General features: G+C 52.8%; 58 protein-coding genes and 1 CRISPR repeat array (1 of these 59 only partly in view). Of the genes, 43 read left to right on the forward strand and 15 right to left on the reverse strand.

Translation table 11 applies throughout. From position 1 onward, the window contains the following. The 5 genes from QEP11_RS04300 to QEP11_RS04320 all read right to left on the reverse strand — a co-directional run. Window positions 1-302 carry the beginning of an ERF family protein gene (locus tag QEP11_RS04300; protein ID WP_284335401.1) on the reverse strand. 514 nt of this gene lie to the left of the window's left edge, so 302 of the gene's 816 nt are visible here — the first part of the coding sequence; its start codon is at window positions 300-302; its stop codon lies beyond the left edge, outside the window. 1 nt (window position 303) lies between these two features. Continuing rightward, a complete protein-coding gene (locus tag QEP11_RS04305) occupies window positions 304-435 on the reverse strand; it encodes a hypothetical protein (RefSeq protein ID WP_284335403.1) in 132 nt (43 codons plus the stop codon). A 409-nt stretch (window positions 436-844) separates the two neighbouring features. Further along, window positions 845-985 (reverse strand): hypothetical protein, encoded by a 141-nt coding sequence (locus QEP11_RS04310; protein WP_284335404.1) that lies wholly within the window; start codon window positions 983-985, stop codon window positions 845-847. Beyond that, entirely contained in the window at window positions 975-1,328 is a 354-nt protein-coding gene (locus tag QEP11_RS04315; protein ID WP_284335405.1) for a hypothetical protein, read from the reverse strand. Before QEP11_RS04315 ends, QEP11_RS04310 begins: the two co-directional genes overlap by 11 nt. 208 nt (window positions 1,329-1,536) lie before the next feature. Next, the gene (locus tag QEP11_RS04320) at window positions 1,537-1,881 is read right to left on the reverse strand and encodes an RNA recognition motif domain-containing protein (protein ID WP_284335406.1); all 345 of its coding nucleotides are present in this window, start codon (window positions 1,879-1,881) and stop codon (window positions 1,537-1,539) included. A gap of 788 nt (window positions 1,882-2,669) precedes the next feature. On the opposite strand from QEP11_RS04320, the gene QEP11_RS04330 reads away from it, so the two are divergent. Then, complete coding sequence (locus tag QEP11_RS04330; RefSeq protein ID WP_284335407.1) at window positions 2,670-2,867, forward strand: hypothetical protein; 198 nt, start codon at window positions 2,670-2,672, stop codon at window positions 2,865-2,867. 462 nt (window positions 2,868-3,329) lie between these two features. Further along, window positions 3,330-3,518 (forward strand): hypothetical protein, encoded by a 189-nt coding sequence (locus QEP11_RS04335; RefSeq protein WP_284335408.1) that lies wholly within the window; start codon window positions 3,330-3,332, stop codon window positions 3,516-3,518. Window positions 3,519-3,588: 70 nt separating this feature from the next. Here the strand turns inward: QEP11_RS04335 and QEP11_RS04340 are convergent, their stop codons facing one another. From QEP11_RS04340 to QEP11_RS04355, 4 genes are all read right to left on the reverse strand, one after another. Next, window positions 3,589-4,002, reverse strand: coding sequence for a hypothetical protein (locus tag QEP11_RS04340; RefSeq protein ID WP_284335409.1), 414 nt, complete (start codon window positions 4,000-4,002; stop codon window positions 3,589-3,591). Between the two features lie 139 nt (window positions 4,003-4,141). After that, window positions 4,142-4,348 (reverse strand): hypothetical protein, encoded by a 207-nt coding sequence (locus QEP11_RS04345; protein WP_284335410.1) that lies wholly within the window; start codon window positions 4,346-4,348, stop codon window positions 4,142-4,144. Window positions 4,349-5,601: 1,253 nt separating this feature from the next. Next, window positions 5,602-5,871 carry a DUF2789 family protein gene (locus QEP11_RS04350; RefSeq protein ID WP_284335411.1) on the reverse strand — a complete coding sequence of 90 codons (270 nt, stop codon included), beginning with the start codon at window positions 5,869-5,871 and terminating at the stop codon, window positions 5,602-5,604. A gap of 269 nt (window positions 5,872-6,140) precedes the next feature. Continuing rightward, window positions 6,141-6,815, reverse strand: a complete 675-nt coding sequence (locus tag QEP11_RS04355; protein WP_284335412.1) for a LexA family protein — start codon at window positions 6,813-6,815, stop codon at window positions 6,141-6,143. 71 nt (window positions 6,816-6,886) lie between these two features. Between QEP11_RS04355 and QEP11_RS04360 the strand changes: the two genes are divergently transcribed. Beyond that, window positions 6,887-7,090 carry a Cro/CI family transcriptional regulator gene (locus QEP11_RS04360; protein WP_284335413.1) on the forward strand — a complete coding sequence of 68 codons (204 nt, stop codon included), beginning with the start codon at window positions 6,887-6,889 and terminating at the stop codon, window positions 7,088-7,090. A 233-nt stretch (window positions 7,091-7,323) separates the two neighbouring features. On the opposite strand, the gene QEP11_RS04365 is transcribed toward QEP11_RS04360, so the two are convergent. Beyond that, complete coding sequence (locus QEP11_RS04365; protein WP_284335414.1) at window positions 7,324-7,545, reverse strand: hypothetical protein; 222 nt, start codon at window positions 7,543-7,545, stop codon at window positions 7,324-7,326. A gap of 84 nt (window positions 7,546-7,629) precedes the next feature. Between QEP11_RS04365 and QEP11_RS04370 the strand changes: the two genes are divergently transcribed. The 22 genes from QEP11_RS04370 (at window position 7,630) to QEP11_RS04475 (ending at window position 31,274) form a co-directional block, all read left to right on the forward strand. After that, the gene (locus tag QEP11_RS04370; protein ID WP_284335415.1) at window positions 7,630-8,370 is read left to right on the forward strand and encodes a hypothetical protein; all 741 of its coding nucleotides are present in this window, start codon (window positions 7,630-7,632) and stop codon (window positions 8,368-8,370) included. Between the two features lie 150 nt (window positions 8,371-8,520). Beyond that, the gene (locus tag QEP11_RS04375; RefSeq protein WP_284335416.1) at window positions 8,521-8,796 is read left to right on the forward strand and encodes a hypothetical protein; all 276 of its coding nucleotides are present in this window, start codon (window positions 8,521-8,523) and stop codon (window positions 8,794-8,796) included. Between the two features lie 175 nt (window positions 8,797-8,971). Next, the gene (locus QEP11_RS04380) at window positions 8,972-9,145 is read left to right on the forward strand and encodes a hypothetical protein (RefSeq protein WP_284335417.1); all 174 of its coding nucleotides are present in this window, start codon (window positions 8,972-8,974) and stop codon (window positions 9,143-9,145) included. Window positions 9,146-9,147: 2 nt separating this feature from the next. After that, complete coding sequence (locus QEP11_RS04385) at window positions 9,148-9,972, forward strand: hypothetical protein (protein WP_284335418.1); 825 nt, start codon at window positions 9,148-9,150, stop codon at window positions 9,970-9,972. Then, window positions 9,972-10,343 (forward strand): hypothetical protein, encoded by a 372-nt coding sequence (locus QEP11_RS04390; RefSeq protein WP_284335419.1) that lies wholly within the window; start codon window positions 9,972-9,974, stop codon window positions 10,341-10,343. Before QEP11_RS04385 ends, QEP11_RS04390 begins: the two co-directional genes overlap by 1 nt. Continuing rightward, entirely contained in the window at window positions 10,321-11,298 is a 978-nt protein-coding gene (locus tag QEP11_RS04395) for a DnaB-like helicase C-terminal domain-containing protein (protein ID WP_284335420.1), read from the forward strand. The genes QEP11_RS04390 and QEP11_RS04395 overlap by 23 nt, the downstream gene beginning before the upstream one ends. A gap of 263 nt (window positions 11,299-11,561) precedes the next feature. Continuing rightward, window positions 11,562-11,915 carry a hypothetical protein gene (locus QEP11_RS04400; protein ID WP_284335421.1) on the forward strand — a complete coding sequence of 118 codons (354 nt, stop codon included), beginning with the start codon at window positions 11,562-11,564 and terminating at the stop codon, window positions 11,913-11,915. After that, entirely contained in the window at window positions 11,912-12,400 is a 489-nt protein-coding gene (locus tag QEP11_RS04405; RefSeq protein ID WP_284335422.1) for a RusA family crossover junction endodeoxyribonuclease, read from the forward strand. The genes QEP11_RS04400 and QEP11_RS04405 overlap by 4 nt, the downstream gene beginning before the upstream one ends. After that, window positions 12,397-12,870 carry a DUF1367 family protein gene (locus QEP11_RS04410; RefSeq protein WP_284335423.1) on the forward strand — a complete coding sequence of 158 codons (474 nt, stop codon included), beginning with the start codon at window positions 12,397-12,399 and terminating at the stop codon, window positions 12,868-12,870. The genes QEP11_RS04405 and QEP11_RS04410 overlap by 4 nt, the downstream gene beginning before the upstream one ends. Then, window positions 12,867-13,424 (forward strand): hypothetical protein, encoded by a 558-nt coding sequence (locus tag QEP11_RS04415; RefSeq protein WP_284335424.1) that lies wholly within the window; start codon window positions 12,867-12,869, stop codon window positions 13,422-13,424. The genes QEP11_RS04410 and QEP11_RS04415 overlap by 4 nt, the downstream gene beginning before the upstream one ends. 90 nt (window positions 13,425-13,514) lie before the next feature. Beyond that, window positions 13,515-14,195, forward strand: coding sequence for a hypothetical protein (locus QEP11_RS04420; RefSeq protein WP_284335425.1), 681 nt, complete (start codon window positions 13,515-13,517; stop codon window positions 14,193-14,195). Further along, window positions 14,192-15,652, forward strand: a complete 1,461-nt coding sequence (locus QEP11_RS04425) for a terminase large subunit domain-containing protein (protein WP_284335426.1) — start codon at window positions 14,192-14,194, stop codon at window positions 15,650-15,652. Before QEP11_RS04420 ends, QEP11_RS04425 begins: the two co-directional genes overlap by 4 nt. 1 nt (window position 15,653) lies before the next feature. Beyond that, window positions 15,654-17,831, forward strand: coding sequence for a portal protein (locus tag QEP11_RS04430; RefSeq protein WP_284335427.1), 2,178 nt, complete (start codon window positions 15,654-15,656; stop codon window positions 17,829-17,831). A 118-nt stretch (window positions 17,832-17,949) separates the two neighbouring features. Further along, on the forward strand, window positions 17,950-18,171 hold the full coding sequence (locus QEP11_RS04435) for a hypothetical protein (RefSeq protein ID WP_284335428.1): 222 nt from the start codon (window positions 17,950-17,952) through the stop codon (window positions 18,169-18,171). A 35-nt stretch (window positions 18,172-18,206) separates the two neighbouring features. Beyond that, a complete protein-coding gene (locus QEP11_RS04440; protein ID WP_284335429.1) occupies window positions 18,207-19,085 on the forward strand; it encodes a hypothetical protein in 879 nt (292 codons plus the stop codon). A 26-nt stretch (window positions 19,086-19,111) separates the two neighbouring features. Then, window positions 19,112-20,149, forward strand: a complete 1,038-nt coding sequence (locus tag QEP11_RS04445) for a N4-gp56 family major capsid protein (RefSeq protein WP_284335430.1) — start codon at window positions 19,112-19,114, stop codon at window positions 20,147-20,149. A gap of 82 nt (window positions 20,150-20,231) precedes the next feature. Next, a complete protein-coding gene (locus tag QEP11_RS04450; RefSeq protein WP_284335431.1) occupies window positions 20,232-20,693 on the forward strand; it encodes a hypothetical protein in 462 nt (153 codons plus the stop codon). A 17-nt stretch (window positions 20,694-20,710) separates the two neighbouring features. Beyond that, a complete protein-coding gene (locus QEP11_RS04455; protein WP_284335432.1) occupies window positions 20,711-21,379 on the forward strand; it encodes a phage adaptor protein in 669 nt (222 codons plus the stop codon). 1,233 nt (window positions 21,380-22,612) lie between these two features. Further along, window positions 22,613-23,788, forward strand: a complete 1,176-nt coding sequence (locus QEP11_RS04460) for a hypothetical protein (RefSeq protein ID WP_284335433.1) — start codon at window positions 22,613-22,615, stop codon at window positions 23,786-23,788. A gap of 104 nt (window positions 23,789-23,892) precedes the next feature. Beyond that, complete coding sequence (locus QEP11_RS04465) at window positions 23,893-24,282, forward strand: MAPEG family protein (RefSeq protein WP_284335434.1); 390 nt, start codon at window positions 23,893-23,895, stop codon at window positions 24,280-24,282. A 97-nt stretch (window positions 24,283-24,379) separates the two neighbouring features. Further along, window positions 24,380-30,628: an LPD38 domain-containing protein gene (locus QEP11_RS04470; RefSeq protein WP_284335435.1), complete on the forward strand. Its 6,249-nt coding sequence runs from the start codon at window positions 24,380-24,382 to the stop codon at window positions 30,626-30,628. Window positions 30,629-30,764: 136 nt separating this feature from the next. Next, a complete protein-coding gene (locus tag QEP11_RS04475; RefSeq protein WP_284335436.1) occupies window positions 30,765-31,274 on the forward strand; it encodes a hypothetical protein in 510 nt (169 codons plus the stop codon). 22 nt (window positions 31,275-31,296) lie between these two features. Beyond that, window positions 31,297-31,859: direct repeats of the CRISPR family, unit length 23 nt; unit sequence CTGCCGTATAGGCAGCTCAGAAA. A 59-nt stretch (window positions 31,860-31,918) separates the two neighbouring features. On the opposite strand, the gene QEP11_RS04480 is transcribed toward QEP11_RS04475, so the two are convergent. Further along, entirely contained in the window at window positions 31,919-32,422 is a 504-nt protein-coding gene (locus QEP11_RS04480) for a helix-turn-helix domain-containing protein (protein ID WP_284335437.1), read from the reverse strand. Between the two features lie 89 nt (window positions 32,423-32,511). On the opposite strand from QEP11_RS04480, the gene QEP11_RS18990 reads away from it, so the two are divergent. The 14 genes from QEP11_RS18990 to QEP11_RS04545 all read left to right on the forward strand — a co-directional run bounded on the left by QEP11_RS18990 (window position 32,512) and on the right by QEP11_RS04545 (window position 44,215). Next, window positions 32,512-32,703: an Arc family DNA-binding protein gene (locus QEP11_RS18990; RefSeq protein ID WP_349816745.1), complete on the forward strand. Its 192-nt coding sequence runs from the start codon at window positions 32,512-32,514 to the stop codon at window positions 32,701-32,703. Next, complete coding sequence (locus tag QEP11_RS04485) at window positions 32,687-33,496, forward strand: BRO-N domain-containing protein (RefSeq protein WP_284335438.1); 810 nt, start codon at window positions 32,687-32,689, stop codon at window positions 33,494-33,496. The genes QEP11_RS18990 and QEP11_RS04485 overlap by 17 nt, the downstream gene beginning before the upstream one ends. 12 nt (window positions 33,497-33,508) lie before the next feature. Further along, window positions 33,509-34,279: a BRO-N domain-containing protein gene (locus QEP11_RS04490; protein WP_284335439.1), complete on the forward strand. Its 771-nt coding sequence runs from the start codon at window positions 33,509-33,511 to the stop codon at window positions 34,277-34,279. A gap of 108 nt (window positions 34,280-34,387) precedes the next feature. Further along, window positions 34,388-34,789, forward strand: a complete 402-nt coding sequence (locus tag QEP11_RS04495; RefSeq protein WP_284335440.1) for a hypothetical protein — start codon at window positions 34,388-34,390, stop codon at window positions 34,787-34,789. A gap of 15 nt (window positions 34,790-34,804) precedes the next feature. Further along, window positions 34,805-36,262, forward strand: coding sequence for a hypothetical protein (locus QEP11_RS04500; protein ID WP_284335441.1), 1,458 nt, complete (start codon window positions 34,805-34,807; stop codon window positions 36,260-36,262). An 11-nt stretch (window positions 36,263-36,273) separates the two neighbouring features. Next, window positions 36,274-36,777: a hypothetical protein gene (locus QEP11_RS04505; RefSeq protein ID WP_284335442.1), complete on the forward strand. Its 504-nt coding sequence runs from the start codon at window positions 36,274-36,276 to the stop codon at window positions 36,775-36,777. Next, complete coding sequence (locus QEP11_RS04510) at window positions 36,771-37,952, forward strand: hypothetical protein (RefSeq protein WP_284335443.1); 1,182 nt, start codon at window positions 36,771-36,773, stop codon at window positions 37,950-37,952. The genes QEP11_RS04505 and QEP11_RS04510 overlap by 7 nt, the downstream gene beginning before the upstream one ends. A 2-nt stretch (window positions 37,953-37,954) precedes the next feature. Next, entirely contained in the window at window positions 37,955-39,808 is a 1,854-nt protein-coding gene (locus QEP11_RS04515; protein WP_284335444.1) for a hypothetical protein, read from the forward strand. Window positions 39,809-39,897: 89 nt separating this feature from the next. Next, window positions 39,898-40,239 (forward strand): hypothetical protein, encoded by a 342-nt coding sequence (locus QEP11_RS04520; protein WP_284335445.1) that lies wholly within the window; start codon window positions 39,898-39,900, stop codon window positions 40,237-40,239. Between the two features lie 11 nt (window positions 40,240-40,250). After that, on the forward strand, window positions 40,251-42,059 hold the full coding sequence (locus QEP11_RS04525) for a coiled-coil domain-containing protein (protein ID WP_284335446.1): 1,809 nt from the start codon (window positions 40,251-40,253) through the stop codon (window positions 42,057-42,059). Between the two features lie 169 nt (window positions 42,060-42,228). After that, window positions 42,229-42,693: a hypothetical protein gene (locus QEP11_RS04530; RefSeq protein WP_284335447.1), complete on the forward strand. Its 465-nt coding sequence runs from the start codon at window positions 42,229-42,231 to the stop codon at window positions 42,691-42,693. A gap of 340 nt (window positions 42,694-43,033) precedes the next feature. After that, window positions 43,034-43,309 carry a holin gene (locus tag QEP11_RS04535; RefSeq protein WP_284335448.1) on the forward strand — a complete coding sequence of 92 codons (276 nt, stop codon included), beginning with the start codon at window positions 43,034-43,036 and terminating at the stop codon, window positions 43,307-43,309. Beyond that, a complete protein-coding gene (locus tag QEP11_RS04540; RefSeq protein ID WP_284335449.1) occupies window positions 43,293-43,763 on the forward strand; it encodes a lysozyme in 471 nt (156 codons plus the stop codon). The genes QEP11_RS04535 and QEP11_RS04540 overlap by 17 nt, the downstream gene beginning before the upstream one ends. Next, window positions 43,760-44,215, forward strand: coding sequence for a DUF2514 family protein (locus tag QEP11_RS04545; RefSeq protein WP_284335450.1), 456 nt, complete (start codon window positions 43,760-43,762; stop codon window positions 44,213-44,215). The genes QEP11_RS04540 and QEP11_RS04545 overlap by 4 nt, the downstream gene beginning before the upstream one ends. A gap of 177 nt (window positions 44,216-44,392) precedes the next feature. Here the strand turns inward: QEP11_RS04545 and QEP11_RS04550 are convergent, their stop codons facing one another. Further along, the gene (locus QEP11_RS04550; protein ID WP_284335451.1) at window positions 44,393-46,618 is read right to left on the reverse strand and encodes an SEL1-like repeat protein; all 2,226 of its coding nucleotides are present in this window, start codon (window positions 46,616-46,618) and stop codon (window positions 44,393-44,395) included. 411 nt (window positions 46,619-47,029) lie between these two features. Then, window positions 47,030-47,731 (reverse strand): Rha family transcriptional regulator, encoded by a 702-nt coding sequence (locus QEP11_RS04555; RefSeq protein ID WP_284335452.1) that lies wholly within the window; start codon window positions 47,729-47,731, stop codon window positions 47,030-47,032. Window positions 47,732-48,156: 425 nt separating this feature from the next. Here QEP11_RS04555 and QEP11_RS04560 point away from each other — a divergent pair, with 425 nt between their 5' ends. Beyond that, a complete protein-coding gene (locus QEP11_RS04560; RefSeq protein ID WP_284335453.1) occupies window positions 48,157-48,702 on the forward strand; it encodes a hypothetical protein in 546 nt (181 codons plus the stop codon). 314 nt (window positions 48,703-49,016) lie between these two features. Then, complete coding sequence (locus QEP11_RS04565; protein ID WP_284335454.1) at window positions 49,017-50,027, forward strand: glycosaminoglycan attachment site; 1,011 nt, start codon at window positions 49,017-49,019, stop codon at window positions 50,025-50,027. 506 nt (window positions 50,028-50,533) lie between these two features. Here QEP11_RS04565 and QEP11_RS04570 read toward each other — a convergent pair. Beyond that, window positions 50,534-50,890 (reverse strand): RNA recognition motif domain-containing protein, encoded by a 357-nt coding sequence (locus tag QEP11_RS04570; RefSeq protein WP_284335455.1) that lies wholly within the window; start codon window positions 50,888-50,890, stop codon window positions 50,534-50,536. Between the two features lie 110 nt (window positions 50,891-51,000). Further along, a complete protein-coding gene (locus tag QEP11_RS04575; protein WP_284335456.1) occupies window positions 51,001-51,237 on the reverse strand; it encodes a hypothetical protein in 237 nt (78 codons plus the stop codon). Window positions 51,238-52,070: 833 nt separating this feature from the next. On the opposite strand from QEP11_RS04575, the gene QEP11_RS04580 reads away from it, so the two are divergent. Continuing rightward, window positions 52,071-52,463: a hypothetical protein gene (locus QEP11_RS04580; RefSeq protein WP_284335457.1), complete on the forward strand. Its 393-nt coding sequence runs from the start codon at window positions 52,071-52,073 to the stop codon at window positions 52,461-52,463. A gap of 688 nt (window positions 52,464-53,151) precedes the next feature. Further along, window positions 53,152-54,396, forward strand: coding sequence for a tyrosine-type recombinase/integrase (locus QEP11_RS04585; protein WP_284335458.1), 1,245 nt, complete (start codon window positions 53,152-53,154; stop codon window positions 54,394-54,396). Window positions 54,397-54,992 lie beyond the last annotated feature (596 nt).

Genomic DNA, 54,992 nt, shown 5'->3' on the forward strand with positions numbered 1-54,992 from the left:
CTCTTGCCTTTAAGGGGGCCGTCCGTGACTGTTCGCCCCTTCATGATGTGAACGGCCTCTGCTTTGAATGCAGCAAAAGCAGCGTTGTATGCCTTCTCGGCCTCCTTTTGCTCCCAGCGATCCTGCAAGTCCATCATCTTCTCGATCTGTTCCAGACTGGCGCCTTGAGCCATTGCGGCCATCATCATTCCTGCAGGGGAGTTGATGGGCAGGCTTTGCGACTGCATCTGCGGGAGATGGTTTTGCTCAGCTGCTGGTGCTAATTCCAAAGCAGCGCTCTCATATGTGGTTTTTGCATTCATATCAACCTCCAAACGTCATGCACCCGGCGGTTACAGTCGCAGCAGCTACGGTGATGGCGTACAAAAGAAAAGCCCCGTACTTGCGGGGCTTGCGACGGCGCGGGATGTGCTGCAGGGTTATGGGCGGGGTCATGCCGGCCTCACTCCCACTACAGCCTTGACGTGGCCCGCAAAAAGAAAAGCCGCAGTGCATGCGGCTTGTCGAGAGGGGAAAGTGGTCGCGCTGGTCTGGCCGTTCACTGTGTAGATGTATCGCATGGGTGTCTCCATGAAAAAGCCGCCTCATTGGGCGGCTGGTTGTTCTTTGCGGCGGTGGGTGTGGTTCATGAATCCCCAGCCTCCAGACGGCTTGCTTGTGTCTGTGTGACCTTCGCAGTTGTCGCAGAGCGGGGTGCCGCAGACGAACTGGCCTGTGTGATCGCACTCGTTGCTTGCCTGCTCGCCGCAGACGCTACATTTCTTTCCCAAGTGCGCTGCGCAGAACTCGCCTTCGCATTCCTTTTTGCACTGGTTTTGCCAGCATGGGTAGTAACGGCAGTAGCTCATATCGCCTCACTCTGGTGTTCTTCGGTAGGTTTCAGCAGCTCGCGAACCTCTTCGGGGCTACGCGGCTCGGGGTAGGTGGGTGGCGGGGTGTGGCCAAAGTCGGCTTCAGCAGGCCCAGGGTTGAGATCAAACGTCATTTGCTCGGCTCCCTACGATGTCGCGCCAGAAGGCTTTGGCGTGAACAAGTCCCGCGCATTCAATGACGCGCCGCACTTCTGGATATGTGCAGGCCATCAGAATGTCCATGGCTGTGCGCGTGTCGTCGTCCACTTCCAGCGCCTCTGCAAGCAGCTCATCAGGACTGAAAGGGCGCGGCCCTGAGACGATGTCGCGGTGCCAGTCGGTGGGCTTGAGGTTTGATAGCTCCGCAAGCACGATGCGGCCTGCCTCAATCTCCAGCGCTTCTGCTTGAGCTTCGCGTCGGTCTTGCTGGTTGGTCCAGCGCTCGGCGTCTGCGCATGGGTTTGCTGTCATGAACATAGTGAGCCTCCGGATAGAAGAAAACCCGCCGTGCTTGCGCAGGGCGGGGTGAAGAGATGGCCGATTAACCATCTAGGGGTTCTCTAAAGAACGTTGGTATTGGGTATTGAGGGCGAGCCTCTGTCGTTAGAAGCCTTTTGCAGGCTTAGTCGGTAGCTTCAGTTCCAATAAACACCCTCAAGAAGTGTGTCATGTAGCTAGGCTCAGTTTAGTAGCGACCGCCGCCGTACCCACCATTGCCATAACCGACACCGGTGCGGTTGCTGGCGCGGAATTCATGGTGGCCACCTGAGCCACGGCCTTCTTCACGAGGCTTGGCAATGTTGACGATGATTGATCGACCATCTACAGACATCCCATTCAGTGCCTTGATAGCAGCTTCGGAAGCGGCGAGGGAATCCATTTCTACGAAACCAAAACCTTTGGATCGCCCGGTTTCGCGATCCATCATGATCTTGGCCGATGTCACATTACCGAATTCGGCAAAGTTGCTTTCCAGGCTGGAGTTAGTGACGGAGTAAGGCAGATTGCCAACGTAAATTTTGTTGCTCATTGGGATTTATTTTCTAATTAAGAACGTGCCAGAAATGACGCGTCGTCTGGATGTGGCTGTCGTGATCAGTGACCTTAACAACCTGGGTATGTTGGTGAGTCCGGTTGTTAGTGGCTCAACGACACGGTGAGGTTTGCGGCATAGAAGCCTGGAGCCAGCCGAGAGTAACGGCATAAATTTTGGCAGCTTCGGTCGTGGTGAAAGTCTTGTCAAAGCGGAAAATTCGGCAGTAGCTGCTGTTCTGCTTTGTGCGCTGAAGCGCGAATGAGGCCTGAAAGCGGCCGCAATTTGTCTTCAGTGATGTGGGCGTAACGAAGTACTGGCCCATTGCAATTGGTAGCTGTGTAATCTGGATCAATCAGAGCGCAAGCTTGGGTTGCTTGCTAGAGCATTGGATTACTCGTTTGGCTGCTGCTCTACAGCCAACGGTGCGAATGATTTCGCGAAAAGTTGCTTGACTAAGGCTGAACAAGCCTTGGTGGAGCTGTTGGTGTTTGCATCTATCTTTGCTAGCCAACGAAATCTATTATGCAGTATTCCTATAAAAAACATAAATTTAATTCTTGTGAGTTTTAAAGGTCTTCGTTCCCAAGCTTCCCCTGTACCGGCTAAGCCAGTAGGCTGAGGCTGGATGCGTACATAAGCCAAGAGAATCCAGAAGGTTGTTTTGGCGAGATCTTCACTAGGGTGGGGTTGTTGACCACCTTGAGGACACGCTTCTAACGGGCGCCTATTTGCTACAACCACGGGTATAGGCATATGCGTAAACTGTCAGCACAAGGAGACTCATGAACATCACTACCCACAAGGTCAAGTTGATATGGGCGTTGTCGATGGCTGGCAATGCAGCCGCTCAAGCGGAGATGAAAATACTCCACAACGACTACCCGCAGCTCAATGAAAAATTCAGTCGCTTCAAGCTTGCAATTGATCAGATTCGAACTGGGGTGACCAAGAAGCCGGACAGACGTGGCTTTAAGATTTAGCCAGCCCACCGTAACTATTTTTTGTTGGCGGATATCCCATCTGTCTAACTTCTGAATTAGCTCTGAAGTTGACTACTTCGAATAGATGCAGCCTCTGATCGGAGGCTGTTTTGCTTCTGAAAAAAAACCCGCTCAAGGCGGGTTATGAAACTGAAGTTTTAAGTTTTAGCTTGATTTATGCGTCATTCTCAGCAGTTTATTTTTGCTGTTTGGACGCGTCGTCTTGCTTCTTTTCTTGAATCTGACCGGAATGCTGCTTTTCTGAAGCAGATTGCTCAACTTCTCCAGGTTTCTGGCTTGTGTTTTTGGGGTCGGTTTGTGTAGTTTGTGTCATTGTGTGCCTCCTAGGCGTTTGTAAAAGTCAAAATAACTTCTACGTCTTCATAATGAGGCTTAAGCAATACCTGCGTTGTGCGAATATGTAAGTAACGATGTTTTTTAGTAGGGCTGATTAAGAGATAGATGAGCTACGAAGTGAATATTATTTCTCTGGTACCAATACTGCACGTTGTGAAATTCCATAAAGGACTTTTAAAAGATAAAAAACCTGCTTTGGGCAGGTTAAATGATATCGATATATCTGCACCGTTATCCCCACAGGAATTGCAGTTGCTGTCCTTGGAAGTCCAAAATATGAATCCTCCTACGTGAGGTTACTTGAGGCTCCTCTTCAAGTATGTGGAGAGGGCAGTGAGCACTCTGATAGGAAATGTTTAAGGAGCTATGAGATCGCCTTGGCCTTGGCAATTGCGGCACGGGCTGAAATGATCGCATTGTTTCCTTGATCGCGCATTTCCTTCGTCATATGAGGATTGGGAGCGTGGGACATTGCGTATTCCATTGCTTTCAAGGCTTCAAGTAAATCAGGCGCTGCGGCGATTAAGCGTGCGTTAGCTTGTAACCTTTGGTCTTCAGGTGGGTGTGAGAAATCTTTATATTCATTCACTGCAAAGGCTATAGTTTCGCCCTGTTGATCAATAATTGCCTGCGTCGATGTGAAGGCTTTGTCTTCATAAATAGGAATTCGCCATAACTTGGCTAAGGCGCTTATTGCAAAAAAATGCAACTCTTTATGTGTAGGCATTCGCCATGCACCTTCAAAATCTCCGACTCTCCATTGCCTTGTTTCACTCATGACTGTCCCCTGTTATTTTTAAAGAGCAGGCTTCTTTTTGGAAGCTACTTTTTAAATGGTAGAAAAAACCTGTTATAGGTAGGTCAATTCTTGGAAAATCATCCCGCTACTTCAACGTTTCTATTGAAAAGCAACATTGTTATTCATACGCATCTTCAATTTTTTCTAAAGGACCCTGACCTGGGTGTCCTTTGTCAAAGGTTGATTGGTGCGCTGGAGAAGGTTTCAAATTTGTTTTTTGCTCAGCAAGTTTGTCTTTGGTGCGTTCCTCTGACTTGCGTTGTTGGCTTTGTTGTTTAGATTCTGTCATCTTGTCATTTCCTGTGTATGTTCGAGAGAGTGCCATGCCTAAAGGCACTCGGTGCTTAGTAATCCAGCTGTGCTGCACTGAGTGATGAGCCCTTTTTGAGGGGCTCTGGCTGAGAGTCACTTTTTTCCTTTGTGTTAGGCACATTTTCTGCCGACGTTGGATGTTCAGATGGTTCGGTTGTGTCGCTTGAATTGCACTGAAAGTAGCTGCAGAACGAGGGAAAGTATTTTTGTAACCAGGACATAAGACCTCCAATTGAAAAAAATAGTAAAAAAGTTTGACTACCAAGCCCCACAGTACTCGCTTTTGCTGCCAATAGTGCGTGCTTTACATCTACTTGGTAAGTGCAGGTAACTTTCAAACCGAAGCCCTCTGTCACAGGTCTTTGGTTTGCCCTGATCTCGCTCAGGGCAGCGCCGATTGCTCGGTGCGTATGCTTAGGTGGCGTCACTTGGGGATAAGAGGGAAGGTGGCTCCTCAACCCGTCTGCCAAATTTGATCCTTTGCCTGTTTCGCTAGGCTTCCTGCGCTGCCGACTTGCAGGTGCCTGGACGGGTCAACCGTCCCAACCATCTCGCATGTTTTCTCCTTCGCAGCGCGTAGCTGCCAGTTGTTAAGTGCTTTCGCCCGCACTGAATAGGCGTCTCATTGGTCTCACGCGGTGTGACCTGCCGCGTGCATCCTGTCCGTAGACTTTCTGCTTGCTCCGTGTACCGACTTTGCGGCTTGGAGACGGGTTTACCCGCGCCTTCGCTGTGATGCACTGCGTTGGCTATTACTCGCTCTATGTCTGGCTGAAAGTGATTTAGGGAGGCAGGCAGGGCGCGACTCCTGCTCAGGCGTTATCCACGCAACAGCGGTATTCGATGAGGCTTCATGCGTGGTGTTTGCCTCACCCTCACCAACGGCCTGACTTTCCATGCATGCGCTTACATGCTTGCCGCCTCTCTAAATCACTCTCTCGCCGCTTGTTAATGACATGGGCTACCTGGCTCGATCACTCGGGGCCCATCGCGTTGGTGCACCTACTGCATCGCCCCCTTTAGGAGCTAACCCCGCCTGTGCTTCCTTTCAGCTTCGGCCCCGGATCGCTGGGCCTTGGGTGTTCGCGTGGTGTGCTGCGATGGAGTTGAGTGTAAGCATGCTAACAACGCAAAGTCAAGTGTGCTTACGAAATATTTTTAGAGTACTAATATTTAATCTGAAGATTTCATACCACTCGGACAAAAAAAAACCCGCTTGAGGCGGGCGACGGTTGGTTGGAAGTTTCTACTGGAATGGCGCAAGCACTATGTCATTGCCAGGTCATAAGGTCTTTCACGTAGAGCAAGGTTGAGTTGATCGATAACGATAGACCAATCGGCGTCATCGGCAAGATCTTCCTTAAGCATGGCCGCCTGCTGCGACGTCCAGAAGGGGGCTTCATAGATGTGTAGGGCCTCATGCAAAATACGATGCTTTTCAATGAACTGAGCGATGCTATCTGGATCGCAGGCTAATCCTAATTGCTCAAATAAGCTCGTAAAGCTGGGTTGTGCGTCACCTGGTGTCATGGACATAAACCCCCCGTGCTTTAAGTGAATCAGGCTACCATGATGATCCTTTTTACAGATTTTGTCTGTAAGGGTTGGTAGCGAGTAATGAGATTGCTGAATGTGCGTGCGAAGTGGGCTTTTTTAGACTGATCTAGTTCAGCGGCAGTGATAGGAGCTACTGCGGCAGCTAGTGCAATCACTGCGCTGCTACCGGCTGCCAAGCTAGCCACACTGCACTTAACACCATTCAGAAGGCGAACACATAGAGAGGGGCGCAGCGTAGTGTGCGTGCGCTACTTTCTTCGAAACTTCCTGCGGTGCTCAATCATGGTGCCAATCACCACAAGGTGCCGCTCATCGCTGCGCAGGATGGGATAGTCGTTATTAAGTGGCACCAACTCGAAGACTTCATGTCCGGCCTCATCTATACCGCGCACTCGGTACTTCTTGAATGTGGCTTCTTGTTTGGTGCTGCGGGCAGCGACGAAGTCACCAGGACGTGGCTGAACATCAGGGTCAATCAGCACTCGATCACCAGGACGAAAATCAGGCAGCATTGAGTCGCCTTCAATCTCCAAGAAGAATGACCACTGCGATGCCTCATCGTCGCCAAATTCCACATCAAAGCCATCACCCGGGCCGTAAGGCACAGCTATCTCTTTCAGCGCGCCTGCTTGAACATGGGAGATAACGGGATAGGGACGCATGCCCATCGGCGTTGGCTTGGCATTGACGTCAAAAGGCGCGACACCACTTTTCTCAGGGCCTGCACCTGTTGCGATCCACATTGCACTAAAGCCAGTCGCTGCTGCGAGCTTTGTCGCAGGGGCGGTCTTAAGGCTTTTCGTTGGACCATCTTTCCATTGCGTAACTGCCGATGAAGAGACGCCAGCAATGTCGGCAATCTCGCCAACGGTTTTTCCTGTCTCTGCCATCAGTTTGGCAATGCGGTCTTGAAGAGTTGTCATGTAAGAGAGCTTACTTGCTATGTTTGTTAGAGTGCTTGCAATTACTCTGTAAGTGCTCTAACATAGGTGGCATGACTAAAACCGAAGCTATCGATTTGCTTGGTGGTTCTGTGGCAAAGGCTGCTGAAGCCATAGGCATCAATTCGCAGGCGGTCTCGCAATGGCCTGCAGAGCTACCTGCACGTCTGATTGACCGTGTTCAAGCTGCCCTCTATCGAAAGCAGCAAACGGAATCGACTGCGCATAGCAGTACTCAAATGGCGCGCCATGACTGACCTCTCCACTTTCAAGCTACGGCATGCCACGCAGATTGAATGCCCTCCAAGCGTATGGCCGTTCATCAGGGGGGAGCCACCAGAGCTTGAATGTGTAGATGCGCCTGGTTCGCCTCTAAGGCCATGCCCTACGGGGGCAACAACAGCACTCGTGCCGCTTTTTGAGCGCTTGATTGAGTCACTAGAGGCTTCGTACAGGTCTTCGAACATTGCACACCCGCATGCAGCTGCCTTTAGCTTTGGGCACTTTGCAGCGCGAATTCCAGAAAAAGCGTAGGTGGCTTGATGTCCAAATCCCAAGTGCGTTCCTTAACCACGAATTTGAGACCGTTCAACCTTATCAGGTCTCCAACGACCGGAGGGTTGGAGTCGTCGATGAATTTGGGGATCGCGTGCTTGCCAAAAACTTCCTTTGCTTCTATCGGAAGCACCAGTTGGATATTGCATTTGTTCATGCCTGCCCTCCTTGGCGATGGTTGTGTGAGAACTTCCATAGTAGCCCAGGCAGGGCGGGCACCCAAACCATGGAGGCCTGACGTATGAATGCTTCTTCCTTCACGCTACCAGCAGGCACGGTCTGCAAGCGCAACGGTATTCCCTTCAAGCTTCAGCACGCGACGCAGATCGAATGTCATCCCGGCGTGTGGCCGTTGATCAAGGGCGAACCTCCTGAATTTGCGCAAGAGGAGGTTGTCCAAGCGCCGCGACCGCTGGCTCCATGTGGTGCTGCTGAACTCATTCCACAGCAGGAGCTACAAGCACAAGCTACAACGAAGGCTTCAGTCCAGCAGGCCGAAGCGATGTTGGCTGCGCTGCACGTTCGCGCTCTAGGCAATGCCTTCACGCCCGCTGAGATTGTTGCTAAGGCTTGGGATCTAGATCTCCACAAGTCAGCACCTTCAATGGGTGAGCTGCAAACCTTCATGCTCCCAGCCGGAACAGCTCTTTCTGGAGAAAACATAGGAGCCACGCTACGCGCTGATGCGGTGGTGGTATGCCACCCAAAAGATGAGTACATCATCCAGGCGGCATTGAAGCTGCAACCTGACGATCAGCGATTGAGTACGTCCGTCAACCACTCGTTGCCAATGACATCGAAGCCTTGCCAAGCAGCTTGTTTGCCAGTGATGTCCACCACAAAAAGCTCGTCGTTGGAGTCCAAGTGCTGCGCTACCCAGTCGCGTACATGCACAGCAGTCAGTGATGTTTCCACGATCCAAGTCGTTGTGAGCCTGGACCAGCAAATTGGAAATTTCGCAGTTATTGCTTCGCGCAATTGAGCGCGCTTTGGTGCGGAGACTTCCTTGTTCAAGTCGTACGTAAAAAGAATTTTGTTCATGCCTGACCCCCATGTGGCTATTGATGGTTGTGTGAGCAACACCATCGTAGCCCTGGGTGTGGCGGGCACCATTTCCATAGAGGTCTGAGCTATGACAGATCAAAAAACAATGTTCGCCCGCGCCACGATTGGTGGCAAAAAGACCGAAAAGCTGGAAGCCCGCGTGTCGGACGAACTTAAAGAGGCCGTGCGCCGCCGCTGGAAGGACGATGGGTTTGGGTCCGAATCTGAGTGGCTGGAGCACGTGATCGCTATTGCATGTTTCGGTTTTGAACATGTACGCATGGTGCAGGAACAGCGTTTGAGGCGGGTCAGCTTTGTGTCTGACATCGTGCAGCCAAATCCCTCTGGCAAAGAGGTGGACTAATGCGCAGCGAACCACCTAGCAAATGCTCTACCGCTTTTGATAGAGCCGCTATTTCCATTGCCATGCAGTTGCAACGGGACCGAAAAAAGCAGCACGCACCGGCGAAGGAATCTTATTTCCACATTCCCAAACAAGAAGAGCGTTTGCACTCTCTGCGAATTGCGAGGGCCGCGATATGAGCATGGCTCTCTACGCTAAAGAAAAACGCCTGCAGGCTCTCGCAAAGCGTGCAGGCGTGAAATTGGCTGAAGCGCACAGCCAAGGACATCAATCAAAAGCACAGCACTTCAAGGCGCGAATGTATCGCTTGCTGAAAGTGGTTGCAAGCCTGCGAAGCCAGGAGGATTAACCATGGCGCGAATTCGTACCGTAAAACCCGAGCTTTTCAAGCACGAAGATCTCTTTGAGCTGGAAGAGCAAACAGGTCTTCCCATCCGCATCGCCTTTGTTGGCTTATTCACATGCTGTGATCGTGAAGGTCGCTTTAAGTGGCGTCCCCGTGCTTTGAAGTTAGACGTGCTGCCTTATGACATGGTGGACTTTTCACGCGTGCTTGACGCGTTAATCACGCGTGGCTTTGTCGTGAAGTACGCGATAAATGGAGAGGTTTTTGGCGAGATTCCGTCGTTCAAGCGGCACCAGACCATAAACAACAAGGAAGTCGCATCAGAAATCCCAGCGCCGCCTGAGAACTTAAATAAATCAAGCACTTGCACGGGAGATTCACGCGATGTCCACGCGAACGGCACGCGTGAACCACGCGAAGGCCACGCCACTCAAGGGGAAGGGAAAGGAAAGGAAGGGAAGGAGGATAGCGCCGAGCTCGACGCGTCGAACTCAACGCCAGCTTCACCTATCGAACTTGACCTGGTTGGAGGCAGCCAAGGCCAGATCGAGGCTTTGGTGAACATTCCCTTGAACGACGGAACCGAGTACCCCGTGACGCAGGGCATGGTCGACGAGTGGGCTTTGACGTACCCAGCGATTGACGTGCTGCAAAAGCTTCGCGAGATCCGTGCTTGGTGCTTGGCGAACAAAGCCAACCGTAAAACTTCGCGTGGCGTGGATGCATTCATCGTGCGCTGGCTGAGCAAAGAGCAAGACCGTGCCCCCCGTGCTGGCGGCTACGTTGGTCAGCAACAGCCTGCAGGCTCGGGTGTTGGGAGCTTCGTGTGATGTGCGGCCACCAACCCCTGATCGACATGCGCCGTGGTGGCGTTTTGCCCAACGACACGGCATGGGTGCTGGACATCGATTCCCCCATCGGTGACTGGCTCTCCCGCAACTGGCACGGTTTTGCGCCAAGTGGTGGGCCGCTGCAGCCCCACATTGCCGTGGGCGCAGATGACGTTATCGAGGTTTTGGATTTCCGCTGCTTGGTGGGTATGACCGTTCACTTGCAGGCAGGTCGAAGCGATGACCGCGCAAAACGTCTCTTCACTGCAATTCGCAAAGTGCAGCCCAAAGCATTGGCCTGCTGCCGCAAGTCTGAAATCTGGCTTTACAAAAACGAAGAGGGCGGCAATGGCAAACGTATTCCAGCTTGATGACATCGACTTCGCTGCGTACGAGCAAGAGACAGACGTCCAGCAGAAGGTGGTCGAGGCATCCGTGTGGGTGCAAGCACTGATCGACCAGATCCTGAATCCACAAAAGTGTGCAAAGGCTGCAAAGCTGCCCTGGCGCAAGACTCATGCTCTGGGTGAGTTCCGCCCTGGTGAGTTGACGCTGTGGGCTGGCGCCAATGGAAACGGCAAGTCGTTGGTGACCGGCATGATAGCCCTGAGCCTGTGCGCTCAAGGTGAGCCTGTTTGCATTGCTTCATTCGAGATGAAGCCAAAGACCACGCTGGCTCGAATGGCACGCCAATGGTCTGGCGAGAACCCCCGACACCCGAAGTGGGTTGGCAGCGCGCCTGGCATCAAGCACATCGTGGGTATTTATGAGCAGTTCCGCGATTGGACGCTAGACAAGCTGTGGTTGTACGACCAGCAGGGCACGGTGGTTCCAAGCCAGGTTGTGGCCATGTGCCGTTATGCCGCCAAGGTGCTGAAGGTCAAACACGTTTTTATCGACAGCCTGATGAAGTGTGTCCCCGATGAGGATGATTACAACGGCCAAAAGCGCTTTGTGGACGAACTGACAGCGATTGCCCGTGATTACAGCATCCACATCCACTTGGTGCACCACATCAAAAAGCCAGCTAACGACGAGCATCGGCCTAACAAGTACGACCTCAAGGGCTCTGGTGCGATCTCCGATTTGGCCGACAACGTGATCCTGGTCTGGCGTAACAGGGCTAAGGAACGCAAGCGCGAAGACAACAAGCTGACCGAGGAAATGGATGCCAAAGAACCAGACACCTTTCTTCTTTGGGAAAAGCAACGCAATGGTGAGTGGGAGGGCTCGATAGGCCTGTGGTTTGAAAAGCAGTCCCAGCAATTTGTGGGCACGTGCGGCGCTGACCCTTTGAAGCTGTATACGCCAGACACCGACGAATAAAACAGGAGCAAGAAAGCATGATCACTCTTACGCTTCCGTACCCTGTGAGTGCCAAATTTGGGCGCTTAACTATCAAATCTCGAGCCGACAACGACAAGTTCGGTCGAACTCAATGGCACTGCATTTGCGAATGCGGAAAAGAGAAGGTCGTTGCACTTTTTCGCATGACCAGCGGCCACACAAAATCATGCGGCTGCATCAAGGGTGAGGCAAAGGCCACGCATCGCATGAAGGGGACACCAACTTACAACAGCTGGTGCGCCATGAAGCAGCGTTGCAACTATCCCGGTAGCGATGAATACGCAAACTACGGTGGCAGAGGGATCAAGGTTTGCGATCGCTGGAATGAAAGTTTTGAAAATTTCTTGGCTGATATGGGTGAAAGGCCTGCTGGGCACACCATCGAGCGAAAAGATACCAATGGCCACTATGAGCCTCTCAACTGTGTTTGGGCAACGATGGAGCAGCAGCAGCGCAACCGTCGTTCAACGATTCTGATTGAGCGCAATGGTGTGACCAAGTGCGTCAAAGATTGGTGCATCGAGCTTGGCCTCAACCCAGACAGGGTGTATGGACGTATCCGCCGTGGCGCAACACCAGAGGAGGCGCTGAAATGATGCCTGCCATTACTCTCACGCTTCCCTATCCTGTCTCTAGTAACAGGTACTGGGCTACCCGCATCATCAAAATGAAGGGTGCTCTCAAGCCCACGGCGATGATTTACGTCACCCCGGAGGCCAAGGCCTTCAAAGAGAAGGTGCAGTGGCTGGCCCGCCAAGCTGGTGTGCGAACTCCATTTCAAGGACGTTTCAATCTGTTGATCATCTTGCACCCTCACTGCCCGCAAGACGCTCACCGTCGCATGAAGCGTGACCCCTGCGGATGGGAGGACACCGTGCAGTGCATGGACCTGGACAACGCCCAAAAGGTGACCATTGATGCACTTAAAGGCGTGGTATTTGAGGATGACAAGCGGGCATGGGATATTCACTCAAAGCGCGGCACGCCCGTTGACGGTGGAAAGCTGGTGGTGACCATTACCCCCATTGCTCCAGCCATGGCCGCGCAAGAGCAGGGTGACTTGCTGGAGACATTGGCATGAGTCGCCTCGTTTTGACCAAAGGCCAAGACGGCAAGCTGCAAGGCCTTGATCCAAAAGGGCAGCGTGCTTGGGATCGTTTCAAGTCCAGACTCAAGGCGCTGGATATAGGAGACACCCTGGGATTTACCTTCTTCTTGCCACGCGATCCAGTAAGTCACCGCAGATTCTTTCGCAAGCTGCAGGTGCTGCTGGAGCGCACAGAGACGTTCGCAGAGTTGGATCACCTGCGTGCCTGGTTGCTGATGGGGGCGGGGTATTGCGACTACATCCCAGGCGTGGGCGGTGAGCTGCGTGCAGTTCCGCAAAGCATGGCCTTCGATGCGATGGACCAGGCCGAGTTTATGGAGCTCAACCGCAAGGTGGACGAGTTTCTGTACACAGACCGCGCTTTGGAGGTGCTTTGGCCTGGGCTTGGCAGCCAACAGCAGTGGAATTGTTTGACCAGTTTCTTGGAGGACCTGCGCCGATGAGCAACAAAGATACCAGAAACAGTCGACAAATAGTTCTGGATGCTATCAATGAGTTGGTAGGCCAGGAGCACGTCATCACACGAGAAAATCTGCAGGCCACGACTGGTCTAACGATGCACATTATTGACGATCATGTCTCTCGCATGGTTGATGAAGAGGGGACGCTTCGGCGCGTTCGACCAGGTGTCTACGAGCTGGCCAAGGGTATTGGCAAGATGCCCAATGTGTACTTCACGGACATCGGTGAAGACAATTCTCTAATCATCGAGGTGGATGATTGCGGCAAGCTGGTTATCAACGATCCCCGGGTGGCGCGCAAGATCGCAGAGCGGCTGTCTGGCAACTATGCCCAGGTGGCCATGCTTGAAATGAAGTACCAGTTTGGCGTTGTTTCGCAAGACCTGATGCTGGAACTCAAAACCGCAAAACGTGAGTTGACACAGCGGATCAATGACCTGGAGGCAGAAAAAGCTAGGCTGCTCCGAACAATTGCCGAGCGCCCAGCCCAGACCAGCCTGAGTTTTGATGCTGTAGATGCTGTCTCCGTGGGTTAAGGCTTTGCAAACCCGCTCCCAAAACGTGCGGGCATTCCGATCCCCCTCTAGGGTTCGCTTAGATAGACTGCTGTCCCCACACTTCGGGGCATGGCAAGCAGTACAGGAAACAAACCATCCCCAAAAAAGCCCGAGATCGATTGGGAGCGTATCGAGCTGGATTACCGCGCTGGCTTGAAGACCCTGCGCCAAATTGCTGACGAACACAGTATTTCCCATGGCGCCATCAACAAAAGGGCAAAGCGTGATGGCTGGGAGCGTGATCTCTCTAAAAAGATTCAATCCAAGGCAGACGCACTGGTATCCAAAGCAGCGGTATCCAAAGAGGTATCCAAAGCAGTTCGAGTTGCTGAAAACACATTGATCGAGGCCAACGCGCTGACTCAAGCAGGTGTGCGTCTCGCTCATCGTGCTGACATCGAGCGCACCCGCAACATCTGCATAGGGATGATCCTCGAGCTGGAGCAGCAAAGCGTTGATCCTTCAGTGATCGCGGAGGCCGCTGAGATCCTGCGCAGCACGCCACCGGAGGAAATGACCAAGGACAAGCGCGCAAAGCTGGCTGAAGCGGCCACAAAGGCTGCATCACTTCAGGGGCGCTCTAGCGTGATGCGCTCTCTGTCCGAATCGCTGAAGGTGCTGGTTGCACTGGAGCGACAGGCCTTTGGTATCCGTGAGGAGATGCCTGAGCCACCGCCGCCAGGACTGGAAGCCTTCACCACCAAGGAGCTGCTGGCTGTGGCTCAAGCCCTAAAAGGTGGCGGGCAATGAATCAGTTAATCCAAGACCTCACTCAGCAGAAGAGGGCTGCTGTGCTGGCCATGGTGGAGCGTGAGCTGCAGGGCCGTCAGTTAGAGCAATACAGTGCATACGCCAAGCAACGAGAGTTCCATGCTGCTGGTGCGAAGTTCAATGAACGGCTTTTCATGGCAGGTAACCAGCTTGGCAAGACCAAGGCTGGGGGCGCTGAGTGGGCCATGCACCTTACTGGCCGCTATCCGGACTGGTGGGAAGGTGCGGTCTTTGACAAGCCTGTGCTCTTTTGGGCTGGCTCTGTAACCAGTGAAGCTACCCGAGATAACCCACAGCGCATGCTGCTGGGCCCGCCAGCGATTCAGGCTCTATGGGGCACCGGGATGGTGCCGCGTGAAGCGATCAAAGATTTCACCCGGGCTACGGGTGTTGCAGACTTGCTCGACAGCGTTGTAATACGCCATGGTGGTGGCGGGGATGTGCAGGCAGGCGAGTCGATCATTGCCTTCAAGTCCTACGAGAAGGGGCGTGAAAAGTGGCAAGGGCCGACAGTTGATGGTGTTTGGTTTGACGAAGAGCCGCCCCTGGATGTGTACACGGAGGGATTGACTCGTACCAACAATGGTATGCGTGGGCAGTTTGTGCAACTGACGTTTACGCCGCTTCTGGGCATGTCTGAAGTGGTGAGCCGTTTCTTGCTGCCTGATGGCAAAGATGCTGGGGCCAAGACCCGCAATGTGACCAGTATGACCATCTGGGATGTGGACCACTACACCCAGGAGGAAAAAGAGCGGATTGTGGCCAGCTACCCCGCTCATGAACGCGAAGCACGCTCCAAAGGTATCCCGACATTGGGTAGTGGGCGCATCTTCCCTGTCGAAGAGGACAGCATCAAGGTGCCGTCATTTCCTGTACCGCCGCATTGGCCACGCATCAATGGGCTGGACTTCGGCTGGGACCACCCAAGTGCCGCCGTGCAGCTTGCATGGGACCGCGACAACGATTGCATCTATGTGGTCAACACGCACCGCCAGAAAGAGGCTGTGCCAGTTGTGCACGCTGCAACGATCAAGGCATGGGGTGATTGGGTGCCAACGGCATGGCCCCATGACGGCTTACAGCACGACAAAGGCTCTGGCGAGCAGTTGGCAGTGCAGTACGCAGCAGCAGGTTTGAAGATGCTCAAGGATCGAGCCACGTTTGAAGACGGCAGCAATGGTGTAGAGGCTGGCCTGATGGACATGCTCGAGCGCATGCAAACCGGGCGCTGGAAGGTATTCAGCCATCTGGAAGACTGGTTCAGCGAGTTTCGGCTCTACCACCGCAAAGACGGCAAGGTGGTCAAGAAGATCGATGACCTGATGAGCGCGAGTCGCTACGCCTTGATGATGAAACGCAAGGCCATTACCAAACCAGCACCGACACGCTCCACGGGCGGCGGGTGGGCTCCTTTAGATCGAGAAATAGGGTACTGACATGCAAGCCATTGCACATAACGAAGCGCCTAAGCAATCTGAAGGCGAAGACCTGGACAAAAGCGCTTTTCTGCAGACGTTGCTGAGCAAGCGTTCAGAGGCTATTGCTGGGCGTGCTGGCTCTGGCATTGAAACAGAGTGGACAGAGGATGAAGAGCACTACCAGGGGATCGATGATGCCAACCGGGCTTTTCAGACTGCCAACCAGCTGTATCGCAGCAAGAACATTGGTGTGGATGCCAAACCTGATAGCCAGCAACTACGTTCGGTAATGTTCTTGAACATAACCCGCTCCTATGTGGATGCAGCCAGCGCACGCGTTGCTGATATGTTGCTGCCCACAGACGACCGTAGTTGGCAGATCAAGGCCACGCCGATTCCCAAGCTCTCCGACGCAATGTTGAATCAATTGCGTGAGGTGATGGGGCCGCTATATGACCGCGCAACCATGGAGCAGTTCGTTGTGCAGCAGGTGGAGGCCGCCAAAGAAGCTGCACTGAAGATGCAATCAGCTATTGACGATCCTTTGGTTGAGAGCAATTGGCACGGTGAAGTACGTCAGCTGATCGAGGACGCGGCGCGTATTGGGGCGGGTGTGCTCAAGGGGCCTTTCCCGGTGTTGCGTCAGGTGCGTATGCCGTACAAGCATCCCGTCACAGGGCATATCCATTATGTGAAGGCGCAAGAGGTCAAGCCTGCGAGCAAACGGATCGATTGCTGGAACTTCTTTCCAGATCCAGCATGCGGAGAAGACGTTCACAACGGAAGCTATACCTGGGAGCGGGACTATATTGGTCGGCGCAAGCTAAAAGAGTTGCTCAAAGACAGTAGCTACGATGCGGAAGCTATACGCAAAGCGCTCAAACAGGGACCAGGACGAACACGCCAGGGCACGGAGGCGGTGTATCGACCGAATGAAGACGAGTACGAAATGTGGATCTTCTACGGTCATTGCGCAAGAGACAGTCTGCGCGCAATGGGTGTTGAGCTTGACGAAGAAGAAGACGAGCGATTGCCGACGATGGCAGTGGTTATCAACGACATGATCGTCAAGTTGGTGCTCAGCCCACAAGAAGATGGTGAGTTCCCGTATGACGTGCTGGCTTGGCAGCGTAGGCCAGGTATGCCCTGGGGTGTTGGCATCGGTCGGCAGATCCGGACCGTGCAGCGCATGCTCAATGGAGCGGTGCGCGCCATGATGGATAACGGTGGCTTGTCAGCTTCGCCTCAAATTGTGATCGGCAACGGCATTACCCCTGTTGATGGAAATTTCACGATTCGTCCGGGCAAGGTATGGCGTGCTGAGACCTCATCTGACGTTGCAGATGTACGGGGCGCCTTTGCCAGTTTTAGTGTGACCAGCGTGCAAAACGAGCTGATGAACATCATCAACTTCGCGCTCAAGATGGCTGAGGACACCACAGGCATGCCTGCGATGTTGCAGGGTATCCGTGGCGATGCTCCTAACACCCTGGGCGGCATGCAGATGCAAAACAACAATGCAACCAGTGTGCTGCGCAGACTGGCCAAGCGCTTTGACGACTACATGACTCGCCCGCATATCCAGCGCTACTTTGACTGGATGATGACTTACAGCGAGGACGAAAGCATCAAGGGTGACTTCGAGATAGAAGTGCGGGCTTCTTCGGCACTGGTTGAGCGTGATGCCCAGCAGCAGTTCTTGACCACACTGTTGTCAGTGTCCGCGAACCCGGTCTATGGCCTGGATCCGGAGTTGCTGGCCGAGGAACTGGTCAAGGGTCAGCGCCTGGAAGTGAAGAACTTCAAGCTGTCGCCAGAAAAGCGGCAGCAGTCCGCGCAAGTTGATCCTACGGCGCAGGCCAAGGCCAAGCTGCTGGAGGCTCAGGCTACGGACAAGCTGGCTGATGCCGAAAAGAAACAGGCTCAAACAGTGGGCATTCGCGGAGAGACTGTCTATGGTGCTGTGCAGACGGCGCAGGTCATAGAGCAAGTACCTGGCACTGCTACCACTGCAGACGGTGTGCTGGGCACGATTGGCTTTGTAGACCAGAACGCAGCACCCATGGTGCCGCAGGCCAGCGCTGCGGGGCAGGCTATCGATGTGCCACAGAACACCAATCCCACAACACCTGCCAGTCCATCAGTTGGATTGCACCAGGGTATAGAAACACCAGAGGCAGACGGCGTGAATTCTTGATTGCGGCCACAAAAGCAACCCTCCCTGCGAAAGCTCGGAGGGTTTTGTTTTGTGAGTTCTTGAGGTCTCCCCCGCCTAGGGTTTCATTAAATGCGCAGGCATCTGGACACTGCAGGGCATGACACAGCCACTGGACTTCAGCTCACCAACATGGAAAGCAATTGCAGCGAAAGCCGGAGAGCAGCTTTGCGTGTTGCGTGAGAAGAACGACAGCGCCTCCATGGATGCAATACGCACAGCAGAGCTGCGCGGACGTATCGCTGTGTGGAAGGAGCTGCTGGCCTTGCCTGAAAAGGTAAACCCAGCACACAACGTCACCGTCGATCCTATGGACTACTGACCGTGGCTAACCTTGAAGTTTAGGAGTGCAAGCGCATGAACGCACAAGAGCAGTTAGAGCAAGAAGCCGCGTTTGAGGCGAGCTTCGCAGGCAAAGAGTTACCAGCGTCGGAAGCCCCCGCAACGGCAACACCAGCCAGTGCCGCGGCATCCGCTGAACAACTTCAGCCCGAGGAGCACGCCGAACAAGAAACAGCGACCACACCAGGAGCCCAGCAAGAGCAGCCTGCTGCCCCTGCTGAAGAAGATCCTGAGGTGTTTGATGGTTTCAAGCGAAGCGAAGTGCTACGACTGTTTGAGCAAGCCTCCAAGGTGTCTGATCTCGAACTGCAGTTACGCAAGGCAAATGGCCGCATCGGTGATCTTCTCCGCAAAAAGGCCGAAGCCCCAGCGCAATCCCAGGTGCCGCCGCAGTCAGCTGCGCCCGTACCAGCCAACCCTGAGTTGGAGCAGTTCGCGAAAGACTTTCCGGAGATAGCTCAGTACGTTCAGGCCGTGATCCCACAGGCATCGAAACCGAAGGAGGCCCCGCAGGTAGAGCAGCAGCAGACCGAGGCCAGGGACGCTGTACCTACACCTGCCGCGCTGGATCCCGTGGATATTGAGCTGGCTGTGATGGATCGCATGCACAAGGGGTGGCGACAGACCGTGCAGTCACAGGAATTCAACCTGTGGCTGGGGGCGCAACCGCACGAAGTGCAGCAAGAGTTTGAAGTTGCTGATACCGCAGACCGCCTGGCTGCAGTGATTGGCCAGTATTCACAGTGGAGCACCGCCAGAGCCGAGGCCGCTAACAAAGCAGCCAAGGGCAAGCAGCGGCTGCAGGCTGCTGTGACGCCGACCAGTCAAGCACAGCGCCCAACGGCTGAGCTCACCGAAGAAGAAGCTTTTGAGGCCGCGTTTAACTCTAAATAAGTGAGCGCGGTACACGGAGAAAGAACATGGCTCAATTTACCTCTGGATCCCCAGCAGCCCGTCTCGGCAAACTCAAGGGGGATATTCTTAAACATGCAGTGCCGGCTGAAGTTCTGGGCATGTGTGGGCAGCAACGCCAAATTCCCAAGAACAGCGGTTTGACGGTCGTGCATCGACGCTATCTGCCTTACGGGGCATCTGCGGCGAACGCCAACTCGATCAACCGCCCGAAGGCTGATCCGGCAAACCATATGCTCATTGAAGGCGTGACTCCGCAAGCGGACAGCCTGACGCCACAGGATATTTCTGTGACGCTCAAGCAGTACGGTTGTCTGTATCAGCTGACCGATGTGGTTGCGGACACCTACGAAGACGATGTGCCAGCTGAGATGAAAAAGCAGACTGGTGAACGCATTGCTTTGGTGCGCGAGATGATCCGCTACGGTGTGCTCAAGGCATGTACGAATGTTTTCTATGCGGGCGGGGGCTCTTCGCGTGCCACGGTGTCCAAAAATATTGAGTTGAAACTGCTTCGCAAGATCAGCCGCAATCTTCAGGCCAACCATGCCAAGCGCATCACCGGTGTTCTGGATGCTGGCCCCAAGATTGCCACACGTCCCGTGGAAGCTGCTTATGTGGTGTTCGTGCATACCGACGCAGAAGCGGATATCCGCGATCTCGAAGGCTTTACGCACACCAGTGAGTACGGTACACGCACGCCTATTTCACCTTATGAGTTGGGCAGTTGCGAAAACTTCCGCTTTGTGACTACGCCTGAGCTTTCGCCTTACTTGGATGCGGGTGCCTTGATTGGTTCGACAGGCCTGACAGGTGACACCAAGGTCGATGTGTACCCGTTCATCATGGTGGGCGAGGATGCATACGGCCAGGTGGCATTGCGAGGTGTGAACTCAATTGACCCCACTTACATCGCTCCCGGCGTCAAGGATAAGTCCGATCCGCTGGGCCAGCGTGGCTACGTGGGTGCCAAGTTCTACATGGAATGCACCATGCTCAACGAAGGCTGGATGGCCGTCGCTGAAGCAGGGGTGACAGCCTTGTAAGGGTACGTGCCCACATCAACCCCCGAGCTGATGACAATCTCTCGGGGGTTGCCAAATCTTCCAACCTTTGCCGAAAGTTGATATGGCTACCTCTCAACCTAAAAAGCCTGCAGTCGATTCGACCAACGAATACCTGGGCGCGAGCAATACCATGGAGTTTGGCGTTGTGCCTGACTTCACGAGCGAGATCATTGATAACCCGATTCCGGATATGGCGTCCGCTGAATACGAGGCCTTCATGAATGAGCCGGTGATGGTGACAGTGATGTCCAGCGGAAAAGACAACGAGCACATGTTTGTGCAAGTCGCGGTCAATGGGGTCATCCAGATGTTCAAGCGCGATGTGCCGATTGTGGTCAAGCGCAAGTATGTGGAACGTCTGGCACGCGCCAAGGAAACCGGATACGAGCAGACACTGGATGATCGTCTGGGCGAAGCCATGAATCGTTTGACCTCACACCACAGCCTGCGCTATCCCTTCCAGGTTAACCGTGATGACAATCCACGCGGTGCGGCCTGGCTGCGCTCAGTATTGGCCTCTTAGCAGCAGGGATTGGCGCCATGAAGGTCAAAGAACTGATCAGTCTTTATCGAACGCAGTCTCTTGATAAAGTCTCAGGCAAGAACCATGGGGACATATTCAGCACAAATGAAGAGTTGATCCTCTACGCCAATGAGGCGCAGGTGGAAGCCTGCCGCCGCAGTGAGTTGCTGCTGGACTCCACAGGGCCAATGTGCACGCATGAGCTGGCGCCAGGTCAGCGTTCGATTTCCCTTGATGGTCAGGTGCTGACCATTCGCCGTGCCTACATTGGCGCTCAACCGGTGCGATCTGTGGATGCGCAATGGCTGGATGACTCCATTCCTGGCTGGGAAGACGATGAGCGCTGCGCTTCGCCTATGTATTTGGTCACAGGCATGGATAGCAACAGCTTGTATCTGTACCCTAAGCCCAGTAATGCAGTGACGCTGCGATTGACTGTCTCTCGTTTGCCGAAGGTTCTGGCTGGCGATGATGATGAGCCGGAGATCCGTGCAGAGCACCATGCTGGGCTGGTCGAATGGATGCTGTTTCGCGCCTACAGCCGCGAAGACAACGACCTGTACAACGACACCAAAGCCGCGCTGTGCCTGCGCCGGTTTGAAGCCGAGTTCGGCTCCAAGGTGAGTGCACGCAATGAAACTTGGATGCGCCAAGCAGAGAGTGTGTTGCCGGGGCCGATTGCTTGAGGGGTGCTGGGGGGAACCAACACATTGGCTATCCTCCCCAACGGTGTCCACGGGCTTGGCCTTCCCATTGGTGTTTATTACTGATTCAATTGCTTGTCACTTCAAGTGGCACAGTCCACAGTACATAGAAGACGGTCAGACATCACTATTAAGAAGGCAAAGCAAAGCCACAAAAAGGCTGCATAGCGGACATCGTTTTGAATGTCTGGCATATGAACAATCAAAAATCCGCATCTAAACGCACGCCTGTTTCGCAATGGTGTTTTAGTTTTGCAGCAACGGAAACGCAATAATTGATTCTCTTGCTTCAGACATTGAATTTCGTGATAGGTAACCGCAAGTTTGCCGACAAGATCTTCATGCTTGCTTGGCAAGAGCGTACAGGCCATTGTTCATGTTCCAGGAAATAGGATTTTTCTGGGGCGAAAGCATTCTGAGGTTTTCTTCAAAGTACTCTTTCACACTCATACGAACCTTCCTTGTCAATGGTTGTGTAAGGAGCTGTATCGTAGCCAAAGCAGCGGCGGGTACCAATTGGGGCAAGAACTGAGAAATGGAACTTTTAGAGGTGGAGCCGCAGTCCAGTATTAGACTGACTACGTTTTCTTGTTCCATGCCGTACAGGCAGCTCAGAAAGAACGGGGCCCGGAACCTTACTAAGTCCCAACGATCGCTGCCGTATAGGCAGCTCAGAAAATGCCGCGTATGCAGTAACTCTGCCGCAGTTGGTTCGCTGCCGTATAGGCAGCTCAGAAAAGATCGTTACCCTGCAAGGTTTCGAGCCACGCGTTCACTGCCGTATAGGCAGCTCAGAAAACAAGGAGGGCTGCGTAAGCCCCGAGCGAAGTGTTCGCTGCCGTATAGGCAGCTCAGAAAGTTTTGGAGCGGTGATCCCCAGGAGCTGGTGAGTTCGCTGCCGTATAGGCAGCTAAGAAAATGGAGGATTAATACAGCAAGCAGCGCGCAATGTTCGCTGCCGTATAGGCAGCTCAGAAAATGACGGAGATAGCCCTGCGCATCTCGTTAGCTGTTCGCTGCTGTATAGGCAGCTCAGAAAATCTGGTTTACACAGCATGCACACCATGTCTCGTTCGCTGCTGCACAGGCAGCTTAGATAGATTCGTTTAACTCAAACCCGCTTCGTCGGGTTTTTTTAATGCCCCGGCTAGGGTTTCGTTGTAGCCACTTATCCCAACAGACTTGGAGCCAAAGCAAACAAGCGAGGCTCTATCCATGGCTAGCAATCCAACCCAACAAGCGTATGACAACTGGCAGGCGGCCAAGACTCCCTGGTACCGTCAAAGCACGCCGACCAGCGCAGGCAGAGAGAAAGAGGCTGAGGATGCCTATTCGCAGGCAGTGCGCAATCCGCGCAGTGGGGTGGCCTTCGGTGGCAATCCTGGTGCTCCAGCAAAACCTGCTGTTGCGGCTCCATCAATGAGTGCAGTGGATACGGCACAGCAGGTAACGCCAACGCCAGCTACGCCCGCATCAAAACCAGAACCTTCATTTGTGAATGGTGCAAGCCAAGTATCACCAGGCATTTACCGCGTTGGCGATAGTTATGCAGGGACAGCAGAAGCGGCTAGCGCCCTTAACGCAGTGCCAGCACTGAAACCCTCTGCGCAAAACATGGAGGCTGCTGAAGGTTTGGCTGGGCGTAGATCCCTGGTTGAGGCAGCAGACTTACAACTGGGCCAACAGGCCCAGCAGGTAAGAGCACCTACTGCCACCCACAGCGGCAACGACTGGACCGCACGAGAGATGCTGCGACGCCAGAAAATGGATGCAAGTAGTTTGATCCATAAGTCCCATTGGGCACCAAAAGGATCTGGGCTTGCGGCTCAGGCAGCGTACCAAAAAGCTGCAGCTGCAGACATTGCGGCCATGACCGGAGGACAAACGCAAGCTGACGTAGCGACCATGCAGCAAAACGCAGGGTTGATTGGTGAATCCATGCGCCAAGATGGCGCGAACCAGCGCGAAGGGCAGCGTAGCTTGATGGATGCAGCCCGGCTGAAAGGTGATCTGACCACGCAGGGTTTTGCCCATCGCGCAGCAGCACAGCAAGAGCAGTTGCGCAATACGCTGCTTGATCCGAACGCTACGTCAGAGCAGCGTGCACTTGCGCAGCGGTCGCTGTCTGCACTGGCAGGTAAGACTGCGGCGGACAGGATGCAGACTGTGAACTTGCCAGACACTACCAATGAGATGGGTGCGGTGGTTCGCGGGGGACAGGCCTTGATACGTGTGCTAGAGGATGGCACTGCCCAGCAGGTACCAGTTGGATCAATGTCTTCAGAGCCTCCAGCGAACCACATTGATGCATTGCGCAAGGATCCCAAATTGGCAGCCTTCTTTGATGAGCAACATGGCAAGGGTGCTGCAGCCCGGTATTTGGGACGTTGAAATATTTTCTAGCGAGTTCTTGATAGAAGCTGATTAGTCTGACGGGAGGGTGTTAGTTAAGGCTGTTAAATTGCTACAACCTTCAATTTCTTTCCCTAGCTATCATGACTCTCGCAGAAATTTGCATCTTGGTTGCCTGCTTGCTTCCAATAGTCTGTGCTGGTATCGCCAAGTCCCGAAGCTTTGGCAAGGATAAGCAAGATGGTGGTTTTGATAACCATAACCCTCGAGCTTGGATGGCTGGCCTCGAGGGCTGGCAAGCACGTGCTCATGCGGCACAACTCAATAGCTTTGAAGCATTGCCACTCTTTATTGCTGGTGTTCTGGTGGCTCAGCAGCATAGTGCTCCTCAGCATTTGGTTGACGCTTTTGCGGCTGCATTTATCGTCCTGCGAATTGGCTATATCTGGGCGTATCTGAATGACTATGCCAGCTTAAGATCCGTGATCTGGGCTTTGGGCATTGCTTCTTGTATCGCACAGTTCTTCCTATAAGAACTCGCTCCAGCACATCATCCCTGGCTCGCCTAAATGGGTTTACAGGCCCCGGCTAGGGATAGTGTTTGAGCTGACAAGTTAGCAAAGTGGGAGCATGAGCACTCCCAATCCCTTTGCAGATCCTGCTTTTGGTCTAAGCAAGCAGCCTAAAAATGGCAAAACAGGTAATGGCAACCCGTTTGCAGATCCTGAATTTGGCAAGCAGCCATTAGCTCCCAAGCGCTCCCTGAGAGCAGCCCTCAATGACACAGTGATCGAGGCTGCCAATTCGGCTGCCGGCACGGTATCAGCCACTTTTAACTTTGCCAGCCCTGGCAATGCTGCATCGCAGTGGATTGACAAGAACATCATTGAAGCGGGGGAAGCTGCACAGTCTGATGTAGTCAAGGCCGAGAAAGCACGCTATGCCCAGGAGATGCAGCAAGCCCAGGGAATGGGTGACGAAGTCTCTGCAACGCTGGGCTATGCAGCACGTAACCCATTGCTTGCGGCGGCACAGGCTGCAGGCTCTTTTGCTGTTCCAGGGCTGGGCGTGTCTAAAGCCAAAGCGCTGGCAGGTATTGCAGGTCTCGGTGCCAAAGGGGCCAGTCGTGCAGGCCTGGCTGCGGGTGCCGGTTTAGGCGCGGCTGCAGCTGGTGGTGATGCAGCAGGGACAGCCTATGAATTGTCGCGTGAAGGCGGAGCGACAGATGAGCAGGCGGTTGCTGCAGCCCGTGGTGCGAGTTTGATTCCAGCAGCTATTGGCGCTGCTGGCGGTCTTGTCGGGGCAGAGCGTTTGGTGGCAGGTGCCAAGGGCTTTGGTGGTGGCGTTGTCTCTCGTGCACTCAAAACTGGAGCAGTAGAAGGTGTTCAGGAGGCTATCGAAGAAGGTGTGACTCAGTACGAAGGCCAGCGTGCTGCTGTTCCATTCAACCCAGACCTTGATCCAAGCAAGGGTGTTGCAGGAGCCGCCACTCTGGGTGGTGTTCTTGGTGGCACAACCGGTGCTGGGACTTCTTTGCTGACTCGTCAGAATCACAGCGCAGCTCGTAAACCCAGCGAGGATCTGGGGCTCGATCCTGAGAATGGCCCTCTCTCAAAAGTTGCTGCTGCTGCCGTGGATGAAGGGCGCGCAGCTGCATCTGTTCAAACAGCTCCGGACACGGTCAAAGATGAACTGTCTCTGGTGCCGCCGACGACCTCCGGACAAAGTTCTAACGCGCATCCGACACCAGAGCAGCCTATCAATCCTCAAATGGAAGATGCCATTGGTCGTGACATGGAGCAACGCAATGCTCAGCTCTTGGAATCACCACTCCAAGATGCGCAGACCCCCGAGGTATCTGAGCCAACTGCCGATACATCCTATACCCAAGAACTCCCCTTCACGCCACTACCACTGCAAAACTATGGTGCCTCCACGCCTATCGACGATAAACCGCAAACAGATTCGCCGTTGCAGGCGCAAGGCCAAGCGTCAACGCCTGTTACTTCGCAACAAGTAGAGGGAGCAGATGGCGCGCAAGTGCATCTTGACCAGTCGCAGACTGAAGAAGTACCTGTTACTCAACCCGCAGACAGCGCTGCACATTCGCTAGCGCAGAACGATCCAGAAGCCTCTGCTTTCGCAGCACAATCTCCCCAGCAAAGTGACGTGCCAGTACAGGCGATGTCCAGCCCACAAGCAAGTGCTGATCAAACGCAATCCAGAGCCTTCAAGGATTGGTATGGAGACTGGCAGAATGCTGGGCATGAAGCCTCTCAAGCAGATTCCACTTCCAATGCCGCGCAGGACGCCGCAGCAGGAGCAGTTGACGTTCGACGACTACAGGGATCGGGTGATGTGGGGGCGGCTGTTGATAGCCGATATGCAGAAGTTCCTATTGCTGGGGGAACCACGAACCCTGATGGGGCCCAAGGCATTGCGCCAGAGGATAGAGCGGCACTACGGGTGCACGACGCAGCCCCTGGGAGAGGCGCAGCCAGTGTGGGCAACACGGGAGGAGCGCTGGCACTGCCTGGCGTACAGCGAGAGGCGGGCTTGGATACGTCTACTGGTGTACGAGCTGCGCATGCAGGTAAGGTGGGGCAGGATGCGACGTTCACAGGGACCAGCGGGCCTACGGGACCGGATGGATCGCCTTTACGCATATCTCAACTTACGTTTTCAGGGTCCTCCGGACCTACGGGGGTGGATGGAGCGCCACTTCCCCTCTATCACGGAACGCGAGAAGACATAACCGCCTTCGACCTGAACCACCCAACTCGCAAGGATCATGGGTGGCTGGGCCAAGGGGTGTACCTGGCGAGTGATCCCGTGACCGCGTCTGAATATGCCCAGCGCAAGATGGGCAAGCATGGATCCAGCGTCATGCCGGTGTATGCCAATGTGCGCAACCCGTATGTGGCGACGCAGGCGCAAAAGGATCGTATCAAGGCTGGTGGTACGGCAGCCAGTCAGGCATTCACTGAGCGCTTGAAGGCCATGGGCCATGATGGCGTGGTGCTAGATTTGGGCGAGGCAGGCATTGAGCTGGTGGCCTTTGAGCCGACCCAGATCAAGAGCACCACTGGCAATAACGGCGATTTTGATGGTTTCAATCCTGACATTCGCTACAGCCTAAGTGCCAAGGTTGTCACCAAGCCTACAGCCATTAATTTGCGTCGCGCCATGGTGCAACGCACAGTCAACAGCCTTAGCAAAGCCTGGGCTCAAGCACCTAGCATCATCATCGTTGACAGCATGCAGGATGCTCAAGTTCCTGAGTCAGTGCGTGCAGCTGATGCGCTTCAGCGTTCACAAGGTGCCCAAGGAGAGCCAGAGGGTTTCTGGCATGAGGGCAAGGTGTACTTGGTTGCTAATGCTCTCTCAAGTTCTGCTGATGCTGCCCGCGTGCTGTATCACGAGGTGCTGGGCCATCATGGTCTAAAAGGTTCCTTCGGGCCTGATTTGGACAAGGTGCTGGTTCAAGTAGCCAAGATGCGTCCAAAAGACCTGGAGGCTAAGGCCCTGGGATATGGGCTTGATCTGAACAATCCAGATCATGTTACCTACGCAGCAGAAGAGGTGCTTGCTGAAATGGCTCAGACACGCCCTGATATTGGGTTTGTACAGCGTGCCATCGCAGCGATAAGAAACTTTTTGCGCACTCATGTGCCAGGCTTTAGCACGCTGGAATTGACTGATGCTGACATCGTGCAAGGGTACTTGTTGCCTGCACGGAGGTGGGTGGAGAAGGGCGTTTTACAGGGTGGCAAGACAGTCCATAACCCGCCTGAGCATCCCAAGCCAGCGATGAGCCTGAGTCCAATGAAGTCAGTGGAGGCAAACATTGCTCGTGGTATGGAGTCGTTAGCCAAGGCGGTCACTGATAAAACTACAGTGCATAGAGCTATGCACCGCAACGGTCTGGGTTGGGTTGATTTTGTTTGGGGGAGTGAAGGGCAAATCAAACCCAGTGGCAGAACCAAAGGAGCGATGGGTATTGCGCACATCCTTGAGGCTCGACAGCGCAAGGACAGGCTTTCGGAGCAAGAGGCAATCCGATACCTGGGGGATGTCGTGAAGGCGGTGGCGCAAGGAGGTGAGTTCGACCGCAAGGAGGTGGCTCAGTCAACCCGTGTTGGTGTAGCGCACGAAAACACGATTGTTTGGCTCACCCAGAATAAAGGCTCCAACGCTTGGATAGTGACTGGATATGAAAAAACCCCCAGTGATGCAGTCGCGGGGAGAGCCACTACTACATCTACGCATGCTTCAGCTTCGCTTACCCGCAAAAGCATGGAGGGGGTCGAATCCATTGTGAGTGATGCTGATGTTTTAGGCAACACCTTGTTCAGCCGTTCGCACACCGGTGGCGCTATCCGCTCCAGCATGGGCACGCTGACGCCCGCCCAAGAGGCGGCATGGAAGAATGTGGCCGGCCTGGAAAAGGTGCCAAGTCTGCGAGAGCGCTGGGATGCACTAAAGGCCAACTTGGGGCTGCGCATGAAGCAAGCCATGGTGGATCAGTTTGCACCCATTGCAGAGCTGGATCAGCATGCGTACATGATGGCACGCATGTCCAAGGGCAGTGACGGAACCTTGGAAGCTGCGTTGCTGTACGGCAAGCCTTTCCTGCGTGATGGTGTGCCGGATGTGGATATTAAGGATGGCGGCTTTGCCAATGTGCTGGCCAGCCTGAAGGGAGAGGATTACCGCTTCCTGACGTGGGTGGCTGCGCATCGTGCGGAGCTATTGAAGTCGCAAGACCGCGAGAATCTGTTCTCAGGCGGTGACATCAGCGACCTCAAGACTCTCAATGATGGCTTGATGGAAGATGGCAGCAGCCGCAAGGAGGCTTATGCCAAGGCGCTGATGCAGCTCAACAGCTTCAATGAGAGCGTGCTGCGCATGGCCAAGGAGTCGGGATTGATTGACCAGGACGCCTATGACTTGATGCGCGATCAGCCTTATGTGCCTTTTTATCGCTTGATGGAAGAGGAGGGCGGGCTGCAAGGGCCTAGCTTCTCCAAAGGGTTGACCAACCAAGAGGCATGGAAAAGGCTCAGTGGTGGTACCGAACAGCTTAACGCTGACCTCCTGCAGAACTTGCTTTTGAACTGGGGCAATCTGTATGCGGCTTCAGCGCGCAACCGCGCAGCGCTGGCAACTATGGACGCAGCCGAGAAAATGGCCGTGGCCTATAAAGTGTCTAGCGATACCCAGGGTGCGGCCAAAGTGATGCGTGAGGGGGTAACAGAGTACTGGATGGTGGAGGATCCTTATCTTATGGAGGCCATCAGCGCATTGCACTATCAGGCAAGTCCCTTGATGAAACCTCTGGCCAAGGCCAAGCAGTTGCTCACACTGGGTGTGACGGTGAACCCAACATTCAAGATTCGCAATCTGATTCGAGATGTGGTGTCATCGATGGCCATTGCGGATCTAGGCTTCAATCCTGCAGCCAATGTTGCGAAGGGCTGGAAACTGACAGCCAGCGATAGTCAGATCTATGCTTCCATGCTTGCCTCGGGTGGAGTGATCAAGTTTGGCACGCAGGAGCAAACAGACCGTGCGCGCAAACAGGCAGCAAAACTCTCCGGAGTGATGCTGGACCAGAGTGGTGCCCAAAAGCTCTGGCGCCAAATGCGCGAGCTCTACGATGTATACGCAGAGTTTGGTGACCGTGCCGAAAACGTCAACCGTGCAGCACTGTATGACCGTCTGATTGCCAAAGGACACAGCCACGCAGAAGCTTCTTTCATGGCCCGCGATCTGATGGACTTCTCTATGGGAGGCAGCGCACCGGTGGTGCGCTTTCTGACGCAGTCAGTACCTTTTCTCAACGCCCGCTTGCAAGGACTGTACAAACTTGGACGCGCTGCCAATGATGATCCCCGGCGATTTGCGACCGTGGCTCTGGCTGTGAGCATGGCATCGCTTGGTTTGCTGGCTGCCTATGCTGATGACGAGGATTGGAAGCGTCGCGAAGATTGGGACCGTGACAGCTATTGGTGGTTCAAGATTGGGGAGACGGCTTATCGCATTCCCAAGCCGTTCGAGGTGGGCGCCATTGGTACGCTGGCTGAGCGTACGGCGGAAGCTATGTTCAGCGAGGAAATGGGTAGTCAGCGTTACATGGAGCGCATTGCGCATATGGTTAGCCAGACATTTGCTCTGGATCCCATTCCTCAGGCGGTCAAGCCCCTGCTCGATATCTATGCCAACAAGGATAGCTTCACTGGTCGTGCCATCGAGAGTCTGGCTGATCAGCGGCTGCGTCCAAAAGATCGCTTAAATGAACGAACTTCTGAAGTTGCCCGCCTGCTGGGGCAGCTGGGTCTGCCAGATCCAGCACAGCTGGTGAAGGGGGAGTACACGGAGCTAAGCCCCAAGCAGATAGATCATCTTCTGCGTGGGTACTTTTCCTGGATAGCAACTGCCGCAACGACAGTGTCGGATTACCCGTTGCGCATGGCTGCGGACCGGGGCGTACGGCCTGAGATGCGTCTGAAAGATATGTTCCTGGCAGGCAATTTTGTGGAGAGTTTGCCCACAGGAAGCAGTCGATATGTCAAAGCGTTGTATGAGCAGTCACGGCAGGTGGAGCAGGCGTATGCATCTTATAGAGATGCGCTGGCTTCAGGTAATTCTCGTAAGGCGACTGAGGTCATGGAGAGCGACGGAGACTGGATCAGACGCCGAGCCTCAGTTGTACAAGCTACCAAACAGCTGTCTCAATGGAACGCCTTGGCCAAGCGTATCGAGGCTGACAACAATTTGGATGCAGTACAAAAACGCAAGCAATTGACCGCCATTGAACAGCGTAGGCATGAGATTGCTCAGCTTGCAGTGAGCAGGGTGGCAATTTCAGGTGGATGATGGGAGGCGACCTGACCAGTGCATTGCAGATTCATAGCCACACCAATTCGACAGCCGTTGCGGGAGTTAGAAGTGCAGCAGTGAGTTGTAAATCCGCATCAACGCTTTGCTACGATCTTCCGAAAGGAGGGTAGACATGATTGATCGGGTTCCCGTTCCAACAGATAACATTTACAAGTTCTACGCGTTATTTTCTCTGGTGGTGCTGATATTTTGTGGTTGGGCATCTTTTTCTAAACATGAGGCGACCAATGCGATTGTCTTCATAAACTACCCTCAAATTGAAGAGCTTAAAGCGGTGGAAAAACCAACACCCTTCCAGGTCGCCAAACTTGCAGCTCTTGAACTGCAAACAGAATTAGCTGTTAAAGACAGAAATTTTTTCAACAAGCTGTTTGGTGGTTGCATGGCAGTTGCTTTAGTTGTTATGTTCTATGGCTTTAAGAAGTGGCATTGTGAAATTCAGCCCAGAGCAGATGCAACTAACAAAGCACAACTAGAAATATTGCAGCTACAGATCGAAAAGCTTAAGCTTGAGAATCAACAGCTTTCACAATCCTTGCTGCCTGCACAAGCGCAGACCAAGGAACAGCGAAACGATCAATCCAGTATTTTGATTCGCTTGATTCGCTTGCTTGCTTCGTGAAATCCCAGCCGCGCTGCGTTCGCTGCCGTATAGGCAGCTCAGAAAACAAGGAGGGCTGCGTAAGCCTCGAGCGAAGTGTTCGCTGCCGTATAGGCAGCTCAGAAAGTTTTGGAGCGGTTATCCCCAGGAGCTGGTGAGTTCGCTGCCGTATAGGCAGCTCAGAAAACTTGAAGAAGGTTGCAGGCTGGGAAAGCGGGGTTCGCTGCCGTATAGGCAGCTCAGAAAGGGTAACGTAGCAGAGCCGGTCGCAGCTGACGGTTCACTGCCGTATAGGCAGCTCAGAAAATCTGCGCTTCAACCGTGTCAACGTCCGAGACGTTCGCTGCCGTATAGGCAGCTCAGAAAAATCGGCTCATACATGCAGTCGCTAGCCCCATGTTCGCTGCCGTATAGGCAGCTCAGAAAACATCGCTGATAGAGCTGCGCCGAATACAGGGGTTCGCTGCCGTATAGGCAGCACAGAAAATATCGGACTGGTAGTGCAAGGTGAAGGCGGAGTTTGCTGCCGTATAGGCAGCTCAGAAAAAAGACCAGCAAGCGATGCATCAAGGCGTCACGTTCACTGCCGTATAGGCAGCTCAGAAATCACACGCACACCATGCAAACAACAAAGCCCTCTGGCGAGGGCTTTGTAAGTAAGTCAGTTATGACTTAGGTGATGGGCTTTTTTTTTGAGAGCTGGATGTATCTGTGTCAACTGGGCGAAGCAACGAATCCAATTTGCGACCACTGACCGCAATGACTTGCTGCAGATATTGTTCCGCATCAGCCGAGAATTGTTGCCGAAACTTCTCGTCAGCTTGAGCGAGCCTACTTGCACCAAGAAGCATCAAGTACTTGAGGATCATGTGCACAGGGACGTTTATCTCTGTTGAGATTTTAAGAGCCTCTTTGTATTTATCGTCAGGAATTTCAAGCTCGATGGCATGCACTGCGTCTCGCTCGTAAGTGTCGTCACCTTTGAGCCATTCGTGATTGACAGCCAGAGCCTTAGCCAACTTCATGAGAACCGGAGGCCGAGGAGTGCTTTTGCCACTTTCGTAGCGCGAAAGCTGAACTGTGGAAATTCCAGTTATTTCAGATAGCTCTCGCTGGGTTATGCCTGCGTCAGAGCGTGCGTGAAGAAGTCGGGAGGCGAACTCAATCATTGAATGATCTTTAAATTTATAAAATGATTTGCAAGTTTAAGAAATGATGGTAAAGTTAAGTTGTTATCGTTACTTAACAAAGGATGTCAATGATTAAATATCCCCATTCTACAGTTCTAGGATCGAAGCGGCGCACACAGGTTGGCTTGGAGCTGCCGGTGGAAATTGAGGAGTTTTTGCGACAACGAGCACAGAGTGAGTTCAGGTCGTTTTCGAAAGAGATTGCAATGCGCCTTATACGCAGCGTGGAGCAGGAGGCACAGCATGGAAAGCTGGCCTAAAAAAGGAAACGCCCCTGGAGGTAGGAGTCCAGAGGCGTTGAGTGAAGTGTCCCAATACGCAAAGAAAGGAACAATCGTGAGTAATTCTATCGCGAAAGTACAGAAAAGTACCACCATTTCTCCTGATCCAAACAAGCTGGCTTTCAACAGCGTCTCGTTCGACGTTGTGATGCGAGATGGTAGGCAGTGCTTGAAGGCAGTAGAGATTGGACGGGCCCTTGGGTATTCCGACGAAAAGGCAATTCAGCGCATCTATGCTCGCCATGCAGATGAGTTCACTCAGGAACTGACAGGGGTGGTCAAGTTGACCACCCCTTCCGGAAAGCAGGAATCACGTGTTTTCTCCCTGCGTGGTGCCCACCTGCTTGCAATGTTTGCCCGCACCAAGATTGCCAAGGACTTCCGCAAGTGGGTGCTTGATGTGCTTGACCGAGAGGTTGAGCGACAAGCGCAGAAGCAGACTCCGGTCATGAGCCTGACGGATTGTGGCGACAAAGCACAGGTTGGCAAATTCCTGATTGCTATGCGCAAAGGAGCAGTTCAGCACCTTGCCCAGATCGAAAAGCAAATGGTGGCCTGGGAGATCGTGGACGAACGGATGGAGAAGGGCATGCCAGCAGAGCAAGCGGCGGAGATAGGTGCTCGAATTGAGAGGCTGGGAAAGTTGTTCCATCCGTTCAGCGAACAGTTTACGGATGTGCTGGGTATTAGCCGAGCATTGCGTGGCTTAGACCCACGGATGGGGGCGAGCAGGGCTGGCTGGGTTGAAGTGCTGCCAAAGATCACTGCATAACAAGGGTCATTCATGAGCAATATCACACCTTATAATTTTGAAGGCGCAAGCATTAGGGCTCTGGAAATCAATGGTGAGCCTTGGTTTGTTGGAAAGGACATTGCAGATGCCCTTGGATACGCTGACCCAACTACTGCCATGCGCTCGCATTGCCGTGGGGTGCAAAAGCTGCACCCCATCCCTGACACGCGAGGCCGCATGCAGGAAACGCGCCTGATCTGCGAGCCTGACATGCTGCGGCTGATCGTGAACAGCACTCTTCCAGCAGCAGAGCGTTTTGAGCGCTGGGTCTTTGAAGAGGTGCTGCCCTCCATCCGCAAGACTGGAAGCTATACAGCCAAGGCTGCGGCAACACCACTCAAGGCGACTGCTGAGGCAGCCAGGGCATTTGCTCCACTTGTCCGCGTTGCCCGCCTGCTGGGCTGCGATAAGAACGCAGCAGCTATCAGTGCAAATCAGGCCATCTACCAGATGACCAATATCAACCTGATGCAGCAACTCGGGCACACACACTTGGAGGCTGACAGCCAGGATGGTCACTGGTACACGCCCACGGAGCTAGGCAAGGCTATCGGAGTCGGCGCACGCGGGACTAACCTGCTGCTGGCTGAGGCCGGACTACAGATGAAGCTCAACGAAAAGTGGGAGGCGACGGATGCCGGTAAGGATTTCTGCCGCCTGTTCGACACTGGCAAGAAGCATGGCAGCGGTGTTCCGGTGACCCAGATGAAATGGTCGCGAACTGTGATTCCTCTTCTGGGTGAGCGCAAGGAAGTCGCCTGACCACCTTTGGCACAAACCCGCTTCGGTGGGTTTTTTTATGCCCCGGCTAGGGTTAGGTCATTCACTTACAGGTGTTGAAACTGGAATTTATTTCCAGGAGCACCTGTCATGGCCAACCAGTTTTACCCCAAAGCCAAGCAAGCATTTTTAAGTGGGCAGTTTCATTTGTTGAATGACACCATCAAAGCGGTATTGGTGTCGAACGCCTATGTGTTTGCTACGGTGCACGAGTTTGCAACAGAAATTGAGCCGTTCATTATTGGCAGCAGCGTAGAACTTAAGGGAAAAACCATTGATGGTGGTGTATTTGATGCGGAGGACATCGCATTCTTGAAACTCCCTTCTGGGCACACAGTGCGCGCAATCGTTTTGTTCAAGGACACCGGTGTAGCTGAAACATCGCGCCTGATTGACTATATAGACACGGTCACGGGCCTGCCCATGATCACCGCAGGCGGTGATGTGCAAATCCGCTGGGATGATGGTGCCTACAAGATTTTCTCTTTGTGATGTGGGGGCACAGTCATGCAGTTCCACAATAATTTGGAGTTGGCCTTGGCGCGAGCCGCTACTGGTCGGGATTGGAGTTTTTACGTAAAAAACATACCTGAAATGTTGTTTACGAATCCAGACATTGAAGGAAGCCGCCATTGGCAGCAGGTTTCGTTTCCTATGACTCTTGTCGACGCAAGCGATAAAACAGTTATGGAAATTGTGTGGGTCTCCTCTTTAGAAAAGGGGGATCTGAGCGGAATCCCGTACTTTATGTTGAGTGTCAATCGCGGCTCAGAGGGCACTATTTCGCGAGATTGGCCCATTGGCACATGCCTGGAAGGGCGTATTACAGCGGAGATGCTGAGGACGATTTATGAAGGGTGGGGGGTCCGTAAGCTGCTTGTTCCCCATGGTCGTCGGATTACGGAAATGTCTGCTGCGGTTGGAGAGTGGACCATGTCTGCGTCTGAAGAGTCCGTAGCGGTAGGTTCATTTGCTGTGACCGATATTGGGGGCTATAACAGCGTTGTGGTGGGGCTGCGCAGCAGAACCATGGAGCCTGGATCAGTTGCTATTGGCAGCAAGGCTTGCGCAGCAGGGCAGAATTCAGTGGCAATCAACACCACTGTCTGGACAGATGAGTCGCTAGTGGTTTCCGCGTTGCCTGTCATGCAACGTGGATGGCATACAGAAGATTACGAAGGCTTTTACGGCGACTCCAAACAGCAAGGCAAAGTATCCATGGAGGGATACCTTGCCAGCAACCCGGTCAACATCGGTGTACCGCCAACGCTAAATCCTGGACAGATCATTACCGACTTGGATGTGGTGGCCATTCAGGGTGCACCGGCCGGTGTTTATTACCGCATGGTCATTCCTTATGAGATCCGCTGGGATGTCTTTGATAGTGGGCCATCAAAGAGCTGGCCACGTCGCCCGGATGATTACGAAAATGATACGGTGGGCGGTTATGACTTTACATACACTGTTCCACAAGGCTTCCAAGTGATCCCTCCACCACTGGGTGGACGTTTTGGGGTCTGGGACAACGACCGGGAAATGACCGGCATCGGTATTCATTCCAATGAATGCGATGTTGTCATTCCTTATGGCGTGATTGCCTTCGTCAATGAGCTGACCTTTTTGTGCCTGACTAAAAATGGGGTCGGAGCAGATGCCCAACTCACCATCAAGAGCTGGCATGCGGATGGTACGGAGTTCACTGCGGTTACGGGTGTGACGATTGCTGCGCAGGGGGCTTACCACCGAGTGCAGATTGAATTGCCAGCCAGCATCAAAGAGCATGGTATCCGCGATCGCATTCGGTTTGAATGGACCAGTGCAGCATATTCGTGCTTGGGCCGCTTCACTGCACGTGGCATGTTTGTCACTCGCCACGATCTCAGTGGCGGTGGGCAGGGGCTGACCAATGATCGGTTATTAGGTGGGTATACATATCCAGGTCTCAGTGCGACGGAAGAGACCTGAGGGAACTCACGATGTACCTCATTAACTCTGTTCCTATCAATGGGGCACCACAGGCAACAGTAGCTCAAGAGCTCTTGCATATAGGGCACCAAAGCGGCGGAGGTCATGGCAAGCCTAAGCTCACAGAGATTATTCACGTAGAGCTTTCCCCTCAGGGGCATGGTGGTGCACGCCATGGCACGCCAAATCTTGCGGTGGTGCTGTCTGCCCCGTCCATTACTCCATCCTCCCAGCACGGCGCTCCAGGTTTGGTTCATGCGCTAAAAGTGAGCAGTCAAGGGCCATTGGGGCGCCATGGTGTTCCGATCAATGGGATGGGGCTTTTTGTAAAGGGCCATCTTGTGACCAAGCATGGAGCGCCCCTTGCGCATTCGTTCTGGGAAGGCCAGTCCATGGGCCACAGCTCCACGCTACACGGCACGCCCAATGTGCAATCCATGGTGCTTCATGTGGTGGGGCAAACCTCATCAATCCGTCATGGCAAGCCTGCTGTCATCAGGGAGCACACATGCTGACATTTGACCGTTTCACAGGCATCAACAATGTGCTGCCCAAGGCGCGAATGGGCAAGCATGATTTGGTGCTGGCTACCAATGTGGACATAGGCAACACAGGAGAGCTGGTTCGCCGCGATGGGTACACACGCATCTCCAGTTGCTGCCACAAGCATTTGTGGCAAAGACAAGTGTGCTTGCTGGCGGTAGTCAACCATGACCTGCAAGCTATCCATGAAGACGGAACAAGGAAGGTCATAGAGCCAGGCCTGGGCAGCACACCAAAGGTGCATTACTGTGACTTGCCAGATGGATCAACGGCATACAGCAATGGCTTGATTGCAGGTGCCACAGATGGACATGTGAGCAAGCCCTGGGCCATTCCCGTTCCAGAGTGCGCAGCCAGCACCATCGATATGCCTGGCTCTTTGACACCCGGGCAGTATCTTTATGCCTTGAGCTATTCCCGTCTATCGGATGGTCTGGAAGGCCCTGCTGTGATGGGTGAGCATGCATTGCAGCTGCAGCAAGGCGGTGTTTTGTTCATGGGCTTGCCCATGCTGGAAGGGCACCAAATCAATGTCTACTTGAGCAGCTGCGGTGGTGAAGAGCTTTTCTTTGCAGGCTCCACAGTGGGCGATGGCCTGCAGTTTGTTGGATCATCCCTGGCATTGCAGTCTCCTGTACGCACGTTGGGTCTCATGCCAATGCCCATCGGTATCTATCCCGCGTTTTGGCGAGGACGCTTGCTGGTGGCGCGGGGAAATGTACTGTGGGCTTCACAGCCGCATGCGCGGCATCTGTGTGATAAACGGCGGGACTTCAAGCAGTTTGCCGCGCCTATCACCCTGGTGCAGCCCGTTGACGATGGCATCTATGTGGGCACCACACAGGAGCTGGTTTTTCTGGCTGGTACCGAGTTTGACAAGCTGGTTTACATGCCGCGCATAAAAGGCTTGGTTGTTCCTGGTTCGGGGGTGAGCGCGCCAGGACAGAGCATCAAGTTGGGCGATGGCACAGGCAGTGGGCCTGCCATGGTCTGCATTGTTGCTGGAGAGATCGTCGCAGGTTTCAGAGAAGCGCAGGTGTATTCGCTGACCAAGGATCGCTACAAGACCAACGCTCAGCGAGTCAGTGCCGTGTGGCGCGAGACACCATCGGGCATTGGCCAGTATGTAGCTATTGAGCAGGAGTAGCCATGGGACAGTGGAATCCATATGGTCAGACATTAAATGGAACCCCTGTGGTGGGACAAGTTCCATGCAAGACCGTAGTGAAGGGGCCAGCTTTGACTGCCAAGCAACAAGCTATGGCCCAAAACGCATATACGCTGTTTTGCGCCAATCATCGCTTGAGTTGTTTCAACAACACGGCTATTCAGGGCTGCTTGCCAGATGGCTCACGCTATTCGATTCGCAAGATTGGCGCAGTAGCTATCATGAAAATTCAAACATTGGAACAACCGCCAGCTCCAGAAAAATACTTAGGCGGTATCGGCTATAGATTTGTCGACTACAAGGGTAATCCAATTATTTCTGAACCAGACGCTCCAATTGATTTCTCAAAAGTTTTTAACGTTTATGAGGTTGTGGAAAAGGGTACTACGAAGGGGACAGGTGTTTGGCGTTACCATAAAAGAGAATATCCATATAAAGGGTTTAAAGCCACTTGGACAAATGAGCAAGGTTTAAGGTGTAGAGGAGTTGATTCGTATAGGCAAAGAAATAGCGAGTATTTTCATGCAAGCAATTATGCTGGTTACGAATCACTGTGGGATGTCTTCGCTGCAGCTAGTTATGTGGGAAAGAAAACTTACGGGCATATTCCTTTGCCTTCAACATATTTAGAGTTTGGATCTGTCGTTTTTTTATATAAAAATCAGCGTGGTGAAGAATTTGTAATGCAAATTCGTGTTGCTCCTAGTTATGCTGGCAAGGTTTGGAGAATCTTCTTGTTGGCTAAGCTCCGAAGTGAGGGTACAGCGCTAACTACAAAAGATGAAGTGGCTTTTGTTACCTGTCCAATCTCCTGCTCTCTAGATTATTACTCAACAACAGTTAGTCGTGATGGTAAACGTTTTACTATTATGTATTCCAATGATGGAATAGGACATTTGGCTGAATATGAAATAGATGAAAAATCGATTAATCTATTATCTGATAATGAGGTTTATAAATCCTATCCTACTACTTCAAATAAAGAGGATCTTAGCGAGCAAACTGACGAGTACATACTTGACCATACTATCTTTAATGAACAAAGTTACTGGTCAGAGGGGACTCTCTACGCTGGATATGACATTCAAGGTAAGAGGTTTTCAGTTGAGATTGTTACCGGAAGATCCACGTTGAGACAGGAGTCTTGGGTGAAAAGTTGGGATACTAAACCAACTCCTCTGCCACGAGATCATGTCTGGGAACGTGTTGAAGACTCAAAAAAAAATTATGTAAAAATACTAATACCAGGGTCCGTTACTATTAATGGGTATAAGACTAGCTTTCCAGAGCGTGAAAACTCAATACTTGTATCAAACCATTTGCTAACTGACTATATTCAGAATGAATTGGTTATAAATAGAGAGCAAAATGGTAGTTTGAGTAGTATAGATATAGTGAGTTCTACAAGTATTTTATTTATAGAGCCTGTTAATAGTTTCTTGGTGCTACGTGAAACAGCAACTAAACATGTTAGATATGAATCAACTTCAAATGGTGTAACAACAACAGATCTAGAAGATATTATTTTGGAGGATGACTTTGTAGTCATGTATCTACGAGGTGTAGAGGTTCATAGATTTAATGTGATTGCTCGGAAGTATGTAGATGTACCTCCAAAGGTTTATGCTGACGCAGCTATTGATCCAAGGTCGGGGGGGATAATTTTTTCAATTTTTGAGTTTGACGGAGGGAAAAATGAAGTTTATGACTTCAATCCAGCCGTTAACAAACGGCATCAGGCTTTTGTAGTGGATGGGAAAGGATGTAGGCGTATGGAGGACGTTCTTGCTGTTCCAAGTATTAATTACCAAATTCCTGCAATGGGGTCATTATGAAAGCGATTGTTCTCAATACTGCTTCAGGAGCAGTCTCAGAGTACGGAGATTTTGATTTTGATTCGGTTACTCAGGGTCATTATGGAGGAATGCAAGGTCTTTTTGCTGTGGGAGGTGCTACTGACGATGGACAACTCATAGTTGCTCATGCAATCACGCCGCCCCTGCTGCAGCAAAACCTGCAGAAGAAACGACTGGCTGCTGTTTATGTCGCTGCCCAAGCTGAGGGTGAGATGCAGGTCCATGTGCATGGCCAGTCCAATCAATGGGATTACCCAATGCACATTCGCGTAGGGGGCATGAGCCGAGCAACGCCAGGGCGCGGTATTTGTGAGAGCTATCTGGCCGTGGGTATCAGCAATCCCCAAGGTCAAGCGTTCGAGATTGATTCCATTGCTGCTGAAGTGGTGCTTTCGCAGCGTCACATTTAAGGGAGAAAGACATGGCTGAACTTAATGGACCTGCAGAGATTGTTCAGGATGCCTACCAGCGGTCGGTAGCAATGGCGGATAAGGCCATGACTCAATTGGCAAGCTTCACCGCTGCCATGGGGGCGACACTCTATGAGCCCCCAACTATCAGCGTGGAATGGGCAGCCATCCCGGCGCCAGCTATTGAAGCATTGCCCGCTGTACCAGATGTACCAATCATCCAATTTAAAGATCCAGGCAATGTACCGTTGCCGCTTGATTCCGATCTGGGCGAGATAGGAGAAATTGACGACTTTGATGTGCAAGTTCCCGCACTCAATTACGGTGATGCACCGAACATCACTATAGGTGCGGTACCGAAGTTGCCCGAGATTGGTGCGGTGGTGCTGCCAGAAGTGCCTGAGATTGTGTTGCCAGAGGCACCTGAGACGTTGACATTGACCACGCCCCTTTTTGGTGGCATCAGCTTGCATAGCGAATACCTTGAAAAGCTCACAGAGCTGCCAGAGCTTCAACTTGCGTTACCCGAGAAGCTGGACTTCAAACGTCCGGCCAACTATGTATCGCAGTTGCTTGAGAATCTAAAGGCGGTAATTGATGAGCGTGTCAAAGGTGGTACGGGACTGCCAACTACAGTTGAGCAAGGCATCTGGGATCGAGCACGGGACCGGGAAGCCAGTGCGCTGTTAGGGGCTGAAACAGATGCCAAGCGGGCCGCAGAGAGTCTTGGGTTCGCACTGCCAGCAGGAGTGCTGTCTTCACAGCTTGAGCAAGCAAGACGCGATTACACCTCCACGCTTTCCGCGTTGAGCCGTGACATTGCAATCAAGCAAGCAGAACTGGTGCAGTCGAATATGCACCAGGCGATCACGCACGGCATCCAATTGGAAACCCAGCTCATGGACTATGCACAGCGTGATGTGCAGATGGTGTTTGACATGGCCAAGAGTGCCGCAGAAAGCGCCGTGCAAGTGCATAACGCTGGCGTGGAGCATTACAAGGCATTGCTGCAGGGCTACAGCGCCTACGCGCAAACATACGACACCTTGATGAAGGGCGAGCTGGCCAAGATCGAACTCTACAAAGCACAGCTGGAAGGTGAGCAGACCAAGGCGCAGGTGAACAGTGCATTGGTGCAGCAGTACAAAGCCGAGATTGAAGCATCGCTGGCGCACGTAGAGCTGTACAAGGCCCAGGTGCAAGGGGCGCAGTCACTGGTTGAAATTGAGAAGGCCAAGCTGCAGGCCGGTGGTGAGCAGATCCGTGGATTTGTTGCGCAGCTAAGTGCTGAGACTGCAAAGATCGAAGCGTACAAAGCAGGTATCTCTGCACAGGCGACCAAAGCCGAGGCTTATAAGTCCCAAGCTCAAGCGTATGCTGCCAAGGTGGGAGCTCAGGGAGAGCGCGCAAGGATCCAGGTTGCGCGGCTTCAGGCCATGGCCACGGCCAAGTCGGCAGAGTGGGATGGATACAAAGCGCGCATCAGTGCAGAGACTTCTCGCATTGATGCACTTCGCATTCAAACCCAGGCCCAAAGTGACGCATACCGTATGGGTGCAGCTGCAATCACTGAAAAGGCAAGGCTTAACGCTTCAATGTGGGAAGCCAGCATCCGTCAATACGAAGCTGCCACAAACGTGACCATTCAGACTGCGCGTATGAATAACGAAGCGATGCTGGCAACCAACAACGCCCGCCAGGATATGGCGAAGGTAGGAGCGCAGGTGTATGCACAGATAGCAGCATCAGCGTACAACGTTGTGAGCACCAGCGCCGCGATTTCGGGCAGTGTGACAGAGAGTATTTCCAGCGAGGGGTAGCGCCGACGATGATATGGATCATGAAGAAAGCGAAGGCTATACGTAATTTTCTTGTTATCAGTTACTGACGACTAGGAGTTGTGAGTGGAAAGCTCTGCGCTGCTACCATTAAGCTTTATTAACTCTTTGTTTTTCATGCAAATTAACAATCGAAAATTAAAGGGATGGCATGTTGAAGACTCTGATCTGTATTGCTGCAATTGCTGGTGTCAGCCCCAGCGCATTGGCTGTCATGGATTGCTCTGAGAATGACAAAACATGGTGCCAAATTGTTTCTCGTGCGCAGGGTTCCCAAGAAATACTGCAAGAGGAAGCGCAATTTTCTTCAACAGACGTGAGCGTGGCTAAGTCACCGGCAAACTCTCCACCCACTGCGCTTGAGAAGGAAGCCAAGAGGTGCTTCGCTTGGTATAAAAAAAACGTCCCCTTGGAGCCTGAAGCTAGCTATTTAGACTCCTCCAAAGAAGGCCGTGTTTTGACCATCGTGATCTCCATACCTTTCATTTTCGTAAACCCAATGGGTGTACCGATTAAAAGCACAATGGAAACGCCTGCCTCTTGCCAGTTTTATAACGGAAGGCTGGATGAGGGCTGGACTCATATCCATGCCAAACGTGGTAATTGGATTCGGTGATAGACCTCATTCGGCACGCTGAACGTTCTTTAGAGCGATAAGGGAAGTCAGGGAAAGTTCTTTCGCAGCAATTTTTCATTGTTAGCCTACGCAAATAACAGCGCATGGTAATGGGCTGTTGTAGCTTTCGTCTTTGGATTCAACTATTTAACGTTGATAGAGTAACGGACGCATTAATCTAGAAAACAATAGCGTAACAAAGCTTTCAATAGGTTTATTGAGAGACCCCGGCTAGGGTTTCGCTTTTTTCAAACGAGCAAAGAAACTGTCTGCAAGAAGGCCGTCAAGCTCCCACAAACCGCCGCCTTCGGGCGGTTTTTTTACGCCCGGAATCTTTACCATGAAAGTTGAAACAGCAATTGAAGCCGCGAACGTTGCGGCAGTTGGCAGCAAGACCACCTTGGCTGGATCGGCAACCGCGGGGTTCGGTTGGCTGACATCCAGTGCATTTTTCGGCTGGGCAGGGTTTGTTATTGCGCTCATGGGTCTGGGGGTGAACTATTACTTTCGGCGTAAAGAGCATGAGCTTCGCTTGCGTGATGACGCACGCAGTGAGCAAGAGCATCAGGCGCGCATGCGTGCGATAGAAAGTGGATGCAATGTCTGGGAAAGCTAGGCTCATCGCCGCGATCGGTGCGGCTGCTGCTATAGCCGTGGTGCCGTTTGTGACCAGGCACGAAGGAACGGTGCTGCGCACCTACCGTGATCCCATCGGCATCATCACAGCGTGCACCGGGCACACCGGGCCAGAGTTGCGCATGGGGCAGACCTTTACCCGCCAGGAATGTGAAGAGCTGCTCTACAAAGACCTTGCCCTGCACGCCAACGCACTAGGCTGCATCACACAGCCACTCACTGACGGGCAGCGCGCCGCCTTTCTGAGTTTTGCTTTCAACGTGGGGGAGGGCGCGTTCTGCAATTCCACCCTGGTGCGCAAAGCCAATGCGGGTGATTTGCAGGGCGCATGTGCAGAACTCAGCCGCTGGACCTATGCCGGCGGCAAGCAACTGCCCGGCCTTGTGCAGCGTCGTGCGGCAGAGCGCCAAATGTGTGAAGGGGGGCTGGCATGAGCACGCGTACCCTGGTGCTGGTCGTAGGCGGAGCCTTGATGTTTGGTGCGGGATGGACTGCCAACGGATGGCGTTTCGGCCAAGATCTAGCTGAGCAGAAAGCAGCACATATCCAAGAATTGGCCTCTCGCGACCTTGCTGCATTCCTGGTTGGTCAGACCATCAACACCAATTACCAAGAGGCTTTGAACGATGCCATTCAAGAACAAGCGCGCCTGGCTGGTGCTGCTTCTGCTGCACAACGTAATGCTGGTCGGTTGCGCGACCAGCTCCGTGAAGCCGATGTGCGAATTTCCGCAGCTTCCAGCACCGCCGTCCGAGACTACGCCGCAACCGCCAACAACTTACTCGGAAGCTGCAGCCAGCGATATACAGAGTTGGCAGAAAGAGCTGATGGACATGCCCTTGATGCGCGAATCTGTAGGCGGGCTTGGCCTCGGGAATGGCGATAGCAACATAGATGGCATGAAGGCCTACTAATTGTTTTTAGTATGTACTTCTGTCCCGAAGCCGAAGGTCCTTATGCTTCGAATTGAACCGTTTCTACAATAACCGGAGACTTACAAATTAGTCTCTATTTTGGCCAACGGTCGTGCCATCCATCGCTCCTCCCAGTTAACTAATGGATTTTACTTTTCGTTGAATAAACCCCGCATCATGCCTAATCCTTTACCTAGTACCGAGTCTTTACCAACAGTCATGTCCGTCGCAGCATCTAGACTCTTACCCATGGCGGCGCCAACATTTCCTTGCGCTAATTCTTTGGTTATGCCTATACCATGACTAAGCACGGCACCACCACCTTGAGTGACCTCGTTAGCGATATCCAATGTCTTTCCAAATGCACCCTTGATATCTCCAGCGATTAAATTTTGCGCTAAATCTATGCCTAAATCCAACAATGCGCCATGACCTAAAGTCAGGTCGACAGCCATAACTACGCCTTTACGTACGGCACTACTAATATTTCCCTTAGAAACATCTTCTGCGATGTCTAGACCTTGGTCCACAGCCTTAATATTGCTTCGCGCAATATCAACTGCTGCGGTTAAGCCTGTCTCAAGAAGTGAGTTTTTGCCGCTTTGACTTGCTGCACGTTGAAGCCACTGTGCAGCTTCAATTTGGTCCTGCGTTACTCCAAGGCCTTTTTGAAGCATTGAACCTAAATTCGTTTGTGCAAGAGCATTCCCTTGTTCAGCTGCTCTACGGTACCAATGTGCCGCTTCCGAAAGATTTTCTGTGACGCCCAAGCCTTTTTGCAGCATTGTTCCCAAGTTCGTTTGGGCAAATGAGTTTCCTTGTTCTGCCGCGAGGCGGAACAAATTTACTGCTTCTGCAAGGTTCTGGGGTACACCTAATCCACTCTCAAGCATTGCACCCAAGCTATTTTGGGCTCGAGCATTACCTTGTGCGGCTGCAAGCTGGAACCATTTCGCGGCTTCAGCTTGATTGAGGGCTATTCCTCGGCCATTGGCTAGCATGACTCCCAAATTAGTTTGAGCAAGCGCATTGCCTTGTTCAGCTGCACGTTGATACCATTGAGCCGCCTGGGGCTGGTTCTTCTCTACTCCTAGTCCTCGCTCTAGTAAAGTTGCTAAATTGTTCTGCGCACGCGCATTTCCCTTATTGGCAGCACGCTGGTACCACTGAGCAGCTGCTGAGTAGTTTTGCGTTACTCCCCAGCCTTTTTCCAGCATCAGTCCGTAGTTGAATTGGGCTGGCAAAAAGTTTTTGGCTGCAGCGCGTTGGAACCATTGAGCCGCTTCCGTTTGGTTCTTAACCTGGCCTCTACCAACTGCTAGAAAAATTCCCAAGACATTTTGTGAATATGTATCTCCTTTTTCCGCAGCACGTCTAAACCAAAGCGCTGCCTCTTCCGAATTCTGGGGCACCCCGAGGCCTTTATTTAATGCATATCCCAAGTGACGCTGGGCCTCAGTATTCCCTTGCGTAGCTGCATTCCGCAGCCATTTCACAGCTTCTTCCTGGTCCGTAGATACAGTCGAACGGTGGAGTAGATTGACTCCTAGGGTAGATTGGGAAAGTACATAACCTCGAGTGGCTGCGAGCCGCAACCATTTTTCTGCTTCAGCTTGATCTTGCGAAGAATTTGAACGCAGAAGAATCGAACTTAGGTTGTGCTGCCCACGTACATGACCTTGTTCTGCAGCTAATCTGTACCAGCGTGCAGCCTCCGTCAGGTCTTTCTCTACACCGTAGCCCATATGGTGCATAAACCCCATGTTGCTTTGGGCACTCGCATCACCTTGCTCTGCTGCACGGCGGTACCATTCCACAGCTGCAACTTGATCCTTTTCTACACCTATTCCTCGTTCCAACAAAGAACCATAGTTAACTTGAGCACGCACCTCGCCAAGCTCTGCGGCACGCCTATACCATTGCGCTGCTGCTGCTGGGTTCTTTTCTATTCCACGCCCATGCTCCAGCATAAACCCCAAGTTAGTTTGCGCCAAGATATTGCCTTGTTCAGCAGCGCGTTGGAACCATTGCACTGCTTCAGGCAAATTTTGCGCGACACCTCGGCCATCATTAAGCATTAGGCCTAGATCATTTTGAGCTTGTGCGTTGCCTTGATCAGCGGCGAGTCGAAACCAATGCGCAGCTTCAGCTTTATTCTGCGTTACGTCCTGGCCTTTATTAAGGGCCACGCCCAACTTGTACTGAGCTTCAGACTCGCCTCGCTTAGCAGCGTCGATAAGCTCGATAGGCTGAGCGACTGCGAAGAGCGATATCAAAAAAAAACTAACTCCAATAGCGTGCTGGCGGATTATCAATTTCTTTCCTTGACTTACATTAAGACGCGTATTCTCCTTTAAAAATGAGTTGCGAAACATGTCGTTACTGCACGTTTTGTCATTAGTATTTGTTGCATCGACACTCTATATGCGGAATTTTCTTATTTACTAAATGCACTAATAGTGCTAATGCTTCTGCGTTGGTTTGAGTTCGCTTTAACTTCAGGAGTCCAGAATAATGGTATTACGAACCACGGATTCTGTTATTCAGTTTTATGTACCAGTCATTGGTCATTAAGGGTGGCGTGCAGCGATGTTTGGAAGTCATTTCCTCTCATGCCCGTGCTATCGGCACTTCATCTAGTCTTGTTGTGTAGCGGGGGGGGGCACCGCTCTTGCTTCATGTGTCGGCCAGGCAGGCCTACACCGGTGTCTTATAGTGATTGAGATAGGCGAACGCGCCAGACAAAATTAAGCCCGCTGGCCATGGTTAGCGGGCTTTTTTTCCTTCTAGCGAAGCTGCAAGCTACCTTGCTGCGGGGCAGCCACCGCATTGCGAGCAGCCATGCGGCCCAGGCGGGCGGTGCAGGTGGATGCAAGCTGGGTGAGGGTCTGTGCGTCAATGCAGATGCTGTCCTCGATGGCGCTGTGAAAGCGCTCCATGGGCAGCACATAGGCGTTGCTTTCGATGGGTTTTACACAGGCTACAGCCGTAGTTTCAGGATTGGCATCAAAGCCAAGCATGTAGCGGTTGTGCCGCCAGTCGTTGCCTTGGAGCACAGCATCAAACACGGACTGGTAGACCTCTGCGGTGGCCGCAACTGCAGTGCGGTGGGCGAGGGCGATCTGGTCGGGGTCGTAGGCGAGCTTTTGCAACTCGGCCTCCATGCGGTTGAAGGCGTCGATGTAGGCCAGCTTGAACGCCAGCGCCTTCTTGCCGGTGAAGCCCATTGCCAGCAGCGTGAAGCCGTCGCGGGTGAGGCGGTAGGCGGGGTAACTAGCCTTGGCCCCATTCCCACTTTCCACTTCGACAGACGCCTCCGCAAAATTGCGGAGGTGTTCCTCGCTTAGTTGGGGCAGCAGATTACGGATGGTTCGGAGCACATCGTCATGGCGCTTGCTAAAGTGGCGTGCCAGATCTGTGCTGAGGGTGGTGGGTTTGCCGTCAACAATGGTGATGGCGGGAGTGATAACCGATGCGGTTTTAGACATGTGGCGCTCCTTGTCGAGACTTTGATTGCCTCATGACCCGTTCTTACGCGAGGCATGAGGCGGCCGGGAGGTTAAGAACCTAGGACAAGCTAGGCGGACTTCTTTCCCTTGCGGGTGTTGTATCCGTCGCCCTCCCGGCCAAAAATCAGCACCTGCAAAGGTGCAGGCGTGCAAAGTCCGGGCGCAAAAAAACCGCCAAGCTATCGGGTGCGGTTCTTCCGCTTGTCCTAAGGAGTTCTTACGCTCCATCTCTTTCGAGACAGCGCCAGTATAGCGTGTGTGGCGGGGGAGACAAGGGGCCGGGACTCGAGCCAGAGCCGACAGTTGCATGATTGCACCAAGCAGTCGGTGGCGCTCGCTGCCCTGATAGGTTGTGGTCAGGGGCTGCATTAAAGTGGGGTGCCTCATCACTACGCCGCTTTTACATGGATCTGATTGCCCTCATTCTTTCATTGGTTAGCCTCGTAGGCCTTGTTGTCGCAGGTTCAATACTGCGTGGATATTTACCTTCCTACATCGCAGAGAAAGGCAAGAATGCAGCCTCCAAGGAGGATTTGGCTCAACTCACTGACATAGTCGAAAAAGCCAAATCGTTCCATTCTGCTGAACTCGAACGCGTCAAAGCTGAGCTTTTCTCCGAAGGCCAAGTCACCGAGAGGCGTCGGCGCATTTACGAGGAAATGTCCTCCGCACTCAGGGTATTCATTGCGGGGCACGGTTGTACAACAGAAGTAAAAGAGCGTTTCCACGCTGAGTACGCTGCAGCATGGTTATGGGCCTCCGACGATGTACTCCGTGCGCTCAACCACTTTGTCGAACTACAGGTCCAACTTGTAACAAGTAAAGGTTCTGTCGAGGAAATTGAGCAGAAGAACGCATACGCCGCCGTCATTCTTGCAATGCGTCAAGACGCTGGATTTTCTGGCACGGGCATCAAGGCAAGTGACTATCAGTTTGTGCGGTTTGACTAAACGGATTCCACAACTATTCAATCAACGGCGCGTCTCTCATATTCAGCGTTAAGTGACAGCTTCTTTGTGTTGCCGACGACCGCTCCTGGCCGAACTGTGACAGTCGCAAAACGACCCGTTACTGTCGTTCAAGCTCCAGTACTCGATGACCGGTTTCGATCACCTTGGAGCCATTCGTTCTGCAGATCTTCCGGATCCGCCGTCAGGTATTCAAGGTGACTCTAAAGTATTTTGTGGCCAGTTCGTTGAGCCAGGCGAGTGCGTATGACTTGGTGAATACCATCTAGGCATCCCGCGACTAATCAGATTTTTTAATGGAATTATTCAACCCCATTGTTCCGCGAGAGCGCTGGCATCCCATATTCAAGATGCTGGTGGAAGGAGACTATGCTCCGGAACGCGCTGTACTTACGCGTTGGGCGGAGGGGTTCTCCGACCGTGACGGGAAGTTTGTCCAAGAATTTCAGTTGTCGTTCGAGCCCTGCCTGTGGGAACTCTATTTGAATGCCTGCTTAGTCGAGCTGGGCCATCAACTTGATTTCTCTCATCACGCGCCTGACTTCGTCGTCCAAGGTAATGTCTCGTTTAGTCTCGAGGCAACGATCGCAGCTCCAGCCGCAGGCGGGAGGCCGGCCTATGGCTGGTCAATTCATGACTTACCAGAAGACCTAAACCAGTTCAATCTGGAATCGACCCTACGCATTTGCAACAGCTTCTCTTCGAAGGTGAAACGGTACAGAGAACACTACAAAACTCTCGGCCATGTGGTCGGCAAGCCGTTCGTGATAGGCATTGCGTCATTCGATCGCCCGCTTGCTCACTTTGCTGCACTGCGACCCGTGATTGCCGCGCTATATGGTCTTTACCATGACGAAGAAGCGACGCCACGCGATGCGACGAGCGTGGTCAGCTACAACGTCGCGCAGGCACCCAAGAACGCCGACGTAAATATTGACCTTGGGCTGTTCTGTGATGATAGTTTTGCTGACGTATCGGCAATCATCTATAGCTCCGTGGCCACGTGGGGGAAAGTTCGTGGCGTAGCCGACAACTCCGATGCCAAGATCGTCTTCACGACCTTACATCCACAGGAGGGAAGCCTGATGCCGCGAGTCTTGACGAGACTGAAGCGAGACTATTCGGAGCACCTTCTGGACGGATTGGTGGTTCTGCACAATCCGTTCGCTACCCATCCGTTACCAAGTGATGTGTTTCAGCATCCTCGGGTCGCTCAGATCCGTCCAGCTCCATCAGGTGAGCTGGTAACGAACGCGCCCGACGATTTCCTGCTGTTGCGAATGCTCCAGTCGTTTGTCGATCAGTGACCAAGGCGCAGAATCGGCGGCTCTTGACATTCCTAATTTGATATTCACGGAATGGGTGTTTACGCAGAACTGAATGATGCCCCCCCGAGCGCGTTAATGCGTAGCGGTCTACATCAGCATGGTCGGGCTCGCATCACAAATTCGTCGATTCGGCTAAAGGGCACTGAATCGACCAGAATTTTAATTTTTAGCCCTCGTACAAGCTGCATTTGGACACGGCCTCAGCCTAAAACTGACTACTCTTAGTTCGGCTTTTCAGCGATTGCTGAAGTTCATGTTCACAAGCCAAGCTTCTGCTACTGGCCGATAGCTGACACCTGAACAATTTCTCTCATGCACGCGCAATAGGCATTTCTATCTCACAAGTTGTGTAGCGCTGTGCACCGTGGCTTTGACATAGTTTGTTGGTGTCTCAAAACCAAAGTGGTAGACAAGCATTGCACTGAATTTGCCCATAAAAAAACCGGCCCCTGGGGACCGGTCTTGCGGGTAAAAGCTTATTGGGCTTAGTAGCGGTTGCCGCCGCCATAGCCGCCACCGTTACCGCCGTAGCCGCCACCATTGCCGCGATAACCACCACCGCCACTGTTGCTGCGATAGCTGCTTCCACCTTCTTCGCGAGGGCGTGCAATGTTGACGGTCAGATTGCGGCCGCCCATTGTTTGCTCATGCATGCCTTCAATGGCAGCTTCTGCTTCATCTGCAGTGGACATTTCGACAAAGCCGAAACCCTTGGAACGATCAGATCCACGTTCCATCATGACTTGTGCGGAGATCACATTGCCGAATGAAGAAAATTGTTGTTGCAGATCGTTGTCACGTACGGAATAGGCGAGGTTACCAACGTAAAGTTTAGTTGTCATATTGAGACTCAAATTGATGTTACGAGTGATCCCGGTAAATGACCAGGTATCGATATGGTGCAAAGCGTCCGCATAGGGGGAGCTTTTGGGTATGCAGGCAGACCAGCTGATTAGGCAGGGAGCACAGGCAGTTGCAGATAGCTTTTGCCTTGCTCAATGGCATAGCAGATGGCGGCTGCAGAGGTAAGAAACAGGGGAATGAAGCGAAACACTCTGTCGTGTGAACTAGAGCCTTTGCCGCTACGTATGGAAAGAGTCGCGGCATAAGTGCCGCTGGGGGTCAGTTCGGCGGTATGCGTCAGAGCATAGCGTCCGATGACTTGAGAACTAGAGAGAGATGGATTCAAGAGCAACGCGCTGAGTCAAGCAGTCGCGTAAAAAGTTGGCTCGAAAGCAAGCCGCTTATACGTTTTGGGATGCGTAAAAAAGAGAATCAAGCAGAACACTTCAGCTTGTGTTATCGCCAGCGACCAACAGGTCATTGAGATAACAAAATTGGCTGGTAAAAATATGAAAGCGCCTTGAGCGCTATGTACTTCGTGGATGCCACGTTTGTGTTGGATACCAGCAATCTGGAGATCACTATAACACCAATCGCTAAAAAATGTGCATTTAACGGCGATAGGTCAAAATCTGAGTCTAAGCTTTGGGAGATCGATAGGTGCCGTCACTTTGAAAATTGCACAAAATTGGGGCGCACCGTCCTGTCCACGTTTGAATTGCTTGAACGGCAGGTGGGTTAAGTTCCAGGGTTAGGGCGGCTCCTTATAAAGCAACAATGTCCAACATTGCATGGCGGAGCTTCTGTAGTTAGGGTCCTATGTGCTAGAGACTGACAGATGGCGTGTGATAGGGGCCGTCATCCAATCACTCTAGGTCTAGGTAGGTGCAGCAGGAACTATCTGCGCCGATGCCAACGGGCGCTATGTGCATGTCAACTGTTCAGACTTGCACCTTAGCTCAGCGAAGCCCACATGCAGCCACAAATTTATGTCTGGAGCAACCAGCTCGCGTGTCCCCATAGCACGTAGTGCATCTATTCCAAACAAATCTCAGAGAAGAGTAAGATTCATCTCGTCAAGGCAGTAGGAACCCATACCAATCATTGCCTGACGCAAGTTAGGCATCGTCTTGGTGTGTGGATGTTGTATCACCTGAATCGTTTTTAATGGGTTTTAAAATGAGCGATGAAATTGATACCGACATGATCGAGGAGTCTTTGATCGTCATAGATCAGGCTTGTGCAGATATCAAGGAAAGTGTCCAGGTCCGAGCCACGAGGGAAAGGGATTGGCGAGCTCGGCATAAGGTTGATGAAGTTATTGTCTGCTTTGATGCCGTTAGGTACGCGGGACACCGGCGCACAAAAGATTTGATGCTTCTTGAGTTAGATGAGCTTTGTCAGAAGCTAGATCTAATGGTTGGCTGGTCATGTGTCAACAGGCCATTTGACGCAGCTTGCTATGCAAAATCCTTAGAAATTGTGCAACTGGCAAAAGGTGCTGTTTACTCAGCCTTGGGGATTTTTCAGCCTTGTCACAAACTCTTTCCAAGTATTGGACAACGCGTCTAGCGAGGGTCTAATCAAAAAAGCGCCTTCGGGCGTTTTTTTGATGGGAAAAGAAGGATCAGAAATATTGTGATCTTCCGGTATTGCTGAGTTAGTTGGCCCAGATTGATCGCAACGATTTGAGGAAGTATTGTCTTCACTGATGCCGACGACGAGGCAAAGTAGGGTGGCTGCGAGCATGTCACCAAGTCTATGTGCACTGATTTGAGTTGCAATCCTCTGTATATCAGCATATTTGCGGACGAGGGTTCAATTGTCTTTTACGGATTTGAATTGGATCAGGTGGCGTGGCGTGGTGTTGTCTTGTGCGACTCTCTCTAGTGCTTTCACACCAAAATCACACAGATTTCTTTAAGTTATTGTTCTTATTGAGATGTGCGCGGGTTCAATTCCCGCCAGCTCCACCACCATAACGTCCAAGGGCGTTCGCTGACTTCCAGTGAACGCCCTTTTTCTTTTGTAAATCAATGGTTTGCCTTCCGTAATCGTCCGCCCAAGTTCGTGGGTATCCAATACAAAGTGGGGGTACAAGTGGGGGTACAACTCGCCAAAAGTCTATACTTTGAGCATGTTGTACCCCCACTTTCAGGCGAAACCCAGCATTCATACGGTCTAGCGGCCCATGCGTTGTACCCCCACCCAAGGGCTGAAAGAGGGATTTTGTACCCCCACCTGAGGAGGCTGCCCCCCAATGCTGACCGATGCCCATTGTCGCAATGCCTCATGTCCGCCTGATCGCAAACAGGCCCGCTTCACGGATGCTGGAGGGCTGTACCTTCAAGTCAGCCCCAGCGGCTCAAAGCGCTGGTTCTACAAATATCGCGTGGATGGCAAGGAGAAACAGCTCGCACTTGGCAGTTACCCCTCGGTCGGCCTCACTGCTGCACGTAAAGCACGTGATGCTGCCAAGGTGCAGCGTGCTGAGGGGAGCGACCCCATAGCGGCGCGCAAGCTGGAAAAGCTCAAAGGCGGGCTGGAAAGAGGGCATACCTTCAAAGCAGTGGCGTTGGAATGGCACGCCAAACAGACCGAGGGCTGGAGCGCTGGCCACGCCGAGCGCACCTTGCGGCAATTGGAGCGCGACCTGTTCCCCTGGTTGGGTGAGCAGCCCATGTCCAGCATTGAGCCTATGGAGCTGCTATCAGTGCTGCAAAAAGTGGAAGAGCGTGGGGCGCTGGAGACTGCTGACCGGGCGCTGATGCTGGCCCGGCAGGTGTGGCGGTACTGGCTGCCCACCGCCAGCAACACCCAGCGCGACATTACCGAGGGGCTTAAAAGCCGCTTGACCCCGTACCGGGGTAAGAACTTTGCCGCCATTGTTGAGCCGCAGCGTTTTGGTGAGCTTTTGCGAGCTATGCATGCCTACAAGGGGGGACCGTTGGTGCGGACTGCTTTGCTGCTGGCCCCGCTGCTGTACCAGCGCCCCGGCAACTTGCGCATGATGGAATGGGCAGAGTTGGATCTGGATGCGGGCTTATGGACTATTCCCAGCAAAAAAATGAAACGCAGCAAGCAGGAGAAAGAAAACGGAGAGCCGCATGTGGTGCCCATGCCCACGCAGGCTGTGGAGTTGCTGCGAGATCTGCAACCCATAACAGGGCAGGGCCGCTATGTTTTCCCCGGTCAGCGCGACCACGATCGCCCACTGTCTGACAACTCTGTGCGCAGTGCCCTCTATGGTTTGGGTTTTGGTACAGAACAAAGCTGGCACGGTTTCAGAGCCAGCGCCCGCACCATGCTGGTCGATCAGCTCGACCTTGACCCGCTGGCAATTGAAGCCAACTTGGCACACGCTGTCAAAGATGCCAATGGCCGCAGTTACAACCGCACGAAATACTTGGCCAAGCGCTTTGATTTGGTGCAGCAGTGGGCCGACTACCTTGATAAGTTGCGCCGTGGTGGCGATGTGATTGAGCTGCACCAACGCGCCAGCTGAAAATTTGAGCTCCCCCGATTTGGTGAACCCAAAAACTCTCTCCCAGGCTGCGCAACCCCTGCCACCAGCCGCCCCACTGAGGCGGCTTTTTTGCGTCCGTTGCTTGGATTGGCAGCACGCTTAAGGAGCTAGCAAATCCAGCCAGAAGACGATTTTTCTTGGGAACTTGGGAACACAGCGTTTTTTGAAAGCCAAATTAACCTCGAAGGCTTATAGATAGGGCACAGGATGCTCCAAAAAGTTTTGGGAACAAAGTGGGAACAAAGTGGGAACAAATTGGGAACAAACAAAGAATTTTTCTTTATATGAAATATTGAGTGTTCTTTTCTCTGTTCTTTCTGTTTATGGGCGGGCAGTTTTGCAGGCTTTGAGGTTGTGGTGAAGCATCAGAAGAGGGCCGTGAGCTGCTTTGGATCTTGTTATGGATGTGTGCTGGTTCTGGTGAACGTGGGTGGAGGGTGCCGGAATACGGCGCAAGGGATGTTCCTTGGTGCCCTGCATAGCGGCGCTACAAATGTTGGCTGTGCATGGTGCGCGGGTAAGATGGCCAGCGCCCCATCAGCGAACTTCAAGCCACCTGTGCATGCTGCTATGTC

The organism is Comamonas halotolerans, from assembly GCF_030162935.1.
In the GTDB taxonomy this organism is placed as follows: Bacteria; Pseudomonadota; Gammaproteobacteria; order Burkholderiales; family Burkholderiaceae_C; genus Comamonas; species Comamonas halotolerans.

Coding starts and splice junctions, on each gene's coding strand:
- QEP11_RS04305 (WP_284335403.1), bottom strand. CDS start 435: ATGACCCCGCCCATAACCCTGCAGCACATCCCGCGCCGTCGCAAGCCC.
- QEP11_RS04475 (WP_284335436.1), top strand. CDS start 30,765: ATGATTGATCGGGTTCCCGTTCCAACAGATAACATTTACAAGTTCTAC.
- QEP11_RS04355 (WP_284335412.1), bottom strand. CDS start 6,815: ATGACAACTCTTCAAGACCGCATTGCCAAACTGATGGCAGAGACAGGA.
- QEP11_RS04335 (WP_284335408.1), top strand. CDS start 3,330: ATGAGCTACGAAGTGAATATTATTTCTCTGGTACCAATACTGCACGTT.
- QEP11_RS04370 (WP_284335415.1), top strand. CDS start 7,630: ATGAATGCTTCTTCCTTCACGCTACCAGCAGGCACGGTCTGCAAGCGC.
- QEP11_RS04405 (WP_284335422.1), top strand. CDS start 11,912: ATGATGCCTGCCATTACTCTCACGCTTCCCTATCCTGTCTCTAGTAAC.
- QEP11_RS04425 (WP_284335426.1), top strand. CDS start 14,192: ATGAATCAGTTAATCCAAGACCTCACTCAGCAGAAGAGGGCTGCTGTG.
- QEP11_RS04580 (WP_284335457.1), top strand. CDS start 52,071: ATGAGCGATGAAATTGATACCGACATGATCGAGGAGTCTTTGATCGTC.
- QEP11_RS04545 (WP_284335450.1), top strand. CDS start 43,760: ATGAGCACGCGTACCCTGGTGCTGGTCGTAGGCGGAGCCTTGATGTTT.
- QEP11_RS04340 (WP_284335409.1), bottom strand. CDS start 4,002: ATGAGTGAAACAAGGCAATGGAGAGTCGGAGATTTTGAAGGTGCATGG.
- QEP11_RS04415 (WP_284335424.1), top strand. CDS start 12,867: ATGAGCAACAAAGATACCAGAAACAGTCGACAAATAGTTCTGGATGCT.
- QEP11_RS04465 (WP_284335434.1), top strand. CDS start 23,893: ATGACTCTCGCAGAAATTTGCATCTTGGTTGCCTGCTTGCTTCCAATA.
- QEP11_RS04400 (WP_284335421.1), top strand. CDS start 11,562: ATGAAGCAGCGTTGCAACTATCCCGGTAGCGATGAATACGCAAACTAC.
- QEP11_RS04345 (WP_284335410.1), bottom strand. CDS start 4,348: ATGGCACTCTCTCGAACATACACAGGAAATGACAAGATGACAGAATCT.
- QEP11_RS04525 (WP_284335446.1), top strand. CDS start 40,251: ATGGCTGAACTTAATGGACCTGCAGAGATTGTTCAGGATGCCTACCAG.
- QEP11_RS04485 (WP_284335438.1), top strand. CDS start 32,687: ATGGAAAGCTGGCCTAAAAAAGGAAACGCCCCTGGAGGTAGGAGTCCA.
- QEP11_RS04530 (WP_284335447.1), top strand. CDS start 42,229: ATGTTGAAGACTCTGATCTGTATTGCTGCAATTGCTGGTGTCAGCCCC.
- QEP11_RS04365 (WP_284335414.1), bottom strand. CDS start 7,545: ATGAACAAATGCAATATCCAACTGGTGCTTCCGATAGAAGCAAAGGAA.
- QEP11_RS04310 (WP_284335404.1), bottom strand. CDS start 985: ATGACGTTTGATCTCAACCCTGGGCCTGCTGAAGCCGACTTTGGCCAC.
- QEP11_RS04390 (WP_284335419.1), top strand. CDS start 9,972: ATGTGCGGCCACCAACCCCTGATCGACATGCGCCGTGGTGGCGTTTTG.
- QEP11_RS04555 (WP_284335452.1), bottom strand. CDS start 47,731: ATGTCTAAAACCGCATCGGTTATCACTCCCGCCATCACCATTGTTGAC.
- QEP11_RS04380 (WP_284335417.1), top strand. CDS start 8,972: ATGAGCATGGCTCTCTACGCTAAAGAAAAACGCCTGCAGGCTCTCGCA.
- QEP11_RS04500 (WP_284335441.1), top strand. CDS start 34,805: ATGCAGTTCCACAATAATTTGGAGTTGGCCTTGGCGCGAGCCGCTACT.
- QEP11_RS04460 (WP_284335433.1), top strand. CDS start 22,613: ATGGCTAGCAATCCAACCCAACAAGCGTATGACAACTGGCAGGCGGCC.
- QEP11_RS04445 (WP_284335430.1), top strand. CDS start 19,112: ATGGCTCAATTTACCTCTGGATCCCCAGCAGCCCGTCTCGGCAAACTC.
- QEP11_RS04480 (WP_284335437.1), bottom strand. CDS start 32,422: ATGATTGAGTTCGCCTCCCGACTTCTTCACGCACGCTCTGACGCAGGC.
- QEP11_RS04490 (WP_284335439.1), top strand. CDS start 33,509: ATGAGCAATATCACACCTTATAATTTTGAAGGCGCAAGCATTAGGGCT.
- QEP11_RS04560 (WP_284335453.1), top strand. CDS start 48,157: ATGGATCTGATTGCCCTCATTCTTTCATTGGTTAGCCTCGTAGGCCTT.
- QEP11_RS04430 (WP_284335427.1), top strand. CDS start 15,654: ATGCAAGCCATTGCACATAACGAAGCGCCTAAGCAATCTGAAGGCGAA.
- QEP11_RS04385 (WP_284335418.1), top strand. CDS start 9,148: ATGGCGCGAATTCGTACCGTAAAACCCGAGCTTTTCAAGCACGAAGAT.
- QEP11_RS04350 (WP_284335411.1), bottom strand. CDS start 5,871: ATGTCCATGACACCAGGTGACGCACAACCCAGCTTTACGAGCTTATTT.
- QEP11_RS04505 (WP_284335442.1), top strand. CDS start 36,274: ATGTACCTCATTAACTCTGTTCCTATCAATGGGGCACCACAGGCAACA.
- QEP11_RS04540 (WP_284335449.1), top strand. CDS start 43,293: ATGTCTGGGAAAGCTAGGCTCATCGCCGCGATCGGTGCGGCTGCTGCT.
- QEP11_RS04520 (WP_284335445.1), top strand. CDS start 39,898: ATGCAAGGTCTTTTTGCTGTGGGAGGTGCTACTGACGATGGACAACTC.
- QEP11_RS04450 (WP_284335431.1), top strand. CDS start 20,232: ATGGCTACCTCTCAACCTAAAAAGCCTGCAGTCGATTCGACCAACGAA.
- QEP11_RS04420 (WP_284335425.1), top strand. CDS start 13,515: ATGGCAAGCAGTACAGGAAACAAACCATCCCCAAAAAAGCCCGAGATC.
- QEP11_RS04360 (WP_284335413.1), top strand. CDS start 6,887: ATGACTAAAACCGAAGCTATCGATTTGCTTGGTGGTTCTGTGGCAAAG.
- QEP11_RS04550 (WP_284335451.1), bottom strand. CDS start 46,618: ATGTTTCGCAACTCATTTTTAAAGGAGAATACGCGTCTTAATGTAAGT.
- QEP11_RS04565 (WP_284335454.1), top strand. CDS start 49,017: ATGGAATTATTCAACCCCATTGTTCCGCGAGAGCGCTGGCATCCCATA.
- QEP11_RS04395 (WP_284335420.1), top strand. CDS start 10,321: ATGGCAAACGTATTCCAGCTTGATGACATCGACTTCGCTGCGTACGAG.
- QEP11_RS04510 (WP_284335443.1), top strand. CDS start 36,771: ATGCTGACATTTGACCGTTTCACAGGCATCAACAATGTGCTGCCCAAG.
- QEP11_RS18990 (WP_349816745.1), top strand. CDS start 32,512: ATGATTAAATATCCCCATTCTACAGTTCTAGGATCGAAGCGGCGCACA.
- QEP11_RS04315 (WP_284335405.1), bottom strand. CDS start 1,328: ATGTTCATGACAGCAAACCCATGCGCAGACGCCGAGCGCTGGACCAAC.
- QEP11_RS04410 (WP_284335423.1), top strand. CDS start 12,397: ATGAGTCGCCTCGTTTTGACCAAAGGCCAAGACGGCAAGCTGCAAGGC.
- QEP11_RS04435 (WP_284335428.1), top strand. CDS start 17,950: ATGACACAGCCACTGGACTTCAGCTCACCAACATGGAAAGCAATTGCA.
- QEP11_RS04330 (WP_284335407.1), top strand. CDS start 2,670: ATGAACATCACTACCCACAAGGTCAAGTTGATATGGGCGTTGTCGATG.
- QEP11_RS04470 (WP_284335435.1), top strand. CDS start 24,380: ATGAGCACTCCCAATCCCTTTGCAGATCCTGCTTTTGGTCTAAGCAAG.
- QEP11_RS04515 (WP_284335444.1), top strand. CDS start 37,955: ATGGGACAGTGGAATCCATATGGTCAGACATTAAATGGAACCCCTGTG.
- QEP11_RS04570 (WP_284335455.1), bottom strand. CDS start 50,890: ATGACAACTAAACTTTACGTTGGTAACCTCGCCTATTCCGTACGTGAC.
- QEP11_RS04375 (WP_284335416.1), top strand. CDS start 8,521: ATGACAGATCAAAAAACAATGTTCGCCCGCGCCACGATTGGTGGCAAA.
- QEP11_RS04495 (WP_284335440.1), top strand. CDS start 34,388: ATGGCCAACCAGTTTTACCCCAAAGCCAAGCAAGCATTTTTAAGTGGG.
- QEP11_RS04585 (WP_284335458.1), top strand. CDS start 53,152: ATGCTGACCGATGCCCATTGTCGCAATGCCTCATGTCCGCCTGATCGC.
- QEP11_RS04455 (WP_284335432.1), top strand. CDS start 20,711: ATGAAGGTCAAAGAACTGATCAGTCTTTATCGAACGCAGTCTCTTGAT.
- QEP11_RS04320 (WP_284335406.1), bottom strand. CDS start 1,881: ATGAGCAACAAAATTTACGTTGGCAATCTGCCTTACTCCGTCACTAAC.
- QEP11_RS04440 (WP_284335429.1), top strand. CDS start 18,207: ATGAACGCACAAGAGCAGTTAGAGCAAGAAGCCGCGTTTGAGGCGAGC.
- QEP11_RS04535 (WP_284335448.1), top strand. CDS start 43,034: ATGAAAGTTGAAACAGCAATTGAAGCCGCGAACGTTGCGGCAGTTGGC.